Below are 57,671 nucleotides of genomic sequence, written 5' to 3' on the forward strand. Positions count from 1 at the left end.
TCATATTTTATAGACAAAGACCTCTTTTTCGTAAAGAGGTCTTTTTTGCAATAATCACCAGAAATGTGGACAAAATAAGAACCATTACCTGCTACTGTATGCTTGAGGTAAGAACATGATATAATCATAGGAATATAACAAGAGAGGGGGTAGTCCAATTGGGAAGGCGATATTGCAAATGGATCAAGTTACTCAATTAAAGCCAAGTGATGCTGTAATGAATATTCTCGATAGACTACCTGTTCTATACGGATAGCTAGCTCAACACAAATGAATAAGGCTTTTTATACTTTTGGAGGTGAATCCCTTTTTTAAGGGAAATAATTGGACATTATTACGATCATTAATTTACTTATACTTGCTGTTTTAATTGTGTTAACTGCGTTTTTTGTTGCATCTGAATTTGCTGTAGTCAAAATTCGAATGTCTCGAATCGATCAATTGATCGCAGAAGGTAACAAAAAAGCTCATTTAGCTAAAAAAGTAGCAAGCGATCTAGACTATTACCTTTCTGCTTGTCAGTTGGGGATTACAGTAACAGCACTTGGACTTGGAGCGATCGGTAAACCTGCTGTAGAACGGTTAATGTATCCTGTGTTTGATCTATTAAATGTTTCTGCTGCAACAGCTTCAATTGCTTCGTATGCGATTGCTTTTGCTTTAGTCACCTTTTTACATGTCGTTATTGGAGAAATGGCTCCCAAAACGTTGGCGATTCAATTTTCGGAAAAATTGACGTTAATGCTTGCTCCTTCTCTTTACTGGTTCGGTAAAATTATGAACCCTTTTATTTGGGCTTTGAATGGTACTTCACGCGTATTGCTTCGTTCGGTTGGTGTCAAGCCTGCTGGACATGAAGATATCTATTCTGAAAGTGAATTGAAGATTATTATGACTCAGAGTTTTCAAGGCGGCGAGATCAATCAGACTAAGCTAGATTATATGGAAAATGTGTTTTCATTTGACGAACGGGTAACCCGCGATATTATGGTTCCTCGTACTGCTCTGGTTACACTTGATCTTAATATGACAGAAGAACAGATTATTGCGACGCTGGATGAAAATTATTATACTCGTTACCCGGTGACAGAATCCGGTGATAAAGACGTGATCTTAGGTGTAGTTAATGTCAAAAAAATGTTGCCTCATATCGTGGCAGGTCGAGAACATCAATTGCAACAGTTTGTACGCACTCTTCCTTCGGTACAAGAAGCAACCCCTATTCAAGATGCGATGATTCGGATGCAAAAAGAACGTGTGCATATGGCGCTCGTTATTGATGAATATGGTGGTACTTCCGGTGTGATTACAATGGAAGATGTATTGGAAGAACTGGTTGGCGAGATTCGCGATGAATTTGATGATGATGAAGTCGCTGATATTCAACAGATCGATGACCATCAATATCTGATCAATGGACGTACATTATTGGATGAGTTAGAGAAGCAATTCGGTATGACCTTTGAAAATGATGAAGAGATTGATACGATAGGCGGTTGGATTCAGCATTATAAAGGAACCGATGTGCAAGTCGGTGAACAATTAGAAGAAGACGAATCTGTCTGGACGGTTACAGAGAAAGACCACTTACAGATCAAGCAAGTACGACTAAATAAAATATAATCAGATCGGTAGTATATCGTATATTCACAAAATTATAATCACGCGGAGGTGAATCCCTCATCTGAGGGAAATCATTGGACGGAACAATTGGTTTAAATTTATTTTTAGTAGCTGTATTTATTGGCTTAACTGCTTTTTTTGTAGGAGCAGAATTTGCTATTTTGAAAGTCAGAATGTCTCGAATTGATCAATTGATCGCCGATGGTAACAAAAAAGCAGTACTGGCGAAAAAAGTAGCCCATGAACTTGATTATTATTTGTCTGCCTGTCAGTTGGGGATTACGATTACAGCGCTAGTCTTAGGGGCGCTCGGTGAACCGACAGTTGAAAAAATATTGCATCCGTTATTTGATCAATTGAATGTACCTGCTGCGCTATCTACTGTGCTCTCGTATGTAATTGCATTATCTATTATTACATTCTTGCATGTTGTTATCGGTGAATTGGCACCCAAAACATTAGCAATTCAATTTGCGGAGAAAATGACATTATTGTTGGCACCTCCACTGTACTGGTTTGGTAAAATTATGTATCCATTTATCTATATTCTGAATAGTTCGGCAACTTTATTGCTACGTATCTTTGGCATTAAGCCTGCCGGTCATGATTCTGTATATTCTGAAGAAGAATTACGCTGGATTGTGGATCAGAGTTACGAGAGTGGCGAAATTAACAAAACCGAGCTTAGTTATTTGCAAAATATATTTACATTTGATGAGCGTACATTAGAAGAAATTATGATCCCTAAAGCTCAAATTGCTACGCTGGCGAAAGAAATGCCACTTGCAGGTATTATTGAGATACTGGATGAATATGAGTACACTCGTTATCCTGTGATCGACTTAGACGAACCCGATCATTTTATCGGATTTATCAATACCAAAGAATTATTAACGGCTGTAGCCGCAGGTCGTGATTACAAAGTCGCTGACTTTATTCATAAAATGCCCCATTTTCCATCGACTTCTTCAGTGAAAGACGTATTGATCAAAATGCAACAAAGCCGTGTGCATATGGCGATTGCTATAGATCCATCCGGTCATACTGTAGGTCTAGTGACGATGGAAGACATTTTAGAAAAAATTGTCGGTGCGATCCGTGATGAAGCAGATACTAGCGATCTTGTTTTTGAACCGAAAACGACATCATTTTAATGGCATAGTAATATAAGCAGTACCATAAAAGGTCTCTATATCTCATAGAGACCTTTTTCTTTTGTATTCATGAGAGCCATAAGATCATTCAAACGGTACATGGTATAATAAGCAAATCATAATCAGTGATTAATCAAGGAGGTTATACTTTGAATCCACATATTGAACTTTTATTATCCGAAACATGGTCACAGATCGAGTCATTATATCTGAAGGAAAAAGAACGTATCGATGCATTCAAATCATACCATTCATTACAAGCAGGATTACGTGATTATCTCAAAGTTGGTTACCGCAAAGGAACAGCAAGCTATAAGCAAGGCTCCTTTTTTGTAGAGATTGAAGAACCTTTTTCTTGGAGCGATTCAGCCTATACATGGGAAAGTGAAGTCTCTATCGATGAACTATCTGCTACTCTATTCCAAGAAGAATATGCTCCTGCTCTGCAACAACGCCTGTATACGTTATTTATGTCCGATGAATATGGAAGTCACTTTTTTGATTATCGTTTTGAGCTTTGGTTTGAATTTGAAAATGAACAAGCCGAGCAATTGTATATACATAATGAGCAATGGATCAACACATCCAAATTAACAACATTACAACAAGCACTGGATCATTTTATAACCGATAAAGTAACTTCGGATCTGCCTGTATTACCTAAAGAAAAAGATTTATTTTTCTTTGCCAAATTAATGTTGAATAAAGATATTATCCCTACCGATGTAGAACGTGTTTCTTCTTTATTTGAGCAGCTTGATCTGAAATTATTTAATTTTAGAAGTCTGTACAGTGATTGGCAGTCTACATCTACGATGGCTTTACGTTTTTGGGCAAATGAAATCTTTTTACCTACCTATTTTGATGCTGAAAGTGAATATAACACCACATTACATCTCAAATCAGTAGAAAGTCTTCCTACGATAAATGAAAAAGAATTAGCATTGTTTATTTATGCTGCTTTACGTATTGGTAAACAGGATGCCGAACAACGGAAAACATATCTAGAATATGCTGTTCAATTACATTCAGAACAAGCTCAACGTTACCTTCGTCAAGGCAGTGGCACGATAGAAAGTGAACGCAAAACCGACCTTTTTCATGGTAAAGCTAATGACATTTTGCAAATGATACAGATTAAGCTTACTGCTGAAGATGAACCACATTATCGTGAAGCTCTGACCTATATCTGCGATCTTTTGCGTGCCGATTTCCCACGTGAATATGTACTGAAGTTCAGCAGTAAACAAAAGAACTTTTTACCTATTAAAGGATTAGCTAAGTCTGCATTACATCGCTTTTTCGCTAATGCTTTGCAGTATAAAGAATTGCATCCCTTGATTGCGGAGTATGGTGAATTGGCTTTGCAAGAATTCGCATGGTATAACGATGTTGAAGCTGGCGAGAAATCGATGATGCCTGGAACGTATGCGATATTAGGTCTAGGGCTATACAGTACCGATTATTTTCCTCTGCTTATCCGTTATATGAAACTGGTGGATACAGAACATCAATCTGCCCAAGATCATTATCCAGCCGCTCTAGTAGAAGCTCATGGGATGGATGCCTCATTTGTACCTACATTAATGTCTGTGCTGTTAGCTAGTAGTGAATCGGCTAAACCGATCAAAGGCTGGGGGGATATTCTGGAGAAAGATGAGCTTATTCTTGCATGGGATACTCAGCTTCAGTCCTTAGAAGATTATCAACGTGATCAGGTATTGTATTTACTCTGTGGCAATTCCGCCAAACAAAAAGCTTTTATGCAAAAAGCAGAGCGTCTTCGTTCTTCAACCCATTCCTAATCAACTTCATATGTATATCTACCTTTTATCTGTGCTGAATTTAGCAGGATGAGAGGTATTTTTTTGTTTTTCTTATTTTTTTCATCTTAGCTATTTAAGTTTGTATCTTAAGTTCCGATATACTGTTAGTAGTAGAACTTTTGAACTATAAATATAATCAAAAAGTATACATAAATACTAATTTTCATACATAAAAGTAGTGTACCTTTTTATTAAATAGTACTATAGTCGCTACATATACAATCATAAAGGATGGGTATAGATGACTCGCAATGATGAGATTATTTGGCAGAGAAACAAATTAGTAAGTTATATGTTGTGGGCTATTACAGCGATCAGCGCAGCATTAACCGTACTTGTACCGGATTTACTATTTTCTACATTATTATCTGTTCTAGTGACTGGCTTGATTACAGTCGCCAACTTAACTAAAAAAGGAATTCATATTATTCCCTGGGTAGTCACGGTTGCCGTCATCGCAAGTGGCATTTATGTTAGCCGTGATTCTGTAAGTACAGTGCAAGGTATTCTAGTCACTGCTCCACTATTGTTATATCCAAATAGTAAACATTATAATATTTCATTTGGCGCTTTATTATTGTATTACATCATCAAATTAGTCACAGGTACGCAAGCTGATCCTATGGTATTCTTCAACGATATTATCAATATTACGATGTTTATTGTTACAGGTATTATTTTGATCACAGTTTCTCGTATGAACAAAAAGCTATTTACAGCGAGTGAACAACGCCGTAATGAAGTCGAACAATCACAGACCAAAGTAGAAAATATGCTACAACATGTCAAAGAAGCCGTTAACGGTCTGACTGTATTTACAGATCAATTTAAGCAAAAAGTAATCAGTACAGGTTCAATCACTAACGAAGTCACAATGGGATTCAATGAAGTAGCTAAAGGTGTAGAATTTCAAGCTACCAATGTCGCTGAAATCTCTGAATCGCTGGCTATTTCAGATCAACATATTCAAGATGTTGCTTCTTATTCGTTACAGATGAAAGAAGTATCTGCTCATATGGCGACTCGTACAGCGACAGGTAGCACCACAATGGAGCATCTTAATACACAGATGGTTGATCTGTATGAGAAAGTAGATACCACGGCTGAAGATATGAAAAAATTCAGTGAAGAAAGTGCATCTATGACTGTGATTTTAAATGGAATTTCTGATATCGCTCGTCAAACCAATTTGCTAGCTCTAAATGCAGCAATTGAATCGGCACGTGCAGGTGAACATGGTAAAGGATTTGCTGTGGTTTCGGATGAAGTGCGTAAGCTAGCTGAACACTCCGGACAATCTGCAACCGATATTGCTTCTATTTTATCAAGCTTACAAGATCGTACCAAGACACTAACCGAGCGATTTGATCATATTCGTAGTTCACTTCAAGAAGGTCGCAATGCAGTGCAGACAGCCGCAGAAGTATTCCGTCATGTGAATACCAATTCTCAACAAGTACTGACTCAAGCTACTGATATTGAAAATAGTTCAGTAACCATGAAGCAATCATCTACTAAAGTGGTCGGAGAAGTTAGCGAAATCTCAAGCCTTACCGAGCAATCTAGTGCAGCTACAGAAGAAATTCTAGCCAGTATGGAAGAACAGCATCAACTGACTCAGAATATGGTGTCTAGCTTTGGTGAGTTGGAACAACTGATCGTAAGTCTGAATACATTAATATCTGAAAGTGATCATGCGGTAGCCCCTACACCGATCTCGTCTAAAGTAGTAGCATCACAATCATCATCGGCACCATTAGCACAATTACCCGCTTAATATCTGGATACAACAAAAAAGGCTGTACTCCTTTATCAAAGGAAGTACAGCCTTTTTGACTTGAATAAATATTCTCTTGTAACCTTGAGATAACACGTTACACTATACATACATCATTATCATTTCTGATACGAAAGAGGTAGAATGTATGATCTATATTGCTTTACTACGTGGTATTAATGTAGGTGGTAACAACAAGATCAATATGAAAGCACTCCAATCTACATTTGAACAAGCAGGTATGCGTCATGTAACTACTTATATCAATTCAGGCAATATTATATTCTCCCACTCTACTCTCACGCATAGTGAACTATCCTCTATTCTAGAGCAAGCTATAACCACAGACTTTAATTTACAGATCAAAGTTATGATTCGAGATATGCAGCAAATGCAGACCGTTCTATCACAAATACCGGAATCTTGGAGCAACGATGATCAGATGAAAAGCGATGTCTTTTTTCTCTGGGACGAGATTGATAACGAATCGATCATAGAAAAGCTTCCTCTCAAAGCTGGTATAGGCACACTGATCTATATTCCGGGAGCGATTCTATTTGCTGTTAGCCGTGAAGATGCTACCCAGAGTCAAATGAATAAATTAGTAAGTTCCAAACTCTATCCATTGATGACCATTCGCAATGTAAATACCACTCGTAAAATAGTTCAGTTGATGCAAGCTGTACAAGAGTAATCCGATTGCAAAAGTCTACAACAGATTGCATCCTGATCTATTAATTCTCATATGGAAATTCAAACCACCAATGTTCATGATGGTGATCGCGTTCTTCCAGTGTATTCTTTTTGTGATAATGGTGTAATAAATGCTGAAATGTATTCATTTTTTTAGCGTTTTTCAAATGAGCATATGCTCGCTTCACTGAAGGATTTCTCATTAAGGGTTCATACGCTTCTGGTGCCATTTCCCAAGCTTCCCGATGAATAAATTCGATCAGTGCAGGCGCATATTCTAATGATTGAATATCTTTTAACCCTTTCATGCCGATCAATTCAATTTTTCGTAAACTGTGTAGTTCATCCAGAGCAGGTAATGTTGTGATATGAGGCAAAGCTTCTAAATACAAGTATTGCAAGCCTTGCATAGCAGAAATGAAATGGATATCATCTAATCCTTTAATTTGAGACAGGCGCAGGTATTTAATATGCTGTAGACGAGCAAGGGCTTCAAGCTGACGAGTACCTCCAAAATGAAGATGAAGCGACCATAATGACTTCAAGTCTGCTAGAAAATCCAAATCAGATACAGAAATCGATTGCAATACCAGTTGTTCTAATGTTCTTAATTGACCGATTACTTCGATATGCTTGTGATGACCGTCTATCGACAGGTAAGTTAGCTGTTCAAATCGTGCTAACACCTCCAGATCAGGCTTTTTGGAGGATGTGGAGCCAAGTTCTAATGACTGAAGATGGGCAGGAATCTGCGACAATAGATCAAAGCTATCGATTTGTTCACACTGTAGACTGAACTCCTTTAATTGTTGAAGTGTAGCTATCGACTGAAGATGAGCAATCTCTCCTGCACATTCAATAGATAGCTTTGTTACAGCAGGCATATGTTCCAGACATTCAAGATCGTATACTTCATCATAAAATCCATATATTCGCAAAGTCACATCGGAGCGCTTTGCAAATAATAGATCATTTAGATAGGTATACGTATTTGCACCAAGTGGATGATTATATTGAACAATACGTAGTTCAGGCATGTCACAGAGTTCTTTTATTTCTGCTGGAGTCAATTCTTTTGTCACTTCAATAACACCTTCACGAATCTGACTGTACATAGATGTTCACCTCATCTTAATATCCTAGTTGTTCAAATTCTGTGGCTGTGGCATACCCGTATATCCAGTAATCCTGTTCTTTTTTCAGATAAGGGATACGTAGTCGTTGTAATAGATTGACCCATTCTGCTTCAATATTTAACAGAGTCGGTTCGGTATACTTTCCTGTATGTTCAAGCAAACGTGGCTTTACTCTTACCCATTCGATATTGTACCAGGCTGTACTCAGACTTTCCCAGTCCCCTAGATAAAATACATCTTGCTCGAACACTAATGGATAAGGTTCTGCTTCTAAAACATACTTGTTCTGAAAAGCAGGAGGAAAACGTAGTTCAAGATAGATCGCTTCTTTGAGCTCATTCCATCTCGTATGATTCATGACAGAAGTTAGTGAACGTTGTTCCACTTCTGCGATAACTTTTTGCTTATGTATCTGGTCTGGATCGGCTTTCATACAGCTATTCCTCCTTTGTCTCTTCCAATCAGTGGATGATAAGGTTCATACTTTATTCGCTTATAAATACGTTCCAAAATAATAATGGAGCATAGAGGAAGAGTACCGATCTTCACCTTGCCATATAGCCACCGAATTAAAGTCGCCAGAACCTCCGCGTAATTTGCGTGGTATATCTAAAGGAACCAACAACCCTGCATAACCCCATATTTCCAGTATCACATCACGTTCATGTTTATTAGCAGGAAAAAGGTCTTTCCAGCGCTTTTCTAATTTGCGTGCACCTTCATCTTCATTACATTCCTCTATCGCTTGTATCATTTGCTGTAGTATAGCTATATCCTCCGGGGTCACAGTGATGGCAGTATGATCCTGCTCCATAAATAATTTTAGATCCAACCAGCAATACAGCAAGTGATTCAGACGAATTCCACCCCACTTGATCCGTTCAAAATTCAATACATTGATATCTACATCTGTATACTGATCATCTGACATGAGTCGATTAAAATTACAATCTCCACAACTGCTCGTATTCGCATGTACAGCACGTCTTTCTCCATACGTATGCAGTGGAAGGTTATGTGTTAATGCCCAACTGGATAAGACACTACGAAAATGAGTCTGGCGAGTAGATAAGCTATGTAAAAAGGCGCGAACCACTTGTTCTTTGGTAATCACTTCTTGATGCCATCGGTGTATATCTTGAATGATAGCATCATGAGTGATCGATAGCCGATCAAACATCGCTCCTTGGCTTTTGGCATACTCAAATTCTTCACCTGTAAAAGAAATAGGGCGTGGCTTCCATCCTTGCGCTGACCAATACGTTTCTAGTAAAATCTTTTTCGCTTTTTTATCCATTGTGTTCTCCTTTAGATTTCAAATGAATTGTGCTGACCTTTATAGCTAAAGTACGACTGAATTAACAGCACCTTGAGCACATTGTAACAGTGCATGATATAACTGTGCAGAAAGTTGATTGTATGATTGCTCTAATTGACGACTATGCGCGCTATTTGCTGGCTCGTCATTCCATGATCCCATACCACCGAATACCCATGCTTTATATACAGCGTTCAATAATCGATAAGCTTCTTCGGAATAGACTTCAGGTAATTCAAATGTAAGCTTAGGAGCATTCGTAGCATCCGTTAACATCACAATAGCGGGATCAAAAAAGTTCACTTGCCAGAACCTCTGATCTATCTGCTCCGCAAAATCAGAAATTTGTTGTAGTGCATGTTGTAAATGATCTATATATTCACTTAATGGCTTAAATGCATGCTGTGATTGTTTGCTCGCTTCATAAGGTTCTGCTGTATAGGATACGTCCCATGTGACTTTAGCAGGAAGCCGATGAACTTGCCAACTCGGTCGCCATAATGTATCTAGAGCGGTTCCTATCGTTCTGATTCCTATCGGCGTCCCTCCACCTGCGAACCCGCTACTTTGCCAGGATGAAGATGGTGCAGGGCTACTGACTAGCATCAAGCGCTGATACCCTGTTTCTCGTAAATACTCTAGCCATTTGATCCATGTCCAGCTTTGTTCTTGATACTTAAATTGAACATGTATACTTTCATGTTGGGTCAGCTCAGGATGAGTAGCATCAGTTCCTCGTATTAAATACGCATTGCCTAATGCTGTAATCAATAATTGTTGATGCAATTCACCATTCATACCGCATCTCCTTCTATCATTAAGGATCTTAAAGTCGTTATATACACTTAATGCTATTTAAACAAGCAAATGATTCTAAATTATTGATCTGTATATTATTACGGCTGGAAAGGTCTATTATCGCACAGAATAAGCCCACGATAAACGTGGGCTTGGTCATACTGATCAAATCATTTTATTGTACTGTAATAATCACACGCTGATAATGTTTGAGTTGATGTTTGCCATGATCTTGTACTTCAGCAATGATATGAATCGTATCGCCTGATTGGGCATCTGTTGGAACGGTGAAGCTTACCGTATTTGTATCTTTACCTGCTAAAGCAATGGTATCTACTTGTTCACCTGTCGCTAATTGTTGATGAAGTCCAAGCTGTAGGTCGCCTGCCATATTCGGTTCTACTTTTTCTGGGGTCCCTTTGAAGTCTTGATACGTATCAGCTTCAAAATATCTCCACCATTGGTATGTCAATTTATCGCCATCAGGGTCTGTTCCTTCGGCATGTAACGTCATTACTTGTCCCGGCGTAGCTGTAAGGTCTAATCCTTCTTTAATCGTTAATGTAGGATTATGATTCGCGTCTGCATATTGATCCGCTATAGCCCAATCTGCACGAGCTGCAAAATCATTTTGAATATCATCAAACCAGCGCATTAATGAATATTCAGCTTCATATTGCTTAGTATAGATATCATAATCAAGAACGGTGTTGCGGTACAACGTATCACTTACTTGTCCAAATCGACCACCCCATCCTCCATAGCTAGGATCTTCCATACTACGTAGACCATTGTCGATTAGATAAAAGAATGAAGGAGAATCCCCTTCTGAAATAAAATCGTACTTTTTGTACTGTGGATTTTTGGCTAGATACTCTGCACTACCACGTTGTTCTTCTGCAACTTCCCCATTGATCATTTTGCCATCGCTCATCAGTGCATACATATCCAGCAATGTACCATGATCTTTCTGAATATGTTCCACATTCCATGCCCCTTGCAACTTATCGTTTACTTTATCGGTATGCATTTTCCAAGCATACGCAAAATGCCAGAAATTCGATTGGTCATTGATAATACGAATGTTGGGCCACTTTTTGGCAATATAATTGTTATAGCTATCATCTTGATCCAAAATAATATACAAGACTAACTTATCGCTCACTTTTTTCTGAATATCTGCCCACTCCGCTGTATCTTTATATTTTTCTTCAATCGATTGGAGTGCTCTTGCTGTCGTATTGGTTCCACCCCATGTCTGTACATATAGATCACGCTCATCATCGTCTAAAAATAACTGTTCTAGAAATGTAGAACCTTCGGTTACTTTTTTCATTTCGCCTTTATCTGAAATATTACCGATCTTGGTCACACTGCGAATATAGTCAGGAGTAGGATAACCTTCTGCCTGTTGACTTAAGTTCGGATAAATCTCTTCATAAGCATCCGTCATATCCGATACCCACTTTGTTCCTGTCCAGCGGAAAGGCTTAATTCCTGCTTGTTTGTCTCCTGCATAATGATACATAGAACTGGTTAATACAACGCCTTCCAGATCCATTTCATTCGCATAGAGCAAAAAGCGAATGACCGAGTTCATATCATCCACTTCACCATCGGTAGTGATGACTGTTCGAGCTTTAGACGATTGATTTGGTGCAGGCGTAGCGACTGTAGCCTGTGTATCTGAATTCGTCTGCTGCTTGGTTCCTGCTTGAGGTTGTGCTTGAGTACAAGCCGTTAATATCCATACACATAGTAGACTAACTATTCCCACTTTGAGCCATTTTTCTTTTTTCATGATAAGTCCCCTTTTCTCATTGCTCATCAGATACCATGACTGAGAACGAAAAAAAACCTAAATACATGTAGCACCCCATACGTGTGGGCGATACATATACTTAGGTTTTGCCTGCATTATCAGTCACAATCCGTATCCGTACAATAGCATGTTCATTTCTAAATGTAAACGGTTTATATCTAGATAATAAAAAAACTCCTCTGTCGTTATGACAAAGGAGTTCTTGATTATACTTTAGCTTTATTTACACGAATACGGTTGATTACAAATGTAATTGCGAATACAACAACCAGAAGAACAAAGAATGTAGCATGTCCCATATGGTAAATACCTGCTGTATCTAGAATCATTTTAAGTCCGATAATAGCGATTAAGATAAATGCTGCATTTTCAAGTTCAGGAATTTTATCCATCAATTTCAGGATAAAGCCAGCAACTAGACGCATCATCAAGATACCCAATAGTCCACCCGCAATCAGAATCCACGGGTTAGGTGATACAGCGAATGCTGCTAGAATGGAATCGATAGAGAATGCGATATCCATCATTTCAACAGTAATGATTGTACGAACAAAAAGGCTCATACCTGTCTTAGCAAGTAATTTCTGTAAACCGCCTTCTTCTTCCCCTTCATCATCGCCATCTTTACTTTTGAATTTATCCCAAAAGTGTTTGATCGCGATCCAGAGAAGATAAGCCGCACCGATATATTTGACCCATGCGATCTGCACGAGGTAAATACCGACTCCGATAGCAATGATCCGGAAAACGTAAGCTCCCCATAGACCATACAATAATGCTTTTTTACGTTGATGCGCAGGCAATTTGTTAACGATTGCTGCTAGAACCAACGCATTATCTGCGGATAGCAGACCTTCGATAATGACAAGGGATAAAATAAAGCCCCAGCCTACAGGTGTTGCGAATGCTTCTAAAAATGTACTCATTTCAAACAAATGACTATACGTCATTACCGCACAACCCTCTCTCTTTTTTCTGGTATGTTTAAAAAAATCAGATGAAGAAAGATATGATTCATTCTTCGATCTAGCACACTCTATTTATATTCGTGATTCCTATAAAACCATAAATATACTACATATTTCCTTATTGTCAATCTGCCGACATGAAAAATTATATCATATAAACATGATTAGCCAAGTATAAAAAATGAATATATTCTACTATCGTTTTGGGCGAACAAAATAGAGTAAAAGCTGCTTGGTTATTCAAATGATCTTTTTTACATATAAGAAATGCAACTTTTTGAATAATACGTTGTAGCCGGGTAAATGGTTTCTTTTTTATTTAAAAAAGAATATGTATACCTTTTTTTCGAAGATTATGTATATCGGATAGAAGCTATATACAGCTAAAAACCTCTATAACCATATTGCTATGATCATAGAGGTTTTTGATAAAGATGAGGATTACGCTACATTCAATTAGCGATTCGTTGACGACTTTTTAAATAACAATCCGTCTACTGACCAGCTTCTTGTATTTGCTACAGCTAGGTAGAGCGCAATCACAATATAAGCGATATCTAATTCGTAGCCTGCCATTTGACCATTGCCCATTAGACCAGCAGATAACTTCGCTGTAAAAATAGCACCTAACAAAATAATAATAAATACGATTGAGATATAACGTGTTAATAAACCAATAATCAACATAATACCGCCAACCACTTCGATCGTACCTACAACGTAAGCCATAAATCCTGGAATGCCTAGACTTTCAAAAAATCCAGCTACATTTCCAAAGCCCATTTGTACTTTACTCATACCATGTGCTAGGAACAAAATTCCTAATACGACTCTCATAATAGTTGTAACGACGTTAATTTTCATCATTATACATCTCCTTTTATGTTCTAATAGTTACTTTTACACTGTAACTTTTATTTTGTAACTATAAAGCAATACAAACAGAACTGTCAACAAAAATATTATTATTATCAATAAAATATTTCTATAACTAATAAAAAACAATGGTTTTAGTTGCTATACTTAATTACTTGTTGTTACAATAACTCATAATATAATGTAAAGAAATGCGGGGTTATATAATGAATATAGGAGCTATGATTCGTTCGATTCGGAAGCGTAAAAATATAACGATTGCAGAAATATGTAAAGAAACCGGACTATCACAAGGATTCATGAGTCAGGTAGAAACGAACAAAACTTCTCCTTCGATCAATACATTGGAACATATAGCACAGACGCTTCAAGTGCCTTTAAGCTATTTACTGTTACAGCAAGAAGAACGGATGCAAGTGATTCGCAAAGAAGAACGTGAATTGACTTCAAGTGGCCCTGACCAGCTGAAAGTCTCTCATCTAGGTCATACCTCGAATATGCGAATGATGTTAGTGGAAGTTCCTCCAGGAGCTTCGACAGGAGAAGTGCCGATGGCGCACAAAGGAGAAGAAGTTCATCTTGTGGTTAAAGGAACGATTTATGCAGAACAAGGTGAAGATCAATTTGAATTGCATGAAGGCGATTCATTTAGTTGGAATGCTTCTGTCCCTCATCGGGTTAAAAATATCGGGGAAGATACGGCTGTTGTTCTTATTTCAGTGTACAAAGAGAAATAAATTGTAGATCATAACCATTTATTTCATACTGCGTTAATACCCTACTAACATATGAACATTATAATTTAGCTTATCAACACTCTTGCTGAATATTTACATTTTTTTGTGAAATGAATGTAAGTGTTCATCAAAATCTACTACTTTGATGTAGCTAAAGGATGGCTTATATTATGGGAATTCATGCGTATTTTAGATCACTTAATGAATTAGAACGCATTATTCGTTGCCCGGGTAAATTTAAGTTTGAAGAACACAGTGTATCTGCTCATTCATGGAAAGTGGTGCAGTATGCCAAAACACTAGCAGATATTGAAGAAAAACATGGTGTCACTGTCGATTGGAAAAAGTTATATGAGATTACCAGTAGTCATGATTATGGCGAAATCTTTATTGGAGATATCAAAACACCGGTGAAGCACTCTTCGATGGAACTGCGTAAGCTGATCCAACAAGTCGAAGAAGGCATGGTACAGCATTTTATCGAGGAACATATTCCGGAAGATTTCAAAGCGATATTCCGTCAACAATTACGTGAAGGTAAAGATGAATCGGTTGAAGGTTTGATTTTGGAAGTTGCGGATAAAATGGATCAGGTGTATGAAGCTTTTGCAGAGTTACAACGTGGCAATACGGAAAAAGAATTTATTGTGATGTATCGTAATGCACTGGTCAAAATCAAGCATATCAAACTGCATTGTGTTGATTATTTCCTTGAAGAGATTTTGCCGGATATGGTGAATGAAGAATCATTGTCTCCGATTGATATCAAACGCATTACAGAAGAAGCACTGGCGTTATAATCCAGCACTTCCCCTGCTCTCTTACTTGTATGAGAGTTTTTTGCGTTGTATACATATAGCCATTCTATTACGTATAGGTAATACTTATCGAGGAACTAGCAGAACGAGGATCATAAGATGAGCTAATGCTGCCATAGGCTACCTTATATTCGATATAAGGATAGGGCTTAGAGCGCCGAACATCTGGTTCACGTTCTAGTTCTTGGCGGAGCAAAGCATCATGTTCTTGCTTGCGTTGCAACTCTTTCGCTTCCGTCCAATCGTCCCATGATGTACCATATTGATCATCGTCAATACTCATAATTACACTATCCAATACTGAATTTTTAAAACATAATGCTAACGAAAATAGTTTAGAGCAGATAGGAACATTGTGAAAAGAGTACCATACATAACCATTATTCATATCCCGAATTTCTGTAAAATAATCGCTATACCATTGAGATTGTAATACTTCTTCTAACGTCAGTACTGGATATATTGCTCGTTCTTGATTCACCTCTAATTCGCCTGCAATCCAATTGCTCATCAATAGACTCCTTTCTCTATACTGTACATCTTCACTTTGATTACCAGCGTAATGGGATTTGATCTTTCCAAAGAATCCAGCGACTGGTTTCACTTATCGGTGCTGTTCCAATGGTATATTCATCTCTTACTCCACTTTGTAGATCAATCCAATGTGCCATACCGCCATGCGTTCCTACAATTAACCACTTTTCATCAGAAGATACAACAACACCTACAATCGTACTTCCTACAAAATAACGCCATATTTCTTGTCCATCATGATCGATCAAGCGCAAGTATCCATAAGCATCGCCTACAATATTACCGGACGGCAATGAAGCTCCTGCATAGACACGCATTTCTTGATCCATCAATGGTAATTCGTCTTCTTCGTTGATCTCATCTTGTTGAATGTCTGTAAGATCAACTTTAATGGTTGCTCCATTATAAAAATGACAGGCATTGTACCAGACACTACGATTGTCTTGTGCAAATAAACTGTAATGCGGATAACTGGATGCTGGTTCGAATTTGTGTATTTTCTGCGTATATGTATCTAACAAGCAATGTTCACTCATCTGGCTACCATAAGCAATCCAGCGACTATCCAATGATACTGCGCCATGCGCCATATCCAGTGATATCGTTGTATACTCTTTTCCATACGATTCGATCTCTGCTAATTCAGGCGATAGTAAGACTGCTTGTTCTCCTTCAATTAGATAAATACCATATCCGCTAACTAGCAATACTTTGGTTCCTTGGGCAAATGGAATAATATCAATCAAAGTCTCAACCGGATAGATACTATCAGCGAGTGATTCCCAGCGCGATAATTTCTTTTTCAGGGTCTGTTGAATATGTTCCCAGCTAAAATAAGCGGTATGATCTCCATTTAATAAAAGATCGGGGTTATGTACAACACTAATCCCTGCTGCCGTGACTTTGGCTATATATTGCTGGTCAGGAGATATACCTAGTCGAAGAATATTAGGAATTTCGATTAATTGCTCGCTGTTGGCTAAATACAACTTCGTATGCTCGCGTGTATTACCTGCTTGAACAATAGCATAATCCTGAATACATCCGATGGGACATACCGGTTGTAATTGCTCTTCAAAATGAGGCGTAATTGGTGAAGATGCTGGTGGAACTTGTTCATGTAGACGCTCTATATCATCAGCTTGATTAGCCGCTATAATCATTTCCATCACATCAGATGCCAATACCGGACGCTTGTCTTCTTCCGGTTCGTCTTGAGGTTCCTGCCAATCACTTGCTATACCAATACGTACAAATTCATTAATAGCATGTGCATACTTTTTACCTTCTTGTCTCCATTGTGATGCTACTTCTGGATGTAACCAATCCATACTACTCATCTCTCTTTCTATTCAGTATTTCTTTATTATCTCAAAGTTCTACTCAAAATAAAAATAGCCCCAACGAGGATTAGGGCTAAATACAATATATATCGATCCTTTTGATAGCAACGACTCACAACGTTTTGTACCTCGCATTCGATTCACTTGAGGTGCAATCTAGGCTTGGCGTATTCTTTGAATGCCTGAATAAACAAAGAAGGATCTTCACGAATCATATATGAAAATACACCTTTACGCGTATGCAAATAAAAGAAACCTTCACCATCGCTAAATGTACGATAAGACATATCAAATACATCCAAAATAGCAAATTCTCGGCGATGAGTCGTTACTCGATCTTGATATAAAATAAGCATCCGTTCATCAATCCAATGCTGTTGTTCCAGTCCATCGCTTTTGCGCTCGATTTTGCGTTCGACTTTGTAATAAGGTTGTACTGCAATTTGATTCATTTCACCCCTCCTTAGCAAGAGAATACAAGTCTATTGTATCTATTACCCAAAGTATTCGGAATGACGAGAACAATATAATCACTTTAGCAGTAATCAAGTGGATACGACGATCAATGATAGCACTGTCGCCATAAACAGATCGAACAACCTGCTGCCTATAAACGAGATGATGCAGGCGAATATAACGGCTTAGTCCGCTTTTGGCTACGATAAAAACCGCCTTGTTTCAGGAATTTTTTCTCCGTGGCAGTTGAGTGGTTTGTATCAGTGCTTCGCTTTTCATCGTTTCGTTCTCTCTACCTTTTGTAATGCTTATTATAGATGTTTTGAAAAATCTGTCTATTGAGAAACCGGCGTGGAGCCTGGAGCTTTCAAATAATAGAGGTTCGGAATTTTTCACACTGGAAGGCATCCCCTATACCGATATTGATGAAACGAAAGAGTTTCAAATTGATGTTAAAATCAATATGTCGGAACAGGCGCTTTTTTTGATGAGCCTGCGTTACTTGAGATATATAATAAATATAAAGATTCTACCAGACCTGAAGATGAAACAAAATATAGAGCCATCAGATTACTAAAAAAAGGTACACTTATTGATAAAAAATTAACCTCAAGAGAAAGGAATTCAGTAGCAAGAGTTCAGAATAAAATTACCAAAAGATTAATGTGGAATGAAGTGGGAGGAAAAGTTAGACTCTCTACATCCAAAGCTGGAGAATTTTCACTAAATAACAGCCTATTTTCAAAAAGCGGAAATGGCAAGTTTGCAGTAGGAGCAGATGCTTCGAAAATTTAAGTAGATTCTAGGATTGCAAAGTTAACCAGACTTATCAAAGAGCGTGAATTTGTAGCAGAACCTGCGCTGGTTGAATCTGTCGAAGCTTTAGCTAAATCGAATCAGGTGTTGCTATTGGGTCGGTTCTGAAACCTCAAGAACGATTTATAAATTTGTAGCGCAAGAATAGTACATTAAAAGGAGATTATGTATGCTAAGAAACGATAGAGATAGAATTGTAGCGGGTATCAAACATTTATGCGACGGACTTAGCCCATTCCAAAAAATGGATTCTGTTGAGGATTTTATTAAAATGCATACGGATGTCTACGATACTTTTGGAGATGATTCATTTGATATTTTAATTGACATTTTATTACATCCTCCCGAGCTAGGACGTATTGATCCGAATGATTTTGAATACGAATTACAAGAAGCTCTTAGCGCGGTTGGACGTAGAAACCCTCGCTATGCTTTAGATACAATCGAGGATCTGCTCGGTATCAAAAGTATACGGCTTGTCCTGATCAATGTGATTGGTGGACTGAAAAATGAAAACGGTTTGTTTCTATTGGAGTCTTTATTGCAGCCGTCGGCAGAATCGGATCTCTTGGCGGAAGATGAACTCATAGGTGTGGCTTGTGCAGTCGATGAGATTAGAGGCGAGAAAGCTGTTGAACTTTTAGCAAAAATGAAAATAAGATATCGCAATCATTCATCTGATCTATTGGAATATATTGAAGATGGGTTAAACGGATATTAGAAGCTTGTTTTAAGTGATGAGGAAAAGCCCAATAGTTCTTCTCTTGAACTATCAACTTAGAGATGATGTCCTTGCTGGGCTTATCTGGAGCTGAGAAGCGACTATCCTCATGAATTCCTCTTTTTAGCATCTGAGCTGCTATCTTCTCTCCACGAGCCTTTCCGCTTCCTCAACGTAAAAAAGCCCCACCAGTTTGTCAGGCATACGCGGTATCAGCCCGTACAATCGAACGCCCAGACCGAAATAGCTTGGAATCTCAAGTTATTTCGGTCTGGGCGTTTCTATCATTCGTACAATCTCGCAAACAACTTTTTGGGGTCGATTCCGTGAGGCATCGACCAGTAATTTATGCTGACATTTCGATAATAGAATATTTTCCATTTTGTCATCGATCATCACATCCCTACTAATAAATGTTTAGATGTGATTAGAATAATATTTCCCTTCTTCCACTTAATAACCTATTCATTCAACATTTTGCAAAATAATATATCTTCTACCTACTCATCGACCTGAAGCCTAAAGCAAAAAGCCGCTTTGCTTTTCTACACATATAGAATCAGCAAAACGGCAATTAAATTATATTGTTTATCTCTATTGGATTAGTTCGTAAATGTATGTTGACCTAAAGAAATCACTTTAGGACGGGCAATACTCCAGCTAGACGTTGCAATCTTAGGATTGTAATAGTAAAGTGATCCGTTCGTTGGATCGACACCATTCAATGCTTGTCTTGCTGCATCATAAGCTCTCTGATTCGGTCTCATTCCGTATTGTCCATCTTGCACTGCTGTAAATTGTCCGGGTTGTAAAATAACAGCAGAGATCGAATTAGGGAATTGATTTGATTGCACACGATTCAACACGACTGCGCCTACAGCCACTTGTCCACGGAATGATTCTCCACGAGCTTCGGCATAAATAATTTTAGCTAACATATTCAATGAGTGATTGTTGACTTTGCCTGACGGGTTAAGCCTTTTCATGGTTGCAGGGCCTACAACTCCGTCTGCTGTTAATCCATGATCTCTTTGAAAATTTTTAACGGCTTTGCTGGTAATTTGACCGTAATAACCAGTAACGCCAACATGAAAATATCCGCGTGAAGCCAGTTGCTCCTGTACCTGACTTACTTGTTCATTTTGCATACCTTGTGTCAGCATCAATGCATGGGCTGGCGTAGCCACCGTAGCTGTACCGAACAAACATGCACAAGATATAAGAAGAGCGGGTAATTTTTTCATCTTTTGAGATAACCTCCACTTTGATTTTCTGACCGGTTCCATATGCCGGGCTGTCCATCCGAGAGACGTTGATCCGCCTGAATCGAATATACACGCTCCAAACGGAGAATGTAACGCACTAAAGGAGTGGGACTAAGCTGTATTAAAGCATCGGTAGGATTCTAGCATATATTTTTGTGAATAGCAATTTAATTGCTAAAAAGATCAACGCAAACAATATAAAATACATTGTTCTGAACTTCTGCTATTACCTTATTACAGTCAAAATCTTTTCTTGAATCACTTTTGACTCATGATATACTTTCGTATATTGAGAAAGGGGATTAAGAATGGATATTGAAGTGTATACTTTAAATGCTTTTTCCTATCAAGAACAAGGCGGTAATCCTGCGGGTGTTGTGCTGGATGCTAATCATTTATCGACCGCACAAATGCAGCATATTGCGCACCAGTTAGGCTTTTCAGAGACTGCTTTTATCCTGCCTTCTACAGTTTCTGATTATCACATTCGTTATTTTACACCGAATCATGAAGTGGATCTATGTGGTCATGCTACGATTGCTAGTTTTTATTTGATGGTGAATCAGCAACATATTCGCCCTGGCAAATATGAGATTGAGACGTTAGCAGGACGATTGGACGTACATATTCAAGATGATCATTATGTATTTTTAACACAGACATTACCTCAATTTGATATCGAAATCGACCCTCATGAGATTGCAGATTCGTTAGGGATTTCTGTATCTGAATTAAGTGTAGATTTACCTGTTCAGATCGTATCTACAGGATTGCGAGATCTGATGATCCCTATTCGTTCGTTAGCTACGTTACAACGCATAGAGCCTAATTTGGAGCAGATCAAAAACATTTCACAAAAGTATGATGTTGTCGGTTATCACTTATTTACACTGGATACAACGGGTGATGCTATTGCACAATGTCGTAACTTTGCTCCACTGTACGATATTCCAGAAGAAAGTGCTACAGGTACTTCTACAGGAGCATTAATATGCTATCTCTATCAGCATAACTCTATTCCAGTCACAACTACTGCACCGTTTATTTTTGAACAAGGGTATACGATGAATTTACCTTCCCGCCTGCTAGCGACACTACAATTGAATACTCAAGGATCGATCGAAAGCGTACAAGTAGGCGGTCTAGCAGCAAACATTCAGAAGTGTTCTATTCATCTACCTGAGGAATAGAGTAAGTGTTGATCCAATTGTGAATAGCTGTAAAACCTATATGTTTATGTGCTGCATAACAGACCAAATGTCCACTATCTGGTACAATCACCAATTGCGTATCAGAGGTGCCTAGATGTTGGGCTAGATAAGCAGCGCTTTTGGGTTTGACTAAATGATCAGCATCCCCCTGTACAATTAGTGCAGGGATTTTGATCTGAGGATAAATAGCGAATGATTCATGAACAATCCGGTAAAATTCGCGTGTCGCTTTGGAAGGCACAACAAAGAAATTGCGAATATAAGCTTTCACCATAGGCCAGCGATATAATGTACGAATAATCTGCTGTGGATTGAGCGGGAAAACAGGTGTAGACAGCATCGTTAAAGAACAGATGCGATCTGGATATTTAACAGCCAAATGAGCTGCTATTAATGATCCTGTTGAAAAGCCAATAAGATGTATTTTAGAATATGTAGTTAGCAAGTGGATTAATAAGCATACTTTCATAATAAGCTCCTTTGGTGTTGGTAAGGCTAGATTCTTATCATAACTGGTTATGGTACACTATGAAAAGTCTGACAAAGGAGAATAACTTACTTATGAAATTAATATCTTGGAATGTAAATGGACTGCGTGCAGCAGTTAAAAAAGGATTTAACGAGTATTTCGACCTTATGAATGCTGATATTTTCTGTATTCAAGAGTCTAAATTACAAGCGGGACAGATTGAAATGGATCATGGAGATCGTTATCATCAATACTGGAATTATGCGGTCAAAAAAGGATACTCCGGTACAGCTATTTTTACTAAAGTGAAGCCTCTATCTGTGTATTACGGTATAGAAGAAAATGTTGAAGAAGAAGGTCGTATGATCACACTGGAATTTCAGAATTTTTATCTGGTTAATGTGTATACGCCTAATGCCAAGCGTGATCTGACACGCCTACCGTATCGCTTAGAATGGGAAAATCGGTTCCGACACTATGTTCAGCAATTGGATCAGCTTAAGCCGGTTATTATCTGTGGTGATCTGAATGTCGCTCATCTCGATATTGATGTCAAAAATGCCAAGTCCAATCATGGCAATTCAGGCTTTACGACCGAAGAACGCGGTAAAATGACCGAATTATTGAATGCAGGCTTTATGGATACATTCCGTTATTTCTATCCGGATACGACCGATGTGTATAGCTGGTGGTCATACATGTCCAAAGTACGTGAACGTAATATCGGCTGGCGGATCGATTATTTTCTAGCTTCTGAACGTCTTGCTCCTTATCTTATCGATGCTTCAATTGATCATCAGATTATGGGTAGTGATCATTGCCCTATTATGTTAGAGATCAATGATTTTCCAGAGTTGCCTGCACATCATGCTGTACAATCCTAGATTCTAGAATAGAAGAGCAAGCTACGTTAAAGGAGGATTTGTGTTGAAAGAAGACAAAGCAGATCATTTATTTGCAAGCTTTGGAGCGATTCTGGCGATTTTATTTTTAGCTTTTGTAGGATTGATTGTTGTTGCTTTATTCAGCAATTCACAGCCTTTTTATATTCCGTTTATTTTTGTCCTAGCAGGTGCGATGATCATTGCAGTGATTTTGAGCAATATTCAGTCGATTGCTCGTCATCGCTTTTTTCCATTAGCTATCAAAATCAGTCTTGGTTTATTTGTACTAACAGCTGTCGGTTATCATATTCATCGTGCGTATGATCAACATTTAATTGTGAGTGAACAGGATGTCAATGTCGATGATTATCGCCCTTTTGCTGATCATACTAAAGTGGTCACATTAGATAAACCTTCAACCTATACGCTATCTGCTCAGGATCAATTACCTGTATTAGATGGTGCAACTGCTCTGTATCCACTTTATTCTGCTTTTGTCAGAGCTGTCTATCCAGCTAACGATTATAAGCCTAATGATAAAAAAAGTAGTGTTCGAATGACAGGAACAGGTCAAGCGTACAAACAGTTAATTCATCATCGTGTAGATATGATCTTTGCCGCAGCTCCATCAAAAGAACAAGAAAAATTAGCTCAAGCTAAAGGATTACAATTAAATATGCAACCGATCGGACGCGAAGCTTTTGTATTTTTTGTACATAAAAATAATCCGGTACATAGCTTAACTTCTGCACAGATCAAGCAAATCTATACAGGTGAAATCACCAATTGGCAACAAGTTGGAGGCAATAATGATCCGATTCGTGCTTTTCAACGTCCTGAAGATAGTGGTAGTCAAGCGATGTTACGGCGCTGGATGGGTGATCAATCACCGATGACTCCAATTGTAGACGATGTAGCATCAGGTATGGGTGGAATTATGGAACAGACTGCTGATTATCGAAATTACAAAAATGCGATTGGATATTCTTTTCACTATTTTGCCACCCAAATGAATGCTAACGCTGATATCCGTCTGCTCGCTGTAGATGGCGTATACCCAGATGAAGCATCAATTCGTAATGAAAGTTATCCTATTATTACTCCTTTTTATGCGATTACAGCTTCGGATCGTACAGCAAAAGATTCAACGGATACAACGAATCCTAATATTCAACCTTTTTTAAATTGGATCTTGTCCGAGCAAGGTCAACAATTAGTAAGAAAAACAGGATATTTTCCGATCTAATCCTAGGTTGACGTTATATTTCTAAGAAAATGTTGCAAATCTCTTTATTTTTCGTTGTGATGGTATACATTTAAAGCTATACTAGCGATGAGGATGATAATCATTTTCAACAACTTGGTGGAGGGAATATACACATGAATCGTAAGCATACTTACTTGGCAACCCTTATTTTATTATTAAGCGTGGGACTTTTATTAAGTGCTTGTTCTTCAAGCACATCTACACCAGCACCTGCAACAAGTACTGAAAATACAGCAACCACAGAATCGATTCCTACAGAGCGTACATTAACCGATGCAGTAGGAAATGTAGTCAAAGTACCTGCAAATCCACAGCGTGTCTTGGCTTCATATTTGGAAGATCCTTTAGTGGCTTTGGGAGTAACACCTGTTGCACAATGGGCAATCGGTGAAGGAAATACACAAGGTTATTTGCAAAAACAATTAGCTAACGTTCCTCCTATCGATTCCACTCTTCCTTATGAAGCGGTACTGAATACTAATCCTGATCTGATCTTGATGGATAGCGCTGAAATGGTAGCTGGCGACAAATATGCTCAATACAATCAGATTGCACCGACTTATGTAGTTGGCAAAAAGCAAAATAACGATTGGCGAGAAGAATTGCTCACTATAGGTGATGTACTTGGCAAAAGCAATGAAGCCAAAAAAGTGTTAGTGGATTATGAAGCCAAAGCCAAAACAGCAAAAGACCAACTGCAACAACAGATTGGTAACGAATCAGCGGCTGCGTTATGGGTGACAGGCAAAAATATCTATGTGGTAAGTCGTAACTTATCCAGTGGAGATGTACTTTATAACGATCTGGGCTTAAAAGCTCCTGCGGTTGTAGAGGAAATTTCCAAATCAGGTGAAGCAAACTGGCAAGCCATTTCGTTAGAGAAATTAACTGATCTGGATGCTGATTATTTATTTTTGATTAACAGTACCGAACAATCCAAAGAAGAAATCACTAGCCCTGCGGTATGGCAAAATATTCCGGCAGTCAAAAAAGGTCATGTCTATGATTTCAGTGCAGATTCAAGCTGGTTGTACACCGGTGCGATCGCTAACGGTCAAATCATCGACGATGTACTGGCAAGTGTACTTCAAAAATAATAAAAAAGAGGAAGCAGAATTATTCTGTTTCCTCTTTTTTTGTCTATCTAGATAGAGTCAAATCGATGTTACTAGCTACCGAGTTAGCAACTGCATATTAAATTCATTTCTCATGCTTACATTCTGGTGTAATATAGATAGTCTGAACGAACGATATATATAGAGTGTGTGTATTTATGGAGGAGGATTGGAACGTTGAACGTCAAAGAAGAAGCATCATTACAGAAAAAATTACGTCCACGTCATATTACATTTATGGCTATGGGTGGCGTAATCGGAACAGGGATTTTTAAAGGGAGTTCTGAAACGATAGGGTTAGCAGGACCGGGCGTTATTTTCACCTATATTTTTGCAGGAATATTACTATTAGTGGTCATGGGTGCGATCGCAGAGATGGCTACTGTTTATCCTAATATGAATATGAAAGACTTTATTCGTCAGGCTTTTGGCGAACGATTATCTTTTATTGTAGGCTGGTTGTACTGCTTTATGTGGTTATCGGTCTGCGTAATCGAAGTCATTGCTGCGGGTAGCTTTCTTCAGTACTGGATGCCGGATGTCCCTCTATGGATACTTAGTCTAGCAAGTGCTGTATTTATTTTATTAATTAATACGATGAGTGTCGGCAATCTAGGTGAAGTCGAATTCTGGCTTGCTGGTATCAAAATAGGCATGATTATTGTATTTATCGCTCTAGGAGGTCTACTGTTATTCGGTATTATTCCTAGCGATCCTACACCTTACTTGAGCAATTTTACTGCTCATGGCGGATTTTTCCCTAATGGTTGGACAGCGATTATATCTGCTCTTCTGGTCGTCATGTTCTCGTATGGTGGATCTGAACTGATCGGACTTACGTTAACAGAAACAGAAAATGCTGATAAAATATTGCCTAAAGTGGTGAAAAGCTTTATTTTGCGTGTTGTTTTATTTTATACCTTACCGATTCTAATCATCTGTGGACTGATTCCATGGAATCAACTTAGTGATCAGACCAGTCCATTTGTACAAGTATTATCTTCGACAGGACTGCAAGGTGCAGCTCATATTATGAACTTTATTCTAATTACTGCTGTATTGTCTGCTGCGAACTCCGGAATCTATGGAGCAACTCGGATGTTACATTCACTAGCTACAAATAATGAAGCACCCAAAGCACTTGCCAAAACATCGTCTAAAGGAGTACCGATCAACAGTTTGATTTTATGTGCGGTTGTTCTTTTGGGTGGAGCCATGCTTGCTTATGTCGCTCAAGATCAAGTATTTGGTATTTTACTTGCTGTTCCTGGATTTGTGGTGTTGTTAGTCTGGATTAGTATCTGTCTTGCTCAGTTAAAATTAAGAAAAGTCTATCCGATTGAGCCAACATTCCGTATCTGGGGATATCCTTATATCACAGGAATCACTACTCTGTGTCTGGCAGTCATTGCGATATTGTTTGTATTTGATGCGAATAATCGAATCAGCATTGGTGCTTGCTTGATCTTCTTAGCTTTTCTGATTGTATGGTCTATCTTTAAGTTCCGCAAATCTGCTCACTAAACAGAATGGAATATGAACAAAAGATACATTAGACTAAAAATACAATTTACTTGCTGGCAGGTGTCCAACCAATGTATCAATCTTATCTATTCCCTATCGCCTATGCTTTTATTGCTTTTCCATTTGTAGCAGCTTTGTTCACTTTGCCTTTTCTAATCGTGCAGTATCGCAAGTATGGCTACATTCACAAAGTACGTGCGATCACGCTGTATTTGCTGTTACTGTATCTGATGAATGCCTTTTTTCTAGTGATTCTACCGTTACCTTCTTCTCGTCATAATCCAGCTTTAGCGAATGGTGATCTACAATTATTGCCATTGCAATTTGTATATGACTTTTTGAAAGAAACGTCGGTTTCCTTTAGGCATCCATCTACGTACTGGCATATGTTTGTCGAGAGAGCTTTTTTACAAGTGGTATTTAATATTTTACTGACAGTGCCGTTTGGAATGTTTTTACGCTATTATTTTAGAGTTCGCTGGCTAAGTGGATTGATATTATCGTTTATGTTATCGCTCTGGTTTGAGACGACCCAACTCACAGGAATCTATGGTATCTATGATCATGCTTACCGGATATTTGATATTGATGATCTACTTTGTAATACACTTGGTGGTATCCTTGGATTCTTGATTGCCGAATGGATTGCGAAGCGGCTCCCTCGTATTGAACATCTGGATCGCCATATTGATCGTGCCAGTAAACGTGTGTCTTATACGCGTCGTGCTGTGGCTTTTATGATTGACCTAGTTATCTGGTATTTATTGATGATTTTGCTTACTTTGAATGATATTCCTATTCCTTTCTGGATATCGAGTGGTATCTATTACATTCTGATTCCTTATTGGACGCATGGGATTACGGTAGGTAAATGGATTGTTCGTATCTATGTCACTAGCACACATCCTGATCACTCCAGAGTATCTTTGCTAGCTTTAACGATTCGTTATGGGTTATTGTATTGGGTATTTCTCGGGCTTAACAACATTTTGAGTGATCTGATCGTGTTGCCTGATATTCATACAGTCTGGCGTGCGTTATGTAGCTTATTATTATTTGTGATTGATATTAGCTTTTTGATGCATATATTAACTCGATTATTTCAAAAAGGTTCGGTTCTATGTTATGAAAAGCTCAGCCATACCAAGCATCATATTCAGTGGCCTGAGCTAGAACTCTCCACTTCTAATGAAGCCGATCAAAAGGTTGATGTATAAATCAATTAAAGACAGCCAAGCATACCCGATCTTTAGGATCAGTATACACTTGAGCTGTCTTTATTTATTACGCTTGTTTTATGATCGATATAACCGTGTTACAATACATCTAATGTTCTAAGTTGATTCCAATGGATTGTGTCTCTGTTGCGCAATAAAGAAGGCGGTTGATCGGTTTTGATTTACATTATCAAATTTTTGTATAGTTTTGTACTCCCTCCCGGACTTTTTATTGTTTTACTTTTTGGTATGACAATCTGGTTGTGGCGAAGTCAATTTAACGTAGCTATGGTTCTGTTAGCAATTACACTATTACTCTACATATCTTCGATTAGCATTGTTAGTAATCTACTGATTGGTAGTCTAGAACGTCAGTATCCACAACCTACGGTAGCTGAACTTCAAGGTGATGTTATTGTAGTGCTTGGTGCCGGAGCTTCTAAAGGTACACCTGATATTGATGGTACAGGTAATATGTATGGTTCGGCAGGTAACCGTCTGATCACAGCTGCACGTCTTCACCGAATTACAGGTTTGCCGATTTTATTTTCGGGTGGACAGGTCTTCTCAGATAGTGGAAATGAAGCTGATATTGCGAAACGCCAGCTTTTGGGCATGGGTGTAGAGGAAAGTAAGCTTATGGTTGAAAATCGCTCGCTTAATACAGCGCAGAATGCTAACAATACGGCTGTGATTTTAAAAGAAAAAGGATTATCTCATCCAATATTGGTCACCTCTGGATTTCATCTTCCACGCTCTGTCATGCAGTTCAAGCGTGTAGGCTTGACCGTTCAACCTTTCCCAACCGATTACTGGGTAAGTCAGCCTTCGTCGATGTATTTCAGCAAATTCTATCCATCAGCAAGCGCTATGTCCTCGACGGCTACAGCGATCAAAGAATATTTAGGTATGTTAGCGGTAAAAATCAAAAACTAACTATCTCTGATTCCAAAACAGCAAAAAACCTCCTAAACACGAATACTGTGCAAGGAGGTTTTTTTGCTGTTTTTGTTATTTATATGATCACATCTACGTTGTAGATGATTATTTCCACTCGGCTACTTTTTCTACAGGAAGACGACCTGAACCGTGACCTTCGCTGTCTGCTTTACCCATAGACAACAACATTACAGGTACATAACGATCTTTTTCCATACCAAATGCTTCAGCAATTTTAGTTTTGTCATATCCACCGATTGCATTCGTGTCATAACCATGAGCACGAGCAACCAACATCAATTGCATTGCTACAAGACCGCTATCGATCAATGCGATATCTTTACGTGCAGCATCAGAAATATTTTCATAATAAGCTTTAGCAAACGGAAGTTGTTGATCTCTTACGTCAGCAGGCATATGACCCGCTTCTACAGCAGCATTAAAGATTTCATCAGCATTTTCTTCATGACGAAGATCACCGAAAATAGCAACAACCGCAGCAGCTGTTTCTACTTGACGTTGGTTAAACATAGCAAGTGGCAACAATGTAGCTTTGGCTTCGTCACTTTCGATAACAAGGAAACGCCAAGGTTGTAAGTTGATTGAAGATGGTGCGCGTGTTGCTTCAGCCAAAATTTCAGTCATTTCTTCACGGCTGATTTTTACAGTTGGATCGTATTTTTTAATTGAACGACGCTCTAAAGCAATTTTGTTAAAATCATTTGTTTTTGTAATTTGGTTTACAGTATTCATTGGGAAAACTCCTTTAAATGTAAGTTGAAATATCAATTTAATCGTTACATCTCACTCATATTTTGATTGAGACGACGCAACATATCCAATAATTGCTCTTGTTCTTTCTCTTCAAAATTCTGTAGCATATCTCCAAGAAATTGTTCTTTTTCTTTGGTGTAGGCTAGAATTTTCTGCCGACCTTCTTCAGTCAATTGCACGAGTGTAAAACGATTGTCTTCAGGACTCATGCGACGTGTCACCATTCCCGATATTTCCAATTGCTTTAAATGTCGAGTGACAGCTGCACTATCAATACCCAGTGTTTTTTGCAAAGAAGTCTGACTGATCTCTTCCACTTGATAAAGCTGATGCAACAATTGTAGGCGCGACGCACTTATGCCAGCACAACGTTCAAATACGCTACTGATCTGACGATGCAGCCCTTGCAACTGGTTAAAAATATCTTCAGACGATGAATGAAGCACAGCGTCCCTCCTTGTCCAAAACCAACCCTTTTATCCAGAACTGCTAGTATATAGCATGTTCTCAATTCAATCACTTCTTATTAATTGACCCGTCAACTATTGAGTACTCAACTAATATAACACATTGTACATATGTTTGCAAATACCATTCTATAAATTAAATTGTGTGAAATGATACACGATATTATTTTAATGTGTATAGCAAAAACCGATGTAAGTTTAACACTCACATCGGTTACTTTCAATCTTTGATCCGATTAAGACTTTCCTTTAAGATCAGAAGCTTTCACTTTCAAAATCTTACCTGCCGATTCGGATACAGGCTTGGTGTCTGTTCCCAGTCCGAAATAGAAATCACCGTCTAGTTCTTCAAATGACTTCGCATACGTATCTTGATTGAATTGCAAGATTTGTGTCCATTTGGTTAGATTCTTTGTCATATAGACACGGTTGATATACGAACCGTCTGCTTGCTTTGTATACGTAAGCACATACGTTTTATTAGGACGTGTGATAATATCAGTAGGCAATGCATGGGTATCAGGGAATGTCACTGTACGTGCAGGGTCTGCAATATTTTTAGTGACGATTAACGCTTTAGGCGCTAATTGAGCGTCATTGTATACATCGCCTACAATATAAGCAAGTTGCTTTCTAAATACGACCGTTTTGCCCATTTTCATATAGGGTGTTTTGCCAGCTGTCTGTACATAGGTCATACCGGGCAACAAATTGGTGCCGGATACTTGTTGTTGTGTTACATTAAATTTTTTGTCAATCGCAAGAAGATGGGTCTGATCTCCCCAGATATTGTTATTAGGCATTAAGATAGCAGCTGCATATAATGTTCCTTTAAATTCAAAAAACTTATACGCTCTTGTGCCTAATCCTTTGATCTGGGCGAGTTCTTTCCAATTCTCTCCATTATCGTCTGAAATCAGTACTTTGGGTGCGGTATCTGTACCGATCGCCGCTAGCAATTTCCCATGATAATAAGCCATATCGTATACATGGATACCGTCTGGCAAATTACGATATTTGTTCCATTGACCGCCATCTAGCTTGTAGAAATTACCGAAGCTCCACTGTTCACTTTTGGAATCGTTACCCGGAATATAGAGTTTGCCTTTCAAAATTTTGAAGGTATCGATCTGTTCTTCACTTGTTGCATCTTCTGTGCTTTGTTTGCCTGTTTTTGGATCGGTGTATGTGACTTTTTCCGTTACAAATTGACTGGTTTGAGGATTATAATAGACAATAGGGATCGGCCCTGCATTAGGTGAAGGCTCAGCATTGCTACTATTGCCATGACCCAAATAAATTTTGCCATCAAATACTTGCATATCCCATACATTACGAGCATATGCAGGTGTAGAAAAAGGCTGACCCACTAGCTGTAATTTGGAAGTGACATCTGTACTCTGATCGGCTTTGCTACTGGCGGCACTTACCACTTGTGTAGTAGCAGGTAAAGATAATGGGCTTACACTCACCAGTATCCCAGCACAAGCTGTACAGATAAGAGAGAATTGTATTATTTTCTTTTTGGTAATCATCATTATATTCCTCCACTCAGTTAGTAAACTATATATTTTTAATCGTCCTTATTTAAGGGTATTAAAGCATAGGGTAACGAATATCGACCTCCTTACAGATATGTATCAGGATTCACTATTTTCTAGGAAGGAATCACAGAAATCTTATGAAATTTTTAGTAGGTATGCGTAATCTCAAAACAGCACTGGCTGTTTTTATTTGCATCATTATCTCACAACTTCTGCAATTAGAGTATCCTTTCTACGCAGTGATTGCAACTATCATTGCTATGGAAAATTCGGTAACCAACTCATATACCGTAGGCAAAAACCGAATGATGGGTACACTGGTGGGTGCGGCAATTGGCTTTGTTTTTGCATGGATCGATCCGCATAGTGCCGTCTATTCTGCAATTGGTATCGTGATTGTGATCTATATTTGTAATTTGCTCAAATGGAACAAATCGATCTCGATTGCTAGTATTGTTTTTCTAGCGATTATGCTGAATTTGCGCCCCGGGGAAAGCCCTTTTCTGTATGGTATGCACCGTGTCGCAGATACATTGATCGGGATTAGTGTCGCTGTACTGGTTAATTATCTCGTTTTCCCGCCAGATCATGAACGGTCGATGGAGCAGATGCGTAGTGTATTGCGTAAGCACCTCACCAAGCTCGCTCATGAATTGCTGTGTGAAGGTGGAACTATTCATATTAGTCCACTCAAAAAAGATATGGCTAATTTGGAAAAAGCATATGAGACCTATGCTTCTGAATTTCATCTCAAAAAGAATAAGCAACAAATGTTAGAGCATCTGGAGCAAGAAATTGATGTCTATCACAATACGTACTCTCATATGCGAATGATTCGTCTGCTCACCGATGAATTACCCACTCATCATCATTGGGATCTGCCCGAGCAACATCACAGTCATCTGATGGCTCAACTGCCACTGGATACCTCTTCTCAGCAGATTATTTACAATTACCATGTGAGTTGTATATTGCAAGAAATGAGTACATTGGGGTTATTGATTCCTTCTCATATTGCTCAACCCTTTTCCAGTTCTTCTACATAAATAAGCGATGCCTCTCTGTCTGTAGAGAAAAGGCATCGCTTATTTATTTTATACGACTATAATTATTCTATTATTCTTTGTGCAACAACTGTTCACCAGCAATACCCGGCTCTGTCATTTGATATGGATCTAGAATAATATTCAGTTCTTCTTCGGTCAGTACGTTATACAGCAAGCAAAGCTCACGTACAGGCTTACCTGTCTGAATCGCTTCACGAGCAATACGAGATACCACTTCATAACCTAGATGCGGATTGAGGGCTGTAATCATGCCTACACTGCGTTCTACATACTCACGGCAACGATCCACATTGGCTTGAATCCCATCAATACAATGAAGACGGAAAACGGTAAATCCTTGCTTCATAATTTCTAAAGACTGCAATAAATTATAGACCAATACCGGTTCCATAACATTCAATTCCAATTGCCCTGCTTCTGAAGCTAGACAGATTGTATGATCATTACCAATCACTTGAAAAGCAATCTGGTTAACGACTTCACACATTACTGGATTAACTTTACCCGGCATAATGGAAGAACCCGGTTGACGAGCAGGTAATACCAATTCGCCTAATCCTGCATAGGGGCCTGAAGCCATTAAGCGAATATCGTTCGCCACTTTAGACATATTCATCATACAGATTTTGAGAGCCGCGGATACTTCTGTATACGCATCGGTATTCTGAGTCGCATCGACGAGATGATCTGATGCAACCACAGGGAATCCACTAATATCAGCCAGTATTTCAGCTACTCGTACGATATAACGTGGATCTGCATTTAGCCCTGTTCCAACAGCGGTTGCGCCCATATTGATATGAAGCAAGTTTTCTTGGGTCGCTTCTACACGGCGAATATCCCGTCCCAATACACGAGCATAAGATTGAAATTCTTGACCCAAGCGAATCGGTACAGCATCTTGTAAATGAGTACGTCCCATTTTGATCACTGTATCGAACTCATCTGCTTTCACTTGAAAAGATTGCTGTAATTCGCGCATCGCTACCAGCAATTTCTCAATCATGGATAATGTAGCAATATGAATCGCTGTTGGAAAAGCATCATTGGTGGATTGCGCCATATTGACATGGTTATTCGGACTGATATCGACATAGCTTCCTTTGTCTTTTCCCATAATTTCCAGTGCACGGTTAGCAATAACTTCATTCGTATTCATATTAATTGAGGTACCTGCTCCGCCTTGAATCGGATCAACGATAAATTGATCTTGCCATTGTCCGGCAATAATCTCTTCAGCCGCTTGTACCATTGCTTCTCCTTTAGGAGCATATAGACGTGACAATTCCATATTTGCGATTGCTGCGCCTTTTTTGACGATCGCCATCGCACGAATCAATTCAGGATGTAGACGTTGTCCGGTAATAGGGAAATTCTCTACTGCACGCATCGTCTGAATACCATAGTATGCTTCATCGGGAACTTCTTTTGTACCCAAAAAGTCTTTTTCTATTCTCACGCTTCATTCCTCCGACTGTTTGCCTATTGTTAAAAATCTCATAGTTGTTCTACATTGACTATTATATGCTTCTGTTGTTATCTATGCCACCATATACAGCCTTTATTTTGTAAACGTTTACAATATTAATAATAATAAAACAGTACCGCTTCTTTGTGAGAAACAGTACTGTTGGAATCGTACGCTTAACCATGCATACAGATGAATGATTATACGACCAATAACCATAAATATAATCCAAGTAACGTAATAAATAATGTCGGAATGGTCAAAATAATTCCGATTTTAAAATAGGTTCCCCATGAGATTTTGATTCCTTTGGTTGCCAGAACATGTAACCATAATAAAGTAGCCAGAGAACCAATCGGCGTTATTTTAGGACCCAGATCGGAACCAATCACATTCGCATACACCAGTGCTTCACGAATCGGTTCTGATGTCACAGTTGCTTTGATAGCAAGTGCATTGATCAGAACGGTTGGTAAATTATTCATCACTGATGATATAATCGCTGCAATAAAGCCCATACCGATCGTAGCTGCAAACATACCTTGGTCGGCTATCTTCTGAATTAAGGTAGCTAACAGATCTGTTAAGCCTGCATTACGTAATCCATAGACTACGACATACATGCCGATAGAGAAAAAGACAATCGACCACGGAGCATTTCTAAGTACTTCTTTGACAGGAACAATTGGACTTTTGCGTGCCAGAATTAAGAAAATAATCACAATAACACCTGCAACAATCGATACCGGAATATTCAAAAATTCACTCACAAAGTAGCCAATTAATAATACAATCAGCACGATCCAGGATAAGCGAAACATCCGTACATCTTTAATAGCATCCATAGGTGGTTTTAAATGAGTACTTTCAAACGTACGAGGAATACTTTTGCGGAAATAAAGATACAATACACCGATACTGGCAATCAGTGCGAATAAATTAGGCACAATCATATGCCCTGCATATTGCATAAATGTAATCCCAAAATAATCAGCCGATACAATATTCACCAGATTACTCACTACCAGCGGTAATGATGTCGTATCTGCGATAAACCCGCCTGCAATAATAAAAGGAAACACTTTACGTTCATCCAGATTGAGTGCACGCACCATCGCCAAAACGATCGGTGTTAAGATCAGTGCTGCTCCATCATTAGCAAATAGTCCAGATACAATAGCGCCCAGAATACCTACATAGATAAACATCCGTACACCGTTACCACGGGAGATATGAGCGACATGCAGTGCTGCCCATTCAAATAACCCTACTCGATCCAAAATCAGCGAGATCAATATAATCCCAACAAAAGCCAGTGTAGCATTCCAGACGATCAGGGTAACATCCCAGACATCATGAAAACTCACCACACCCAATAGAAGCGCAAGTGCTGCACCTCCACAAGCAGACCAACCAATCGACAGATTCCGTGGTTGCCAGATCACGAATGTTAATGTGATCACAAAAATAAGACACGACAATATAACCAGAACCACGTAGTTAGCCTCCACTATAAATCATTCTTTATTTACTTATTGAACATTGTATTGATCCAATACTTTCAACGCTTCTGCGATAATTCTTTTTTCTTTTTTAATTACAGCTTTGTTCATAGCCTGTTCTAATAATACACGCACACTTTCAACTTGTTCAACTCTGTGAAACGTTTGATCTAATTGTACCGATTTGCCCAGTGCTGAAATAGCGATCTGGCGCTGTGCATCATTGCCTTGTAACCACTCTATATAATCTTCACTCTGTGGATTCGAAACGGCAAAGAGCTGATCCCAACCATCGTATGGAAAAGTGACTCGATCTTTGATCCAGTGAATGACTTTGCGACTGTGAAAATTTTTGAGACCGGTATTCGCTTCATACCCATTTAATTTACGCTCTTTTTCCTTTTCTTTTTCTTCAATCTTTCTCCATATCCGTTCCAAACCTTCATCTTCTGGTAAACAAATCGCTGTCAGATAGGCAAGAATATATGAATTAATACGTTGATCTTCAGGTAAATCCCATAATTCGCGCACCCAATCCGCAGCATGATGTCGATTAATTAATCCGGTATATTCGATTAATCCGTCTTTGATAGACTGTATATGTTCGATCTGAATCCGTTCAAGCCATGCTTGTAATACTTCGTCTGGATGATAATGTGCAAAAGCTTGAACCGTATCATCTTCTATTCCATTTAATTCTGTATAACGAATCAATTGATTTAGATCCTGACTTGCGTCTTCTAACGTAAAATGCAGATAATCATGAATCCATTGTTGCCACTGCTTGGCAGGCTTACTATACAAATTCAATCCACAATTATCGATAAACGGCTGGTACTGCCATTCTTCTGCACCGATACAACTCAGTTCTGTGACTTTATTCAAAAAGTCAGTAAGCGAGACAGCTAGAATATGAAATTCGCCTGTCTCATGTGCCCAGTGAAATACCATTGGACGCTGAGGATTACTATACAGATCCAATACCAGCTCATCGCCATTACCTGCATGGTAAAAGCATAAGTAACGCTTCTGATCAATCTGTTCATCGTCTCCAAAGTCGGAAAAATCTATACTTTCTATATCCCAACCCGTATCTCCAGATAACTCAAAAGGAGCCGTTTGAGCATATGAAATATTCCAGTAGACCATGACTCTTTTGCCACCATCTTGCAACAGACTTCTTAACTCTTCTGGCAATGTAATCTTTAATTGATGCTCAATATTAGCAATTTCTTGATCTGTAGCTGGTTCCTCCCAGAGCAGTGCAGTGTCTGCTCCTTTTAGCTCCAATTGGTGCAATAATTGCTTCCATTGTTGGTGCCATTCGACTAGATTCTGTTGCAGCATTCCTATATCATCCTTTCTACAGACCCAAATATGTCCTCGTATAACAATGAATATACATAACTTGTAACATATACAGCTTCCTCTTAGTACCCATTTTAATATAGGCTTAACGCAAACAAAAGATCGCAGATATAATTACCTGCGACCTCCTGGATCAAAAAGGAGCTTATTTTATATCGTCATCTCCGAATGGATAGACACATCGATCAACTTTTTCTCTTTGAGATAGTGTTCCATCTGACCTTCTGCTTCGAACATCACTCGCTGAATAGCACATTGATCATTGTTATTCAAACAGCCTGTAAATAAAGAATTAACGCCCTCTATAGCATGAATCACTTCCAGAAATGAAATCTCTTCACGCTTCCGTCTTAAGCGATATCCTCCATTCGCTCCTGAAGCCGATTCAATAATGCCTGCTTTGACCAGCTTGGTCAAGATTTTGGATAAATAGGTTGGTGAGACGGAGAAGGTCTCTGCAATTTGTTGCACTCCGATAGGCTTATTCGATTCCTGTTGCACCAGATAGACCATTGTATGCAGTGCATAATTGGTAGCTTTTGAAAATTTCATATCGATCCCTACTTCCTAGCGTTTAGCTCTATCTGTACTCTTTATGATATTGGTCAAAAGCGATTGTATATAATCAAGATGTATGATGTCTTTAATTTTAACGAAGCAAAGAATGATCGTCAATAAAGCTCATTACGTGTACATACCAAAAAACATCCTTTTCTTTATATCTATTCTTCTGGCTGGTGACCTGAACAGAATATAAAGAATACAAGGATGTTTATTCGGTCATATCGTGAGAACTACGCTAATGTGTAAAAGGCTTCTAATTGACGTACAATTTCTGCTGTATCATGTTCAACCACTTCTTGATGTTGCGGTTGGGAGAATAATGCTTTGATTTCGTCAGGGAACTCTTGCTCAATTTCACATAGAATAATGGCTTCATCAAATTTGGCTGGATGAGCAGTAGCTAAAGTAATACAAATCTCATCGTCCCCTTGATATTTCTCATAAGCTGTAATCCCACATGCTGTATGAGGATCAAGTAAATAATCATGATTGCCTTTATATTTCAAAATCGTATCCAGACATTCTTGATTGGAAGCGCCATAAGCCGCAAAGTCACTTTGTACTTTGGCTAGATCTTCGCCTGTCATCATAATTTGTCCTTCGCTTTTGAGAACGTTCATATATTCGGAGACTTTAGTAGCATCTTCACCTACAAAATAATAAAGATAACGTTCAAAGTTACTGGCCACTTGAATATCCATCGAAGGACTATGTGTACTTCTGAAATCACCCGGTTTGTATTCACCTGTTTGTACAAAACGCTCTAAAATATTATTTTCATTGGTTGCAATAATCAGTTTGTTGATCGGCAATCCCATTTTTTGAGCCAAAAATCCTGAAAAGATATTACCGAAATTACCGGAAGGTACGCTGAAATTAATCTTTTTCAATTGGTGTTGTCCTTGATCGATATGCAAGTAAGCATAGAAGTAATACACCGTTTGTGCTAAAATCCGCAAAAAGTTGATCGAATTAATTGCACGTAGATGATATTCTTTTTTGAAATTGAGATCGCCAAACAACTCTTTAATAATCTTCTGACAATCATCAAAATTACCTTTAACCGATAAGTTGAGTACATTCTGATCATCTACAGTCGTCATTTGTAGCTCTTGGACACGACTTACTTTCTCATGTGGATGTAAGATACAGATTTTGATTCCTTCTTTACCACGCACCCCTTGAATAGCCGCAGCGCCAGTATCTCCAGATGTTGCTCCCAAAATATGAATAATCTCGTTTTGCTTTTTGGATACATAGGAATAGAATTCACCCATAAATTGTAAAGCTACATCTTTGAATGCAAATGTAGGTCCGTGAAACAATTCCATAATATAAAGAGATTCATCAATCTTAGTCACAGGTGTCACTTCAGGATGACGGAAATTAGCATAACTGCGAGTCGCTAAATCTTTCAAATCCTCTGCTGGAATCTCATCATTCGTATAGTAAGAAAATATAGTGAGGAATAAATCTACATAACTTAGACTTTTCCATTCATTTAACGTTTCAGGAGCAATCACCGGAATATGCTCGGGTACCATTAGACCGCCATCATCAGCAAGCCCCATTAATACAGTGTCAATAAATCCTTTTGGTTCTACTTGTCCTCTAGTACTGATATACTTCATGCTTCTCCTCCAGTAATAACGAATTCGTATTTTTATTGTCTATCATACCCTGTCACAGTGTCGCATCCAAGCATTAATTTCAAAAAAACTATTTTGTGCTTAAATAATTATTTTAAATTTAAAGTATTAGGTCGATGGCTATAAAATTTTATAAACGAACTTCTCTCATCAACCGATATAAGAAAGGAAGTTATTTATTTTGGGATTAGAGGGGAATAGGAGAAGTATGATGAGAAAAAAAACGTTTCTATCTGGATTGACTGCTTTAATCGCAATCATGTTATTACTAAGTGCTTGCTCTTCTCAGCAAACAAAAACAGAAGCTGCCACAGGGGCAAACAAAATCAAAGTAGGGATTGTATTATCGGATATTGGCTTAGGTGATCAATCTTATAGTGATGCTGCTTTTCGCGGATTAATAAAGGCACGAAATGAAGAAAGTATTACCTTTGATTATAAAGAAATTTCTCAGACCAAAACGTATGATGAAGCGTTTAACCAGTTAACAAAAGAAAACAGCGATATCATTATTGGACTTGGTTATATCATGAAAGAAAGTCTAGAAAAAGCGGCTAAAGCTAATCCTACCAAACAATTTATTATTGTAGATGAGACTTCAGAGCTACCTAACGTTGCTTCGATCACGTTCAAAGAAGAAGAAGGTAGTTTTTTGGCAGGCGCTGTAGCTGCTATGGCAAGTACATCTGATCGTATTGGATTTTTGGGTGGTGTAGAATCCCCATTATTGCATAAATTCCAATCTGGATTTGAACAAGGGGCTCGCTCTGTAAATTCTAATATTTCTTTTGTAACCAACTACACAGGTGACTTTGGTAATTCAGAACTAGGTGCCAAAACAGCGAAAGAAATGATTGAAAATGAAAATGTAGATGTGATTTATACTGTAGCAGGTTTGACGGGCGTAGGTGCTTTACAAGAAGCACAGACACAAGGTAAATATGCGATTGGTGTAGATAGCGATCAATTTTTCGTAGCTGAAAAAGCAGTGTTGACTTCGATGATCAAAAATGTCGATGTCGCTTTGTATAGTGCATTACAATCTTTTGCCAAAAACAATAAAACGTTTAAAGAAAAAGACATGGTGTTTGGTCTAACTGGCGATGGTGTAGGCTTAACCGATATTCATGTTATTCAATTAACCGAAGAACAACAAAAACAATTAGAAGATTTAAAGAAAAAATTGATTTCAGGCGAGATCAAAATTGATCTAAATTCTTAATCAATCTAATATAGCTCCTGAATTTAAAAGTAACTACGTGGAGGATCTTATGAAAATACAAGGTAAATTAGTATTAAATGCGATGATTTCGCTGATCGCTTCTTTAATTCTTGTCGCATACATTATTTTTCAACTACTTAATATCAACTCACAAAACAATAATCTCGTTCCAGCTATGCTAAATGTTAAACAGCTAGATGGCAATATGGTACAGACAGGACAAGCTTTAGCTAACTTCTCTTTTACCATGTCAGCTAGTAATAAATCGAGTGTAAATACTCAATTGACTCAGACGCAAGCAACGATTGATACCCTTTCGAATGGCATGTTACAGACGCCTGAAGAACAAGCACGTCTAGCTTTAATAGTGACTAAATTCAAAGACTTAAGTGACACATCACAACAAGCATTAACAAACGATGATAGCTCAGAAGCCAAGCGTCAAAGTATTCGTATCGAAGGCGTTCAGAACGATATTTATATTTTGAATGAACTTACTCAGACACGGTATGCCGAATATACTAAAGACTTAACACACAGTATTGATCTCACTTGGCAAATCGCTTTATTCGGTGCTATCTTCTTACTGATTGCTGTCGGCGTATTTAACACATGGACAGCGCGTAAATTTGCACGTCGTACTCAACAAATGAATATTGCCGCTCAACGAATTGCTGATGGCGATCTAACGATCAAGTTAGCAGAGACTAAAGGTAAAGACGAACTCGATGATCTTAATCGTTCATTCCATATTATGATTGATAACTTGCGTAGTATCGTAACTTCGATTGATCAAGCAGGCGTTCGTGTCGATAATATGGCACAAGATATTGATCGTAGCAATGATGTGATGCAAGAGATTGTGAATCAAGTCGCTACTTCGACAGAAGAATTAGCGATCGGTAGTCAGAAGATTGCGGAAGACTTGAGCACAACAGTTATGGTTGTTGATGATATGCAACAGAAATTTTCATCCAATCTAGAGACGACCACAGAATCTGCGGCGTATAGTGAAGAAGCGATTCAAGCGATTGAACAAGGTAGTCTTGTGATGAAGCAACAATTGCAACTGGTAGCTAACAATCGTTCTGCGATGGCTGAAGTCGAGAAAACCGTCTCTGAACTTGAAAAAAATGCAGAACAAATCACAGATATGACCAAGTTAGTATCTGAAATTGCATCTCAAACGAATTTACTTTCTCTGAATGCTTCCATCGAAGCGGCTCGCGCGGGCGAAGCAGGTAAAGGATTTGCTGTCGTTGCAGATGAAGTGAAAAAGCTAGCTTCTCAATCTGTGACCGCGGTACAACAAATTTTTGCAGCAGTTGAAGGCATTACTGTAGCGATGAATAAAGTAAAATCTTCTGTTGCTCAAAGTATTGATCTGTTTCAGGAACAAGAGCAAGCGACAAGTTCTACAGATGCTTCCTTTGCGGCAATTAGCAGTAAAGTCGGACAGATTGCTGAACATGTAAGTAAGCTCGCAACAGATATGAAAGTTTCTCAAGATATGAGTAGCCAGGTTCATCAAGCGATCGAAAATATCAGTGCAATCACTGAACAATCAGCGGCTGGTAGTGAAGAAATTACAGCTTCTACAGTAGAACAACAACGTTCATTCTTAGAATCTAGCGAAAAAGTGAAAATGCTTCGTCAGATTCGCGAAGAAATGCAACACGAACTGAACCGCTTCCAGATCGATATGAATGAAGTAGCTGATTCAGCAGACACTAATAATGTTGAATCGATCGTCAGACCATCTACTGCTACTTCAACACCACATGATGAGAAAACTTCGGCTTAATAGCGACATGATGGATTTGTATATTTAGCTTTATTTCTATAAAAAAGAAGCATTGCCGTATCGATTCGGTCATGCTTCTTTTTTATAGATAGATATGTGTATATGGCTGTTAGTGTTTGACTTTGACCACTGAGCTACTCAATCCTTGCTCATGATAATGGTTAGAATCACTTACTGCTTCTGTCGTCATAGCAAGCTCTGTCGTATAGCGATAAGCTCCAAAATAAGCAAGAGCAACAAAGATAGCCCCTCCAACTAAATTTCCTAAAAAGACAGGCACAAAATTCTCTACATATTGCGTCCATGTAATATCAGACCCTGCGAAAATAGCCGCTGGAATCACAAACATATTAGCGATCACGTGCTGAAATCCAATTGCAACAAATGCCATAATCGGGAACCAGATTCCTATAAATTTACCGACTGAATCTTTACTGCCATAAGCTAACCAGACTGCCAGACAGACTAACCAGTTACAACCAATCGCAGATACAAAAGCTTCACCAAAACCTTCGCTCACTTTGGCATGTGCAATTGCGAGTGTTTTAGCTAAAAAATCACCTTCTGTAAGTCCAACCACATGTCCAAAAAAGTAAGCAACTGCAATCGCACCTATAAAATTAGATAGCAATACCAATACCCAATTGCTGATTACTTGAGATAGTGTAATTTTTTTGGCAAACCACGACATAGCCATCACCATCATATTGCCTGTTAATAACTCTGCTCCTGCAAGAATCGTCAACATCAGACCTACTGGAAAAACAGCGGCTCCAAAAAAGCCTGCGATTGAGCCTAATTCTTTGGGTGCTGTACCAATCACACGAATATCAGCTAAAAATCCTAATGAGATAAAAGCTCCTCCTAGAAAGCCCAAAATCAATACCGTCCAGAATGGTAATCTTGATTTTTTTAGACCATTTTCAGCGGTGATATTCATAATTTCTTGCGGGGTGTAAAAAGACATTGTAAACCCTCCATGTTCATCATCGTTGTAACAGATCGTCGTTATCATAAACTATAAAAAAAACGCCAAAAAACCACCATTAACAATGCTCCAATAGACCTCTTAGATCTAGCTCAAAAAGAGGATAGAGAATAATTAATGCTGGTTAATGCCCTTACAGACGCCTATAAGGATACCAATCAACTTGATCGTTAGATTTAAAGCAAAAACATTCTATGAGTCTGCTTCAAATAATAATCGCTAACTGCTCATTAAGATTAATCTGGTGCTTAAAGTTTGTCAATACTGTGACAAATAAAATTTTGGAATACCCAATTCTGTTGTATTTACAAATAAAAAAAATAGAAGGGTTGCCCCTTCTATCCTCCAATATGCGACATTTCTACTTTGTGACCATTGGGATCATTTTTGTCAGAAGCTAATCCTCGCTCTAACGAATACTGGTCTTTGCGATTGGTCCATACGGCTTGTATATAATCTGCAATCTGCTCATCGCTACGGTCTGAACGCAACCAATCTCTAAGATCATGACCTTTAGTGGCGAATAAACAAGTATATAATTTCCCTTCGGCAGACAATCTTGCTCGTGTACATGATGAACAAAAAGCTTCGGTTACCGAGGAAATAAACCCAATCTCTCCGATACCATCTGCAAATTGATAACGTGTTGCTACTTCACCATCATAATTCGGTGCAACCGGTTGAAGTGGAAAGTGTTCGCCGATCCGATCCAGTAATTCTTGCTTACTGACTACATGCTCACGATTCCAGCCATTACTATTTCCTACATCCATATATTCAACCATACGTAAAATATGACCTCTTTGGCGGAAATAATCGACCATCGGTACAACTGCATCTTCGTTGAATCCTTTTTGTACGACCATATTTACTTTGACCTGTAATCCTGCTTCAGCTGCCGCATCAATCCCATCAAGTACAGGTTGAACACGACTGCGTCCTCCATTCATCTGCAAAAACATATCGTCTTCCAGACTATCCAGACTCACGGTAACACGATGAAGTCCAGCTTGACGCAAGCTTACAGCCATACGAGATAACAGACTACCATTGGTCGTTAACGATATATCTTCTGCATCCAAAGTGGATAGACGCTCTATAATATTAGGCAAGTCTTTACGCAGTAAAGGTTCTCCGCCGGTAATTCGTAATTTTTTGGCTCCTAGAGATACAAATATTTTGGCAATTCGACCGATCTCTTCCTCTGTCAGTACGCTTTCTTTAGGTAAAAAGGCATAATCCTTACCAAAAATTTCTTCTGGCATACAATATCGACAACGGAAGTTACAGCGATCTGTGACAGAGATGCGCAAGTCTCTTAATATACGATTATGTTGATCTTTTGAAGTCATAGACACCTCTCCATTCCTCGCTAGTACCGTCTTACATCGACTTCGAAACGTGTTCATCTTACCTTGTTGCAAGATAGTTTAGAATCTTATCTTCTTCTGGTATTTATTTTTTGGTTTCATACTAGAGTATCATAGAATCTGGTGATATGTCCTGACATTCCAGAATTCTTTGTGAATGTGTATATACATTGCATGAATCTTCACGAATAAATCCAACAGTTGTAACGCCTAGATGATCGGCTAGCTCAAGAGCTAACCCTGTAGGCGCAGATTTGGATAAGATCACTTCACAACCAATTTTGGATACTTTCGTCAAAATTTCGGAAGAAATTCTACCGCTAAATACGATAATTTTACCTTCTAAACTAAGATTCTGTTTGAGGCACCAACCGTAAATTTTATCCAATGCATTATGGCGACCAATATCGCTTCGTGCCACAATAATTCCACTCGGATCGCATAAAGCGGCTGTATGCACACCACCTGTATGACGAAATAATTCCCCGCTTTGTTGGACTTCTTCCATTAGCCGAAAACAATCTTCAAAAGACAAAGTAACGTTAACTGTATCTATAACTTTAGCTGTACGTGCATCATTAAAAAAAACAAATCCCTGACGGCTGGTACCGCAACAAGAAGTAATATAACGCTTGGTAAATAACTGACGATGCTGTGGCTTCCAGCGATCTGTACGCACATGGACAAAACCTTCTTCAGGCTGTACCCATAGTTCTTGAATATCGCTATACTGCTTGATCACGCCTTCTGAAGCCAAAAATCCTACTGTCATATCTTCAATATACTCAGGTGTGCAGACTAATGTTACAAATTCTTCGCCGTTTACTTTTACAGTAATCGGTTGTTCGCTAACGACCTGATCGGTGATCGTGGTGACTTGTCCGCGCCGGTAACGCACAATCGTACGCTCTTGTTGCAATTCTAGATCCATCTGCCTCATCCTTGCTCAATATTTTTTTCGAAAACAAATACAGAGATGGCAAAATCATCTTCCACCTTAATATCGGTAAACAAATGCTGTAATTTAGAACCGCATAATTCTTCCATACCATCAGGTACATGCTGATCATACAGTCCTTGAACCATCTGTGTTCGCGCACGGTGTACCATTTCTTTGCCTTCAGAAGTTAAAGCAATAAATTTTTCGGTAGGTGTAAAATTGCCCCACATTTTAGTAATTGCCATATTATCTACAAAGGTCGTATGAATCCGTTCCGGTCCTTTGCCAAATGTATCTTTACGCACTTTACGTACGATTTCATTGAAAGTAGTTTCCTTTTTCATCGATAATCCTCCTTGCTGTAATGTTTTGATCATACACCTCATTTTGTAGATTTCAAATACAGATAGCTAGCATGGTGTGTTAAATGTGTCTTGAAATTTCACAAAAGAAGAGTATAATTTAGAGTATTCACATTTTTGTCATAATATAATCGGATTGGTCAGTTAGTATGTCATTGCTAAACGATTACTCCACTTTAAAAGTGCTACCTGCAAAGGGGTAGTGATTTTAAGGTGGAGTTTTTTTATGCTCTTTTTATTTTATCCTTAATCTGCATCTATTAGTTAATAATACATATTAAGGATAATAAAGTATAAATATGATACTACACAAATCCGAAAATCTTTATATTATGCTCTATTTGATGTGCCACATTTTGCAAAACCTGAGAAGGAAGATATTTTGTTTCACAAAAATCATTTTTGATTTCACTAGAAGAAGTCGCATTTATAGTGCCAAATGCGTACATCTAGAAATACAACTGTTAAATAAAGGGGTATCTGCATGAGCGAACAACAACCAATCAAAATTACGATCAATGGCGAAACCTATGAAGCCGGGCAAGGATTAAGCGTACTGAATGTTATTAATCTAGCTCAAATTCAGCATCCACAAATCTGTTATGTTCCTGAAGTCGATCCGATTCAGACTTGTGATACCTGTATTGTTGAAATTGACGGTCAATTAGCACGTGCTTGTTCAACAACGATCACAGAAGGTATGAATGTGCAGACCAATTCTATTTCTGCCAAAGCGGCTCAAACAGAAGGTATGGATCGTTTACTGGAAAATCATATGTTGTATTGTACCGTTTGTGATAACAATAATGGTAATTGCAAACTCCATAATACAGTTGAAGAAATGGGTATCGAACATCAGAAATATCCTTTCCAACCGAAAGTCCCTGCAACCGAAGTGGATATGTCTCATCCGTTCTACCGCTATGATCCCAATCAGTGTATCGCTTGTGGGCAATGTGTAGAGGTATGTCAGAACTTGCAAGTCAATGAGACGTTATCAATCAATTGGGAAGCCGAACGTCCATACGTGATGTGGGATGAAGGCGTTTCTATTAACGAATCTTCCTGTGTCAGTTGCGGACAATGTGTCACCATCTGTCCATGTAATGCTTTGATGGAGAAATCGATGCTAGGCGAAGCTGGATTTATGTCCGGTATTGGCGAAGAAATGCTTAATCCGATGATTGATCTAATCAAAGATGTAGAACCAGGATACAGCGGTATTTTTGCTATTTCAGAAATCGAAGCAGCTATGCGTGATACACGGACTCGCAAAACCAAAACAGTCTGTACATTCTGCGGAGTCGGTTGTTCATTTGAAGTATGGACGAAAGGTCGTGAGATTCTTAAAGTTCAGCCTTCTCACGATGCACCGGTGAATGCTATCTCTACCTGTGTAAAAGGTAAATTTGGTTGGGACTTTGTCAACAGTGACCAACGCTTAACGACTCCACTGATTCGTCGTAATGGTGAATTTGTAGAAGCGAGCTGGGATGAAGCATTAACGCTTGTTGCTGAAAAAATGACAGCGATTCGCAAAGAACATGGTAGTGATAAATTAGGCTTTATCTCCTCTTCCAAAATCACTAATGAAGAAAACTATGTGATCCAAAAATTAGCTCGACAAGTATTTGAAACCAACAATGTCGATAACTGTTCTCGTTATTGCCAATCTCCTGCTTCAGATGGTCTGATGTCTACAGTAGGGATTGGTGGCGATGCAGGTACAATCAAAGATATCGCCGCTGCTGGTCTTGTGATTCTGATCGGTTGTTCTCCAGCTGAAGGTCATCCTGTTCTAGCGACTCGTATCAAGCGTGCACACAAATTACATGGTCAACAATTGGTTGTAGCTGATCTACGTAAACATGAAATGGCTGAACGGGCAGACTTATTTATTCGTCCGCAACAAGGAACAGACTTTGTCTGGATTACAGCGATTATGAACTATATGGTAGAGCAAGGCTGGCATGCTGCTGACTTTATCCACCAACATGTGAATCAATTTGATGAATACCTCAAAGCTTCTGAGCCTTATACGCTTGCTTATGCAGAAGAAATTACTGGAATCGCACAAGCTGAATTAATTCGAATTGCTGAAATGATTCGGGATGCGGATGGAACTGTAATCTGTTGGGGTATGGGAGTTACACAAAATATCGCTGGATCTCATACGTCTGCGGCTATTTCCAATCTGTTATTAGCAACAGGTAACTATATGCGTCCAGGTGCAGGGGCTTATCCACTTCGTGGTCATAACAATGTACAAGGTGCTTGTGATATGGGTACTTTACCACCTTGGTTACCAGGATATCAGCACGTTTCTAATGATGAAGCACGTGCTAAATTTGAAAAAGCTTATAGGGTCTCGATCTCTCCAGCGCCGGGTAAAGATAATATCGCAATGGTCGATGATATCGCTCGTGGAGAACTTAAAGCGATGTATCTTGTCGGTGAAGATATGGCATGGGTTGATTCCAATGTGAATCATGTTCATGAAATGTTAGCTCAACTTGAATTTTTTGTTGTTCAAGATGTCTTTTTATCCAAAACCGCTCAGTTTGCAGATGTAGTCTTACCTGCGGCTCCATCTCTTGAAAAAGACGGTACTTTCTCCAATACGGAGCGTCGTGTGCAACGTTTGTATCAAGTCCTTGAACCTTTAGGCGATTCTAAGCCTGACTGGTGGATAACAACTCAACTTGCTAAACACTTGGGATTTGATTGGGGGTACACTCATCCTTCTCAAATTTTTGATGAAATGGCAAGCTTAACGCCTTTCTTCTCCGGTTGTAATTATGAGGTGTTAGAAGGTTGGGGAAGCTTCTTATGGGGTTCGAGTACGGGTGAAAGCACACCTCTACTTTATACAGATGGGTTCCATTTCCCGGATAAAAAAGCTCGTTTCTCTCTAGTGCAATATGTACCTGCTGTAGAGTTCCCTGCTGAGTTCGATCTTGTGTTGAACAATGGACGACTACTTGAACATTTCCATGAAGGTAATATGACGAACAAGTCTAAAGGGATCAATCGCAAATTACCTGAAGTGTTTGTCGAAGTGTCTCCTGAACTAGCCACAGAACGTGGTGTTGAAGACGGTACACTGGTTCGTCTTGAATCTCCGTATGGTGCTATTAAATTAAGAGCTGTTGTCACCGACCGTGTACGTGGCAAAGAAATTTATGTACCTATGCACTCTACCAGTCATGAGACAGCCGTTAATCTTTTAACTGGTTCAGCGGTTGATGTACGTACGCATACACCGGCTTACAAACAGACCAAAGTACGGATGATGATTTTGAATGTCAAAGGTGTTAATCCATTACCTTCATTCAATCCTCGTAACAAAAAACGCCATCCGCAAAATGGTGTTGAAGTACAACGCAAATGGAATCGTGATGATTACGTCTCTTTAGTTGATATGTAGGTGGGCAGAGTCGCTGGCGCTTCGTGAGTGAATTGTTCTTGTCGTCGCTGGTGTAACGGAATCCCTTGATTTACCGCTTGGCGGTAGGGATTTCGTTACAAAGGCGAGCGCTTCGCTCTTTCAGAACAATTTCACTCCCTTCGCTGGTGCAACTTGGGGATTGTGGAGCAGTGGTAAAGAATAAAACCTTTTTAAAGAATTTAATTCTTTAGAGAGTTGAATACATTATTTTATTTTTATGATTTGTTTTATATGGATTTATTTCCTACTTTTATGTGTTTTTCATTTTTACTTGTTAGGTTTGATTTCCTTTTTATATGATGTTTTTTGAGTATTGATGATGAATTTATATGTTTGTAAGTTGGTATATCTTACTAGATGGATATGGGCGAAAGGAGAATGTATGTATGGCGACTCCGATTACTACGATTCGTAAGCGGGTGCTTACTGATGAAGAGCAACAGCAACAGACGATTGATGAATTGAAAAAGGAATTAGCAGAATCTAATGCGGCGTTAGCACGGTCAATGTCGATATTACGGGAGTTAAATGATAGTGGGATTTTGGAAGCCGCGGAATCGATGCTCAAAGCGAAAGCGCATATTGCAGAGATTGCTTTGGGACAAGTTTCTCGTAAAGAAATCACTAATCTGATCAATAATGGTATGGCGGCAGCGGGTGCCTTAACTGCGGTTGATCCTGCACAAACGACTCAATTAATGAATAGTGTGACCAAAGGATTAGAAGAAGCAGGTAAAGAAGATAACACCAAACTAAGTGTATTCTCATTAATGAAAGCTTTGAAAGATCCTGATATCAATCGAGCGCTTCGATTTGGAATGCGATTTATGAAAGGGCTAGGTCAAGGATTGAAAGAAAAAGATCCTACAGATCATTCTTAATATACAGCATTATATAAGCAGACAGTACAGAGGTATTTTACTTTGGACTGTCTTTTTTGATCTACATTATACATATTAAAAAAGACATATCAACGCATACCAAACACTTGACAATCAGTTGTTAATCGTTTATTTATAATAGTGTTTATTACTTTATTACTCAGGAGGGATATTTAATGAACAAAAAAGTTGGTTTGGGTATTTTGGCGGCTACGTTAACATTTGGAATAGGGACAGGTGCTCTCGCAGCTACAGGATTAGAACCGATTAAAGCTTATTTGAACAGTACCATTTCTCTGAAAATGAATGGCACTACAGTTACGGCTAAAGATGCAAATGGTCAAGCGGTACTCCCTATTACGTACAACGGAACAACCTACTTACCTGTACGTGCAGTTGGAAATCTAATGGGAACTTCAATCACTTACGACAAATCTTCTTCTTCTGTTATCATTGGCGATTCAGGTAACACAGGATCTTCTACAACCCCTATCGAAAATAAATCTCAATCACTCAGCACGCTAGGAACCAAAGTATTAGGTACCTCTGACTGGCACACCAAAGATCCAAGCAATACTGTTTATAAAGACAAAGATTACAAAGATATTTTTCTATACACTGGTGTAAATAATCAAAGTAAAAGCTTTCAGATCATGACTGATAATAAATATTCTACATTGCATCTAGAACTAGCTTCACTTAGTGGTAATCAAAAAATAGTTATTATGAATCAAGACAATACCACACTCAAAACGATATCTGTTAATCCTGATAATGGTATGGTTAGCGCTGATGTAGATGTTTCTAATACCAAAGCTATTTTTGTTGAAATCACTGATGCTGATAATGACTCTAAATTATTCGTACCTTTAACTACTTCTTCATTAACTAAATAAGCAAGAAATGATTTGATTTATAAATAAACGAGATGATTATGTTAACGATTGACATTCTATTCGTTGATGTATCATCTCGTTCTTTTTGTATATGTATTCTTCATTTAAATTAGTTATATGGCTAATTCTAATGTTTACTCTCACTATATCTATTACTACTTCTGCAACTTCAATATCAATTCATTCCCCATCTCTACCACCATTTCGATAAGTTGATTAATTTCTTCACGATTGATCTGATCAATATGAATTCCTCCGCAGATCGCAAAATTCCCACGCCAATGTTTCCGTAAGTTCATAGCAATTTCCTCTGTAATATAAAATTCTTGATGTTGCTGAAATTGAGTCGTTTGCAACGGTTGATCTTTGGTGCCTGTCGTTATTGTGCCCAAATGAGGGCGATCTCCTCCACTGATCAGTATAACTACATCATCTGTACCCATCAGATAAGCATCCATCTGAATCTCTATTCTTCCTCTACTTTTACATATATGAATCATAATATTCCCTCCGCTTTCTTTATTATTAAAAGCGAATAGGTCTCGTAGCACAATGAATAATCTAACAGTTAACGATCATCTTACCTTTTTGAAAACAACAAAAAAAGCCAACGCTCGGGGGAACGTCAGCTTTTTATATATAAACTACGCCATAAGCATTTGGCAGATACTTATGGGTAGATAATATTTTGGCCGATCAGATGGCAGTTGATCGATAATGTCTAAATTCTTATTTTTGAGGAATAGTCAATTGGTATCCAGCAGGTAGAAGGTTGTTGGCAGCAACCAATTCGTCTACAGTTACACCATATTGAGCAGCGATTTCAGTAAGGCTAGCACCTTGTGGAAGAATTACAGTGATTTTGTTGTTTGCTACTGGTTCAGTTGTTTTTGTAGGCTCAGTTGTTGTGTTGTCTGTTGGTGTAGTAGGCTCAGTTGTTGTGTTGTCTGTTGGTGTAGTAGGTTCAGTTGTTTCGTTAGCAGTTCCGAACATAGAGTTAATTTGTGCACTTACAGAATCTACATAAGCTTGGTTGTTAGCACGTTGTTCTGCTTTGTCTTTGTTTTTCTCGTGGTTGCTTTGATCGTTAGAAGCTGCAGATACTTGGTTAGCTCCGATTGGTGCTACAACTGCTACTGCTCCAAGACCTAGTGCTAAAGTAGTTGACAATAAAACTTTTTGAAATTTGGTATTCATGGTTAATTTCTCCTTTGTGATGTTAGCTGTTTTTTGGTAACTAATTTTCTCTTAGTAACCTTATGAATTAATAATAACATTAATTAAAGAATATTGCAATACTATTTAAAAATATTTTATTATATTTTGTGCAATTATTCTTTGATGTTATTTATTAACCAACCTATCTAAATTTTAAACAGCTATTTAGCATTATTTTATGTCCATTTTGGGACGATAATTGAACTTTGTAATTTACTGATTCTATATGCCTCAACTAGCCTTATCGTGTACACTTTCGCAAAAAATGCTACAATACGAAAGATGATGTAAAAAGTGAAAGCGAGGAATCCTTCCTATGATTATTAAACCTAGAACACGTGGCTTTATCTGCACGACAGCTCACCCTGTCGGTTGTGCACGTCAAGTTCAAGAACAAATTGAATATGTACAATCTCAACCTAAAATCAGTGGCCCACGCAATGTACTTGTTATCGGTGCTTCTACGGGTTATGGACTAGCTTCTCGTATCGTAGCGGCATTCGGTGCAGGTGCTAATACAATCGGTGTTTATCGTGATGGAGGTTCAGTTAAAGGGCGTACCGCTTCTGCGGGCTGGTATAATTCGGCGGCTTTTGAACAAGAAGCACAAAAAGCAGGATTGAAATCTTGCAGTGTGATTGGTGATGCTTTTACTAATGAGATCAAAGCTCAGACGATTGAAGCGATTCGTAAAGAATTGGGTCAAGTCGACACTGTGATCTATAGCGTAGCAGCTCCACGTCGTACCGATCCAGAAACAGGTGAAACATTCAGCTCTGTGCTCAAACCTATCGGCGCTGAATATACCAACAAAACAGTTAACTTCCACAATGGTGAAGTCACTCCAATTACGATCGAACCGGCTTCTGAACAAGAAGTACAAGATACGGTAAAAGTAATGGGCGGCGAAGATTGGAAATTATGGATGGATCAATTGAATGCAGCAGGTGTCTTGACTGAAGATGTAACAACAGTTGCTTATTCTTATATTGGTTCAGATATTACGCAAGCGATCTATCGTCAAGGTTCGATCGGACAAGCAAAAGATCATTTGGAACGTACAGCACAAGAAATGAACGATCAATTAAGTGCTACAGGCGGACGTGCTTTTGTATCTGTAAGTAAAGGATTAGTAACTCAATCCAGCTCAGCGATCCCTGTTGTTCCTTTATATATCTCAGCATTGTATAAAGTTATGAAAGAAAAAGGGATTCACGAAGGCTGTATCGAGCAAATGTACCGTCTTTTTGCAGACCGTTTGTATACAGATGGCCCTGCTCCTGTGGATGAGAAAAACCGTATTCGTATCGATGACTGGGAGTTGCGCGAAGATGTGCAAGCTGAAGTTGCTGAAATTTGGGACAACTTAACGTCTGAAAATATTTATGAATTGACTGATCTAGAAGGCTATCGTCGTGAATTCTTCCAACTGTTCGGCTTTGAGACAGATCATGTGGATTATGAAGCAGATCTAGAACCTGACGTGAAAGTGCCTAATATCTTCTCAACATGAAATAATTCTCAATATACCTTTACCAACAAAAAAAGCACATCCTACATCATGTAGGAATGTGCTTTTTTCTTTAGGCTATAGATCTTTGCGATATAGATTAGATTTTGAAACGAGTGACTAATGCTTGTAAATCTTCTGCAAGTGACGTTAAAGCTACAGCAGAATGTAGAACTTCTTCGCTCGAAGCTAATTGCTCTTCTGTTGCCGCAGCGATTTCCTGCGTGCTGTCTGATATTTCTTGTGTTCCTTTAGTCATCGTCTGCATTGTATCCGCAGAATCTGCAAAAGAATCATTAACTTGTGAAGCATTATTCGCGATATTTTCCGTTTTGGATGAAATTTCTTCCACTGCATTCAAAATATCATGGAATTGCTGTACTGTTTCTCTGGTCATCTGATTACCTGTTGCAACATCTGTTTGAACCGTTTGAATAGCTGACATTGTCGATTGTGTTTCTAACTGAATATGACTAACCAATTCTTTGATCTGTCTACCTGCATTTGCTGATTGTTCAGCCAGCTTTCTAACCTCTTCTGCTACCACTGCGAATCCACGTCCATGTTCTCCCGAACGAGCAGCTTCTATAGAAGCATTTAATGCTAGAAGATTGGTTTGAGACGAAATTTCATTGATTAATGTAGTTACTGTATCAATCTTAGTCGCATGTCCTGCCAGTACACCTACACTTTGATCTGCGCGAGATACTGAACTTTGAATCGATATCATTTGCTCGCCTACACGTTCAATCGAATCTGCTCCTTTTTCAGATTGTTGCTTCATTAATTGAGAGAAATCTGCCATTTGAGCAGTGTTCGAAGAAATCTCAGATAATTTATGGAATGAATCTTGCAAAGAAGCCGATTGATATCTCAATTGTTTGGCTTGTCCACCTGTCTGATCAGCGATCACTTGCATAGATTCAGCGACTTGCTGAGAAGTAGCCTTGGATTGCTCTGCACTTGCTGAAAATTCTTCTGCTGAAGCTGCAACCATATCAGACGATACACCGATCTGACTGACGATAGAATGTAATGTAGATACAAATAAGTTAAAGTTCGATGCTAATGTTCCAAATTCGTCTTTTTGTTTCAATATAATTTTCTGAGTCAAATCAGCTTCGCCTTGAGCGATTTCTAACATTTGGCGATTTAGCAGACGTAAAGGTTTGAGGATAGCACGTAGTAAAAGAATACCTAAAAGAATACCCACTACTGAAGAAATGATTACTGCTGCTAAAATAATCGTTTTGCTGAGATGCGCTTGTTTTTCATTTTGTGCTTGTAATTGTGCTACTTCTTGATTAAGGTTCGTAATCACTTCACTGACTGCTGGTGTTAAAGCTGTTTTGCGTAGTGTTCGTTCTTCCCCAAAATGATATTGACTAGCAGCTGTTGGATTTTCACCTTGCAATTTGACTACATTTCCATTTAACTCGGTAACTTTGGCAAATGTCGTACTAATCTCTTGTAAAGAAGATTGATAAGGTGCACCGGCTGTTGATTGTTGCAACAATTGTAAAATGCTATTAATTTCGGTGATTTTTTTCTGCATTTCGGGTACGTATTCTTGATCACCTGTAAGTAAATAACCACGTTCATCATTAGAAAGCCCTGCTAATCTAAAATCGATCTGTTTCATATTTTTTTGCATTTCCATTTTGGATTGTAATAATGCACTTTGTTCAATCGTATTAGAAATGGTAACAAAAGATAATATTCCGCTTCCTAAAATAGTAAAAATTAATAAACTAATAGTTACAATTAATCTGGTTCTGACTGTCATGATGTGTCTGCCTCCGCTATATTGTTATATAATCCTCTTAGTTACTAAGACCTATTATCATTATCGAATTTTGTCATATTATGTATTAGCTTTTTTTGAAATTTTTACACTGCGTTAACAAATCAAAAAAAACTTTATCTCTTTTAGGATAAAGTTTCGTGTTTATTTCGTATTTTCTCCTGTATTTTGGTTAATCTTCATATAAATACAAATAAATCTGACATGCCATGCGGACATTGAACCATTCATCTCCATGATCAAAAGAGTAACCTAATAATTCTTGAATCCGTCCGAGTCGATAATATAAAGTATTGTGGTGAATACGTAATGATTGAGTTGTATTTTTGAGATTGCGGTCATATTTAACAAAGGAGACTAAAGTGATCATTAGATTGGCTTTTTTTTGCTGATCATACTGAATAATTGGTTCTAATACATCATTCAAATATTCTTCTAATTCTTCATACGATTGTTGCATAAAAAAGCGAATCACTCCTAGATCACCAAAATAGATCAAGCGCTGTTGATTGCCTTCTTTGAGCAATAACTGCATACATTGTTCAGCATCTTTGTAGGATCGGCTTACTTTATCTAATCCCTGATACAATCTACCGATACCTGATAATAATTGACGATCTCGGCGCAGCTCACGTAATAACAATTGAAATTGACTTTGACGTTCTTCTTTGTCCAGATTCCCCGCAATATTCACAATAATAATCGTATGATGATGCCGTTCAACCAATAAATAATGGATATGTAGCTGACTCATAATAGATTCAAATGAATGTCGTGCACTCCCTTGTAGCGGTTGCATCAACATCACTGCATAATGATCTTCCTGTTCAAATCCGAGTACACGCGCTTGCTCTTGTAAAGACATATTCATCTCACCGGATAAAATACTTTCGAAAAAAGCATCTTTGGCACGCATTTGTGATTGTTGAACAGCTTCTTTTTTCACCCAATCTAAGGCAAGCACCGTGGCACTGTATTCAAAAATCATTTTGTTCGTACTCATAAATTCTTGATTTCCTGTCCATGCACACAAATAACCAAGCAATCGATCGGTACCTACAATCGGAGTTACAATAATAGATTGAGCAGCATCTTCTTCGAGTACAATTCGTTGCCACTTTTTACTGCGTTGCACCCACTGCATCGCAGGATGTTGTAGAAATTGATCGGGTAAATGAGGTTTGACTTCAGCAGGTAAATAACCCATAGGTGTGAGTAGCAGATCGAATACAGCAATCGGCATTTTGACATTACGATATAGAGCAGACAGAATTTCAGGGGTTCCGTACCCTTTTGCTGCCAAGTTATTAATCTGATTATGAAAGTCCATTGTCACTTGTAATCGCTCATGCTCTTGACGTAGCGCATCATGAGTCAAAAACAGCTCATGATTCTGCTCTTGAACCTGTCGAAATAAACGACGATGCTCAATCGCCATCGTTGCTAGATCACAATAGATTTGTAGAGATTCCAGATCATGTTCAGTCAATGCTTGCGCATCGGTAAAATTATCAAGCG

Annotated in this window: 51 protein-coding genes (1 of these 51 running past the window's edge); 23 read left to right on the forward strand and 28 right to left on the reverse strand. The window is 38.5% G+C overall.

Features of this window, described 5'->3' with window-relative positions; genetic code table 11:
* Nucleotides 1-324 precede the first annotated feature (324 nt).
* The 5 genes from PTI45_RS23240 to PTI45_RS23260 all read left to right on the forward strand — a co-directional run bounded on the left by PTI45_RS23240 (nucleotide 325) and on the right by PTI45_RS23260 (nucleotide 7,074).
* A complete protein-coding gene (locus PTI45_RS23240) occupies nucleotides 325-1,623 on the forward strand; it encodes a hemolysin family protein (protein WP_069329968.1) in 1,299 nt (432 codons plus the stop codon).
* Nucleotides 1,624-1,697: 74 nt separating this feature from the next.
* A complete protein-coding gene (locus PTI45_RS23245; protein ID WP_069329969.1) occupies nucleotides 1,698-2,777 on the forward strand; it encodes a hemolysin family protein in 1,080 nt (359 codons plus the stop codon).
* A gap of 149 nt (nucleotides 2,778-2,926) precedes the next feature.
* The gene (locus PTI45_RS23250) at nucleotides 2,927-4,582 is read left to right on the forward strand and encodes a DUF6138 family protein (protein ID WP_069329970.1); all 1,656 of its coding nucleotides are present in this window, start codon (nucleotides 2,927-2,929) and stop codon (nucleotides 4,580-4,582) included.
* A gap of 262 nt (nucleotides 4,583-4,844) precedes the next feature.
* The gene (locus PTI45_RS23255) at nucleotides 4,845-6,380 is read left to right on the forward strand and encodes a methyl-accepting chemotaxis protein (RefSeq protein ID WP_069329971.1); all 1,536 of its coding nucleotides are present in this window, start codon (nucleotides 4,845-4,847) and stop codon (nucleotides 6,378-6,380) included.
* Nucleotides 6,381-6,528: 148 nt separating this feature from the next.
* The gene (locus PTI45_RS23260) at nucleotides 6,529-7,074 is read left to right on the forward strand and encodes a DUF1697 domain-containing protein (protein ID WP_069329972.1); all 546 of its coding nucleotides are present in this window, start codon (nucleotides 6,529-6,531) and stop codon (nucleotides 7,072-7,074) included.
* A 40-nt stretch (nucleotides 7,075-7,114) separates the two neighbouring features.
* On the opposite strand, the gene PTI45_RS23265 is transcribed toward PTI45_RS23260, so the two are convergent.
* From PTI45_RS23265 to PTI45_RS23295, 7 genes are all read right to left on the reverse strand, one after another.
* Nucleotides 7,115-8,188, reverse strand: coding sequence for a leucine-rich repeat domain-containing protein (locus PTI45_RS23265; RefSeq protein ID WP_069329973.1), 1,074 nt, complete (start codon nucleotides 8,186-8,188; stop codon nucleotides 7,115-7,117).
* 16 nt (nucleotides 8,189-8,204) lie between these two features.
* Nucleotides 8,205-8,642 carry a DUF6678 family protein gene (locus PTI45_RS23270; RefSeq protein ID WP_069329974.1) on the reverse strand — a complete coding sequence of 146 codons (438 nt, stop codon included), beginning with the start codon at nucleotides 8,640-8,642 and terminating at the stop codon, nucleotides 8,205-8,207.
* Between the two features lie 60 nt (nucleotides 8,643-8,702).
* Nucleotides 8,703-9,506 (reverse strand): hypothetical protein, encoded by an 804-nt coding sequence (locus PTI45_RS23275; protein WP_069329975.1) that lies wholly within the window; start codon nucleotides 9,504-9,506, stop codon nucleotides 8,703-8,705.
* Nucleotides 9,507-9,551: 45 nt separating this feature from the next.
* A complete protein-coding gene (locus PTI45_RS23280) occupies nucleotides 9,552-10,325 on the reverse strand; it encodes a hypothetical protein (RefSeq protein ID WP_069329976.1) in 774 nt (257 codons plus the stop codon).
* A 175-nt stretch (nucleotides 10,326-10,500) separates the two neighbouring features.
* Entirely contained in the window at nucleotides 10,501-12,126 is a 1,626-nt protein-coding gene (locus PTI45_RS23285; RefSeq protein WP_069329977.1) for a DUF1593 domain-containing protein, read from the reverse strand.
* A gap of 227 nt (nucleotides 12,127-12,353) precedes the next feature.
* The gene (locus PTI45_RS23290; protein WP_069329978.1) at nucleotides 12,354-13,097 is read right to left on the reverse strand and encodes a TerC family protein; all 744 of its coding nucleotides are present in this window, start codon (nucleotides 13,095-13,097) and stop codon (nucleotides 12,354-12,356) included.
* 474 nt (nucleotides 13,098-13,571) lie between these two features.
* Nucleotides 13,572-13,982, reverse strand: a complete 411-nt coding sequence (locus PTI45_RS23295) for a DoxX family protein (RefSeq protein WP_069329979.1) — start codon at nucleotides 13,980-13,982, stop codon at nucleotides 13,572-13,574.
* A 215-nt stretch (nucleotides 13,983-14,197) separates the two neighbouring features.
* On the opposite strand from PTI45_RS23295, the gene PTI45_RS23300 reads away from it, so the two are divergent.
* Together PTI45_RS23300 and PTI45_RS23305 are read left to right on the forward strand one after the other, a co-directional pair.
* Entirely contained in the window at nucleotides 14,198-14,728 is a 531-nt protein-coding gene (locus PTI45_RS23300) for a helix-turn-helix domain-containing protein (protein WP_069329980.1), read from the forward strand.
* Between the two features lie 170 nt (nucleotides 14,729-14,898).
* On the forward strand, nucleotides 14,899-15,528 hold the full coding sequence (locus PTI45_RS23305; protein WP_069329981.1) for a YfbR-like 5'-deoxynucleotidase: 630 nt from the start codon (nucleotides 14,899-14,901) through the stop codon (nucleotides 15,526-15,528).
* Between the two features lie 67 nt (nucleotides 15,529-15,595).
* Here PTI45_RS23305 and PTI45_RS23310 read toward each other — a convergent pair whose 3' ends face one another.
* The 3 genes from PTI45_RS23310 to PTI45_RS23320 form a co-directional block, all read right to left on the reverse strand.
* Complete coding sequence (locus PTI45_RS23310) at nucleotides 15,596-16,057, reverse strand: hypothetical protein (RefSeq protein ID WP_069329982.1); 462 nt, start codon at nucleotides 16,055-16,057, stop codon at nucleotides 15,596-15,598.
* Between the two features lie 40 nt (nucleotides 16,058-16,097).
* Nucleotides 16,098-17,411 (reverse strand): WD40 repeat domain-containing protein, encoded by a 1,314-nt coding sequence (locus tag PTI45_RS23315; RefSeq protein WP_069329983.1) that lies wholly within the window; start codon nucleotides 17,409-17,411, stop codon nucleotides 16,098-16,100.
* A 152-nt stretch (nucleotides 17,412-17,563) separates the two neighbouring features.
* The gene (locus PTI45_RS23320) at nucleotides 17,564-17,875 is read right to left on the reverse strand and encodes a hypothetical protein (protein WP_069329984.1); all 312 of its coding nucleotides are present in this window, start codon (nucleotides 17,873-17,875) and stop codon (nucleotides 17,564-17,566) included.
* 308 nt (nucleotides 17,876-18,183) lie between these two features.
* On the opposite strand from PTI45_RS23320, the gene PTI45_RS23325 reads away from it, so the two are divergent.
* Entirely contained in the window at nucleotides 18,184-18,456 is a 273-nt protein-coding gene (locus PTI45_RS23325) for a hypothetical protein (protein WP_139129325.1), read from the forward strand.
* A gap of 408 nt (nucleotides 18,457-18,864) precedes the next feature.
* Nucleotides 18,865-19,416 carry a hypothetical protein gene (locus PTI45_RS23330; protein WP_069329986.1) on the forward strand — a complete coding sequence of 184 codons (552 nt, stop codon included), beginning with the start codon at nucleotides 18,865-18,867 and terminating at the stop codon, nucleotides 19,414-19,416.
* 602 nt (nucleotides 19,417-20,018) lie between these two features.
* Here PTI45_RS23330 and PTI45_RS23335 read toward each other — a convergent pair.
* Nucleotides 20,019-20,660, reverse strand: a complete 642-nt coding sequence (locus tag PTI45_RS23335; protein WP_069329987.1) for a cell wall hydrolase — start codon at nucleotides 20,658-20,660, stop codon at nucleotides 20,019-20,021.
* Nucleotides 20,661-20,989: 329 nt separating this feature from the next.
* Between PTI45_RS23335 and PTI45_RS23340 the strand changes: the two genes are divergently transcribed.
* Complete coding sequence (locus PTI45_RS23340; RefSeq protein WP_069329988.1) at nucleotides 20,990-21,871, forward strand: PhzF family phenazine biosynthesis protein; 882 nt, start codon at nucleotides 20,990-20,992, stop codon at nucleotides 21,869-21,871.
* Here the strand turns inward: PTI45_RS23340 and PTI45_RS23345 are convergent.
* Nucleotides 21,849-22,361 (reverse strand): alpha/beta hydrolase, encoded by a 513-nt coding sequence (locus PTI45_RS23345; RefSeq protein WP_069329989.1) that lies wholly within the window; start codon nucleotides 22,359-22,361, stop codon nucleotides 21,849-21,851. The genes PTI45_RS23340 and PTI45_RS23345 overlap by 23 nt on opposite strands.
* Before the next feature lie 92 nt (nucleotides 22,362-22,453).
* Here PTI45_RS23345 and PTI45_RS23350 point away from each other — a divergent pair, with 92 nt between their 5' ends.
* The 6 genes from PTI45_RS23350 to PTI45_RS23375 all read left to right on the forward strand — a co-directional run bounded on the left by PTI45_RS23350 (nucleotide 22,454) and on the right by PTI45_RS23375 (nucleotide 29,304).
* Nucleotides 22,454-23,245, forward strand: coding sequence for an exodeoxyribonuclease III (locus tag PTI45_RS23350; RefSeq protein WP_069329990.1), 792 nt, complete (start codon nucleotides 22,454-22,456; stop codon nucleotides 23,243-23,245).
* A gap of 43 nt (nucleotides 23,246-23,288) precedes the next feature.
* On the forward strand, nucleotides 23,289-24,491 hold the full coding sequence (locus PTI45_RS23355; RefSeq protein WP_083243704.1) for a PstS family phosphate ABC transporter substrate-binding protein: 1,203 nt from the start codon (nucleotides 23,289-23,291) through the stop codon (nucleotides 24,489-24,491).
* Between the two features lie 134 nt (nucleotides 24,492-24,625).
* Nucleotides 24,626-25,609: an ABC transporter substrate-binding protein gene (locus tag PTI45_RS23360; RefSeq protein ID WP_069329992.1), complete on the forward strand. Its 984-nt coding sequence runs from the start codon at nucleotides 24,626-24,628 to the stop codon at nucleotides 25,607-25,609.
* A 195-nt stretch (nucleotides 25,610-25,804) separates the two neighbouring features.
* A complete protein-coding gene (locus PTI45_RS23365) occupies nucleotides 25,805-27,151 on the forward strand; it encodes an amino acid permease (protein ID WP_069329993.1) in 1,347 nt (448 codons plus the stop codon).
* A 71-nt stretch (nucleotides 27,152-27,222) separates the two neighbouring features.
* Nucleotides 27,223-28,368 carry a VanZ family protein gene (locus PTI45_RS23370; protein ID WP_069329994.1) on the forward strand — a complete coding sequence of 382 codons (1,146 nt, stop codon included), beginning with the start codon at nucleotides 27,223-27,225 and terminating at the stop codon, nucleotides 28,366-28,368.
* 177 nt (nucleotides 28,369-28,545) lie between these two features.
* The gene (locus PTI45_RS23375) at nucleotides 28,546-29,304 is read left to right on the forward strand and encodes a YdcF family protein (protein WP_069329995.1); all 759 of its coding nucleotides are present in this window, start codon (nucleotides 28,546-28,548) and stop codon (nucleotides 29,302-29,304) included.
* Nucleotides 29,305-29,412: 108 nt separating this feature from the next.
* Here PTI45_RS23375 and PTI45_RS23380 read toward each other — a convergent pair whose 3' ends face one another.
* From PTI45_RS23380 to PTI45_RS23390, 3 genes are all read right to left on the reverse strand, one after another.
* On the reverse strand, nucleotides 29,413-30,060 hold the full coding sequence (locus PTI45_RS23380; protein ID WP_069329996.1) for a nitroreductase family protein: 648 nt from the start codon (nucleotides 30,058-30,060) through the stop codon (nucleotides 29,413-29,415).
* Between the two features lie 44 nt (nucleotides 30,061-30,104).
* Nucleotides 30,105-30,527, reverse strand: coding sequence for a MarR family winged helix-turn-helix transcriptional regulator (locus PTI45_RS23385; RefSeq protein ID WP_069329997.1), 423 nt, complete (start codon nucleotides 30,525-30,527; stop codon nucleotides 30,105-30,107).
* Between the two features lie 257 nt (nucleotides 30,528-30,784).
* The gene (locus PTI45_RS23390) at nucleotides 30,785-32,086 is read right to left on the reverse strand and encodes a hypothetical protein (protein WP_069329998.1); all 1,302 of its coding nucleotides are present in this window, start codon (nucleotides 32,084-32,086) and stop codon (nucleotides 30,785-30,787) included.
* 143 nt (nucleotides 32,087-32,229) lie between these two features.
* Between PTI45_RS23390 and PTI45_RS23395 the strand changes: the two genes are divergently transcribed.
* On the forward strand, nucleotides 32,230-33,138 hold the full coding sequence (locus tag PTI45_RS23395; RefSeq protein ID WP_069329999.1) for an FUSC family protein: 909 nt from the start codon (nucleotides 32,230-32,232) through the stop codon (nucleotides 33,136-33,138).
* A gap of 70 nt (nucleotides 33,139-33,208) precedes the next feature.
* Here the strand turns inward: PTI45_RS23395 and aspA are convergent, their stop codons facing one another.
* The 5 genes from aspA to thrC all read right to left on the reverse strand — a co-directional run bounded on the left by aspA (nucleotide 33,209) and on the right by thrC (nucleotide 39,692).
* Nucleotides 33,209-34,618 carry an aspartate ammonia-lyase gene (aspA, locus tag PTI45_RS23400; RefSeq protein WP_069330000.1) on the reverse strand — a complete coding sequence of 470 codons (1,410 nt, stop codon included), beginning with the start codon at nucleotides 34,616-34,618 and terminating at the stop codon, nucleotides 33,209-33,211.
* Between the two features lie 209 nt (nucleotides 34,619-34,827).
* The gene (locus tag PTI45_RS23405; RefSeq protein ID WP_069330001.1) at nucleotides 34,828-36,123 is read right to left on the reverse strand and encodes an arsenic transporter; all 1,296 of its coding nucleotides are present in this window, start codon (nucleotides 36,121-36,123) and stop codon (nucleotides 34,828-34,830) included.
* Nucleotides 36,124-36,159: 36 nt separating this feature from the next.
* Nucleotides 36,160-37,476, reverse strand: a complete 1,317-nt coding sequence (locus tag PTI45_RS23410; RefSeq protein WP_069330002.1) for an SMI1/KNR4 family protein — start codon at nucleotides 37,474-37,476, stop codon at nucleotides 36,160-36,162.
* A 171-nt stretch (nucleotides 37,477-37,647) separates the two neighbouring features.
* On the reverse strand, nucleotides 37,648-38,049 hold the full coding sequence (locus PTI45_RS23415; RefSeq protein WP_069330003.1) for an RrF2 family transcriptional regulator: 402 nt from the start codon (nucleotides 38,047-38,049) through the stop codon (nucleotides 37,648-37,650).
* 242 nt (nucleotides 38,050-38,291) lie between these two features.
* Entirely contained in the window at nucleotides 38,292-39,692 is a 1,401-nt protein-coding gene (thrC, locus tag PTI45_RS23420; RefSeq protein ID WP_069330004.1) for a threonine synthase, read from the reverse strand.
* Between the two features lie 229 nt (nucleotides 39,693-39,921).
* On the opposite strand from thrC, the gene PTI45_RS23425 reads away from it, so the two are divergent.
* Both PTI45_RS23425 and PTI45_RS23430 read left to right on the forward strand, forming a co-directional pair.
* Nucleotides 39,922-40,932, forward strand: coding sequence for a BMP family lipoprotein (locus PTI45_RS23425; RefSeq protein WP_069330005.1), 1,011 nt, complete (start codon nucleotides 39,922-39,924; stop codon nucleotides 40,930-40,932).
* Nucleotides 40,933-40,981: 49 nt separating this feature from the next.
* Complete coding sequence (locus tag PTI45_RS23430; protein ID WP_069330006.1) at nucleotides 40,982-42,736, forward strand: methyl-accepting chemotaxis protein; 1,755 nt, start codon at nucleotides 40,982-40,984, stop codon at nucleotides 42,734-42,736.
* 109 nt (nucleotides 42,737-42,845) lie between these two features.
* On the opposite strand, the gene PTI45_RS23435 is transcribed toward PTI45_RS23430, so the two are convergent.
* The 4 genes from PTI45_RS23435 to PTI45_RS23450 all read right to left on the reverse strand — a co-directional run bounded on the left by PTI45_RS23435 (nucleotide 42,846) and on the right by PTI45_RS23450 (nucleotide 46,378).
* Entirely contained in the window at nucleotides 42,846-43,703 is an 858-nt protein-coding gene (locus PTI45_RS23435) for a formate/nitrite transporter family protein (protein WP_069330007.1), read from the reverse strand.
* 359 nt (nucleotides 43,704-44,062) lie between these two features.
* The gene (gene moaA, locus PTI45_RS23440; protein WP_137223415.1) at nucleotides 44,063-45,082 is read right to left on the reverse strand and encodes a GTP 3',8-cyclase MoaA; all 1,020 of its coding nucleotides are present in this window, start codon (nucleotides 45,080-45,082) and stop codon (nucleotides 44,063-44,065) included.
* Between the two features lie 115 nt (nucleotides 45,083-45,197).
* The gene (fdhD, locus tag PTI45_RS23445; RefSeq protein ID WP_069330009.1) at nucleotides 45,198-46,025 is read right to left on the reverse strand and encodes a formate dehydrogenase accessory sulfurtransferase FdhD; all 828 of its coding nucleotides are present in this window, start codon (nucleotides 46,023-46,025) and stop codon (nucleotides 45,198-45,200) included.
* 5 nt (nucleotides 46,026-46,030) lie between these two features.
* On the reverse strand, nucleotides 46,031-46,378 hold the full coding sequence (locus PTI45_RS23450; protein ID WP_069330010.1) for a Na-translocating system protein MpsC family protein: 348 nt from the start codon (nucleotides 46,376-46,378) through the stop codon (nucleotides 46,031-46,033).
* A gap of 502 nt (nucleotides 46,379-46,880) precedes the next feature.
* Between PTI45_RS23450 and fdhF the strand changes: the two genes are divergently transcribed.
* The 3 genes from fdhF (at nucleotide 46,881) to PTI45_RS23465 (ending at nucleotide 51,621) form a co-directional block, all read left to right on the forward strand.
* Nucleotides 46,881-49,823 carry a formate dehydrogenase subunit alpha gene (gene fdhF / locus PTI45_RS23455; protein WP_069330011.1) on the forward strand — a complete coding sequence of 981 codons (2,943 nt, stop codon included), beginning with the start codon at nucleotides 46,881-46,883 and terminating at the stop codon, nucleotides 49,821-49,823.
* A 407-nt stretch (nucleotides 49,824-50,230) separates the two neighbouring features.
* Nucleotides 50,231-50,725 (forward strand): helical membrane plugin domain-containing protein, encoded by a 495-nt coding sequence (locus tag PTI45_RS23460; RefSeq protein WP_069330012.1) that lies wholly within the window; start codon nucleotides 50,231-50,233, stop codon nucleotides 50,723-50,725.
* A gap of 176 nt (nucleotides 50,726-50,901) precedes the next feature.
* Nucleotides 50,902-51,621, forward strand: coding sequence for a stalk domain-containing protein (locus PTI45_RS23465; RefSeq protein ID WP_069330013.1), 720 nt, complete (start codon nucleotides 50,902-50,904; stop codon nucleotides 51,619-51,621).
* A 155-nt stretch (nucleotides 51,622-51,776) separates the two neighbouring features.
* On the opposite strand, the gene lpdD is transcribed toward PTI45_RS23465, so the two are convergent.
* Both lpdD and PTI45_RS23475 read right to left on the reverse strand, forming a co-directional pair.
* Nucleotides 51,777-52,121 carry a prenylated flavin chaperone LpdD gene (gene lpdD / locus PTI45_RS23470; protein ID WP_069330014.1) on the reverse strand — a complete coding sequence of 115 codons (345 nt, stop codon included), beginning with the start codon at nucleotides 52,119-52,121 and terminating at the stop codon, nucleotides 51,777-51,779.
* Between the two features lie 229 nt (nucleotides 52,122-52,350).
* Nucleotides 52,351-52,818 carry a LysM peptidoglycan-binding domain-containing protein gene (locus PTI45_RS23475; RefSeq protein WP_069330015.1) on the reverse strand — a complete coding sequence of 156 codons (468 nt, stop codon included), beginning with the start codon at nucleotides 52,816-52,818 and terminating at the stop codon, nucleotides 52,351-52,353.
* A gap of 337 nt (nucleotides 52,819-53,155) precedes the next feature.
* On the opposite strand from PTI45_RS23475, the gene fabV reads away from it, so the two are divergent.
* On the forward strand, nucleotides 53,156-54,352 hold the full coding sequence (fabV, locus tag PTI45_RS23480; RefSeq protein WP_069330016.1) for an enoyl-ACP reductase FabV: 1,197 nt from the start codon (nucleotides 53,156-53,158) through the stop codon (nucleotides 54,350-54,352).
* A 97-nt stretch (nucleotides 54,353-54,449) separates the two neighbouring features.
* On the opposite strand, the gene PTI45_RS23485 is transcribed toward fabV, so the two are convergent.
* The gene (locus PTI45_RS23485) at nucleotides 54,450-56,135 is read right to left on the reverse strand and encodes a methyl-accepting chemotaxis protein (RefSeq protein WP_069330017.1); all 1,686 of its coding nucleotides are present in this window, start codon (nucleotides 56,133-56,135) and stop codon (nucleotides 54,450-54,452) included.
* A 190-nt stretch (nucleotides 56,136-56,325) separates the two neighbouring features.
* On the reverse strand, nucleotides 56,326-57,671 hold the 3' portion of the coding sequence (locus tag PTI45_RS23490) for a helix-turn-helix domain-containing protein (RefSeq protein ID WP_069330018.1). The gene runs 424 nt beyond the window's last position; only the last 1,346 of its 1,770 coding nucleotides appear in the window; the start codon falls outside the window, past its right edge; the stop codon is at nucleotides 56,326-56,328.

The sequence above is a fragment of the Paenibacillus nuruki genome (genome assembly GCF_001721045.1).
In the GTDB taxonomy this organism is placed as follows: Bacteria; Bacillota; Bacilli; order Paenibacillales; family Paenibacillaceae; genus Saccharibacillus; species Saccharibacillus nuruki.

Coding starts and splice junctions, on each gene's coding strand:
- PTI45_RS23380 (WP_069329996.1), bottom strand. CDS start 30,060: ATGAATACTGTAAACCAAATTACAAAAACAAATGATTTTAACAAAATT.
- PTI45_RS23320 (WP_069329984.1), bottom strand. CDS start 17,875: ATGAATCAAATTGCAGTACAACCTTATTACAAAGTCGAACGCAAAATC.
- PTI45_RS23295 (WP_069329979.1), bottom strand. CDS start 13,982: ATGATGAAAATTAACGTCGTTACAACTATTATGAGAGTCGTATTAGGA.
- PTI45_RS23390 (WP_069329998.1), bottom strand. CDS start 32,086: ATGATGATTACCAAAAAGAAAATAATACAATTCTCTCTTATCTGTACA.
- lpdD (WP_069330014.1), bottom strand. CDS start 52,121: ATGATTCATATATGTAAAAGTAGAGGAAGAATAGAGATTCAGATGGAT.
- fdhD (WP_069330009.1), bottom strand. CDS start 46,025: ATGGATCTAGAATTGCAACAAGAGCGTACGATTGTGCGTTACCGGCGC.
- PTI45_RS23270 (WP_069329974.1), bottom strand. CDS start 8,642: ATGAAAGCCGATCCAGACCAGATACATAAGCAAAAAGTTATCGCAGAA.
- PTI45_RS23255 (WP_069329971.1), top strand. CDS start 4,845: ATGACTCGCAATGATGAGATTATTTGGCAGAGAAACAAATTAGTAAGT.
- PTI45_RS23415 (WP_069330003.1), bottom strand. CDS start 38,049: ATGAAATTTTCAAAAGCTACCAATTATGCACTGCATACAATGGTCTAT.
- PTI45_RS23450 (WP_069330010.1), bottom strand. CDS start 46,378: ATGAAAAAGGAAACTACTTTCAATGAAATCGTACGTAAAGTGCGTAAA.
- PTI45_RS23475 (WP_069330015.1), bottom strand. CDS start 52,818: ATGAATACCAAATTTCAAAAAGTTTTATTGTCAACTACTTTAGCACTA.
- PTI45_RS23280 (WP_069329976.1), bottom strand. CDS start 10,325: ATGAATGGTGAATTGCATCAACAATTATTGATTACAGCATTAGGCAAT.
- PTI45_RS23260 (WP_069329972.1), top strand. CDS start 6,529: ATGATCTATATTGCTTTACTACGTGGTATTAATGTAGGTGGTAACAAC.
- PTI45_RS23345 (WP_069329989.1), bottom strand. CDS start 22,361: ATGAAAGTATGCTTATTAATCCACTTGCTAACTACATATTCTAAAATA.
- PTI45_RS23335 (WP_069329987.1), bottom strand. CDS start 20,660: ATGAAAAAATTACCCGCTCTTCTTATATCTTGTGCATGTTTGTTCGGT.
- PTI45_RS23290 (WP_069329978.1), bottom strand. CDS start 13,097: ATGACGTATAGTCATTTGTTTGAAATGAGTACATTTTTAGAAGCATTC.
- fdhF (WP_069330011.1), top strand. CDS start 46,881: ATGAGCGAACAACAACCAATCAAAATTACGATCAATGGCGAAACCTAT.
- PTI45_RS23460 (WP_069330012.1), top strand. CDS start 50,231: ATGGCGACTCCGATTACTACGATTCGTAAGCGGGTGCTTACTGATGAA.
- PTI45_RS23275 (WP_069329975.1), bottom strand. CDS start 9,506: ATGGATAAAAAAGCGAAAAAGATTTTACTAGAAACGTATTGGTCAGCG.
- PTI45_RS23465 (WP_069330013.1), top strand. CDS start 50,902: ATGAACAAAAAAGTTGGTTTGGGTATTTTGGCGGCTACGTTAACATTT.
- PTI45_RS23425 (WP_069330005.1), top strand. CDS start 39,922: ATGAGAAAAAAAACGTTTCTATCTGGATTGACTGCTTTAATCGCAATC.
- PTI45_RS23435 (WP_069330007.1), bottom strand. CDS start 43,703: ATGTCTTTTTACACCCCGCAAGAAATTATGAATATCACCGCTGAAAAT.
- PTI45_RS23340 (WP_069329988.1), top strand. CDS start 20,990: ATGGATATTGAAGTGTATACTTTAAATGCTTTTTCCTATCAAGAACAA.
- PTI45_RS23305 (WP_069329981.1), top strand. CDS start 14,899: ATGGGAATTCATGCGTATTTTAGATCACTTAATGAATTAGAACGCATT.
- PTI45_RS23285 (WP_069329977.1), bottom strand. CDS start 12,126: ATGAAAAAAGAAAAATGGCTCAAAGTGGGAATAGTTAGTCTACTATGT.
- PTI45_RS23325 (WP_139129325.1), top strand. CDS start 18,184: ATGCTTATTATAGATGTTTTGAAAAATCTGTCTATTGAGAAACCGGCG.
- PTI45_RS23395 (WP_069329999.1), top strand. CDS start 32,230: ATGAAATTTTTAGTAGGTATGCGTAATCTCAAAACAGCACTGGCTGTT.
- PTI45_RS23310 (WP_069329982.1), bottom strand. CDS start 16,057: ATGAGCAATTGGATTGCAGGCGAATTAGAGGTGAATCAAGAACGAGCA.
- PTI45_RS23350 (WP_069329990.1), top strand. CDS start 22,454: ATGAAATTAATATCTTGGAATGTAAATGGACTGCGTGCAGCAGTTAAA.
- PTI45_RS23265 (WP_069329973.1), bottom strand. CDS start 8,188: ATGTACAGTCAGATTCGTGAAGGTGTTATTGAAGTGACAAAAGAATTG.
- PTI45_RS23300 (WP_069329980.1), top strand. CDS start 14,198: ATGAATATAGGAGCTATGATTCGTTCGATTCGGAAGCGTAAAAATATA.
- PTI45_RS23410 (WP_069330002.1), bottom strand. CDS start 37,476: ATGCTGCAACAGAATCTAGTCGAATGGCACCAACAATGGAAGCAATTA.
- thrC (WP_069330004.1), bottom strand. CDS start 39,692: ATGAAGTATATCAGTACTAGAGGACAAGTAGAACCAAAAGGATTTATT.
- PTI45_RS23370 (WP_069329994.1), top strand. CDS start 27,223: ATGTATCAATCTTATCTATTCCCTATCGCCTATGCTTTTATTGCTTTT.
- fabV (WP_069330016.1), top strand. CDS start 53,156: ATGATTATTAAACCTAGAACACGTGGCTTTATCTGCACGACAGCTCAC.
- PTI45_RS23430 (WP_069330006.1), top strand. CDS start 40,982: ATGAAAATACAAGGTAAATTAGTATTAAATGCGATGATTTCGCTGATC.
- PTI45_RS23315 (WP_069329983.1), bottom strand. CDS start 17,411: ATGGATTGGTTACATCCAGAAGTAGCATCACAATGGAGACAAGAAGGT.
- PTI45_RS23330 (WP_069329986.1), top strand. CDS start 18,865: ATGCTAAGAAACGATAGAGATAGAATTGTAGCGGGTATCAAACATTTA.
- PTI45_RS23485 (WP_069330017.1), bottom strand. CDS start 56,135: ATGACAGTCAGAACCAGATTAATTGTAACTATTAGTTTATTAATTTTT.
- PTI45_RS23360 (WP_069329992.1), top strand. CDS start 24,626: ATGAATCGTAAGCATACTTACTTGGCAACCCTTATTTTATTATTAAGC.